Here is a 46340-nt window from a genome sequence, read left to right as displayed (position 1 = left end):
GCCCGTCCTGGGGCCGATCAACCGCGAATGGTCGATCTATCTGGCCAGCATCCTGGGCGTCGGCGTGGTCTGGTTCATGGTTCAGCGCAACGCCCTGGTCGGCTGGGTGCTGGGCGCCGCCACCGTCGCCTCGCTGCTGTTCATCCTCTACGTCATCGTCAAGGTCTGCGAGAGCAAGGCCCAGCGCGAACGGATGATGCTGGCCCTGGTGCTGATCTTCGGCTCGGTGGTCTTCTTCACCCTGTTCGAACAGGCCGGCACCTCGCTGAACCTGTTCGCCGACCGCAACGTGGACCTGTCCATCACGCCGCACGCCTTCCAGTTCCTGGGCATGACGGTGGGCACGCCCGCGCAGTTGGCCGCGGCGGGCCTGACGCCCAGCGGTCTGTGGATCGACGCGACCATCACGGCCGCCCAGACCCAGTCGTTCAACGCGGGCTTCATCCTGATCTTCGCGCCGATCATGGCGGCGCTGTGGGCCTTCCTGGCCAAGCGCAAACTGGACCCCAATCCGACGATGAAGTTCGGCCTTGGCCTGCTGCAGGTGGGCCTGGGCTTCATGGTGGTGGTGTGGGGCGCCGGCATGGCCGACTCGGCCTTCCAGATGCCGCTGCTGCTGCTGGGCCTGCTCTATCTGTTCCACACGACGGGCGAGCTGTTCCTGTCGCCGGTGGGCCTGTCGGAGATCACCAAACTGTCGATGGCCAAGGTGGTCAGCTTCATGATGGCGGTCTGGTTCCTGGCCAGCTCCATCGCCCAATACGTCGGCGGCTGGATCGCCGGCCTGGCGGGAACCGAGACCGTGGGCGGCCAGGTGCTGAACCCCGGCCTGGCGCTGCGCACCTCGCTCGAGGTGTTCAATATGCTGGGCCTGTGGGGCATGGGCATCGGCGTCGCCTTCATCGTCGTCAGCTTCTTCATCAAGGGCTGGTCGCATGGGGCCAACAACGGCGACGACCATCCCGGTCCGGCGCTGACCGATCGCGGCCAGGAGGACGGCAACGTCGCCGCGCCCCGGACCTCCACCGCCGGCTGATCCCGAACGGATCGAGCAGAAGAAAGGGCGGCGTCCGCGCGGACGCCGCCCTTTTTTCTCGGCTCCGAGGCGTCGGTCAGAAGGTCTTGCGCACCCGGATCGAGGCGAAGGTGCGCGGGTCGATGGTGCTGTCCTCGGTGAAGGCGACCGCGCGGCTCTGGCGGTCGGCGAAGACCGTGCGGGTCTGGGTGAAGTCGTCCCACAGGTTCAGCTGGCCGCGGATCGACAGGGTCGGGGTCGGCTTGAACTCGGCGAAAAGTTCGAAATAGTCGGAGCCGCGCCATTTCGAGACCTGGTCCGGCGAATAGCTGGGCTGGCCCAGGTAGGGCAGCCAGTTGACGCCCCATTGCAGCTTCCAGCTGGCGATGTCCTGTTCTAGGCCGATGTTGGCCTGGGTGGGGCGCACGCCGGAGATGCCGCGTTCCTCGCCCGTCGTGGGATCGGTGACGGCGGTCTTGTTCCAGTCGTTCTTGAAGGTGAAGCGGCCCCCCGACATGCCCAATTTGTCCAGGGGCAAGGTGATGTTGAGCGACAGCTGGTCCAGCGCGCCGTCGCCGATGTTGCCGACGGCGGACAGGCCGCCGGTCAAGGGGATGCGGTCGATCGCATCGACGATCTCGTCATGGCGATAGCCGATGGAGACGACGCCCTCGCCCCAGAAGCGGCGCTCGTAGATCAGTTCCGAAATCCAGCGCTGCTCGGGCACCAGATCGACGTTGCCGCCATAGACGTTCTCGGACTCCAGATCGGCCGAGGCGGCGAAGTCCGAGAAATCGAGCTGGCCCAGTTCGCGTTCGAAGCGCAGGCGCAGCTGGTTGTTGGGCATCGGCGTCCAGGTGGCCAGGAAACGCGGCTTGGCGAAGAAGAAGCTCTTTTCCTGATCGGCGTCGCCGGACTGGCTGATGGTGGAGGCTTCCAGCCGCAGGCCGGCCTCCAGCGTCAAATCGGGGTGCAGCCGCCAGGTCGCCTTGGAAAAGGCCTCTCCGCGCGTCTCTTCCACCTTGACCGAGGCGCTGGGCAGGGAAACGGCCACGCCGCCCTCGGTATAGGCCTGATCGGTCTGGCGCATGTTGTAGGCGATCTCGCCGCCGGTCTCGATGGTCAGCTTGGGCGACCGCTCGTGGCGGATCAGGGCGCGCAGGATGGTCTCGGAGCTCTTGCCCGAATAGTCGAAGATCTGTTCCGGGGCCTGCACGCCGTTGTCGACGACATTGTAGGTCGAGGCGCCGTCCCAACTGCCGAACTCGTGCATCAGCCGGGTTTCCAGCTTGAAGCGGGCGTTCAACGGCCGCTCCCAGGTGACGCCGAACTCGCCGCCGTCGCTGTCTTCGGCGTCCGCGCTTTGCCGCAGGGCGGTCGCGGACCGGTTGATGTCATAGCCCTGCCAGTCGTTGACGCCGTAGCGCGCAGTCAGGTCGACCTTGCCGCCCGCGAGCGGGCCGGCATAGGTGCCGCGGATCGAATCGCCCCCGCCATAGCCGTCGGTGTCGGTCTGTTCGTCGCGCAGCACCGCCCCGGCGGCGTTGCGGCGGATGATGTGACCGGGCCCGTTGGAATCGCTCATGCTGATCCCGTCGGACAGGGTGACGCCCCAGCTGCGCTCGCCGTTGCGCGCGGTGAACTGATAGCTGCCGCCGTGCAGGTCGCGGCCGCCGCCCTCGAACTGGGTGGTGTTCCAGGTCAGGATCGACTGATGGGTGCTTTCCTTTTTCAGGATCACGTTCACCACCACGGAAAAGCCCTGCATGTCGATGCCCGGCGCGCCGCCCCGGATCAGTTCGATCCGCTCGACCTGGCGGGCCAAGGTGCGGTTCAGGACGCTGGAGCCGGCGTCGTTCTTGGAGGCGGGGCGGGCGTTGTTGATCAGGACGTTGCCGACCGCGCCTTCGAAGCCGCGCGCGCCCGAACCGTCGTCGATGGAGAAGCCGGGCACCCGATTGACCATGTCCAGAGCCGTGTTCGGGCGCTGGGCGGCGAAGAAGTCGGGCGTGAAGACCAGCACGCCCCGCTGGGTCGCGTCGGCCAGGGGCGCCTGGCTGGTCGGGCCGGTCGGCACGGGGGCCTCGGCGACCTGGGGGCCGTCGCCGGCGAAGGCGGGGACGGCGGTCAGGAGCAGGGCGGTGCTGGCCAGCAGCAGGGTTCTTGTCATTGGTCTTCCCCTCGGTGTGTTGGCGAGAGGTGTGCCGATCCGCCTGCGTCATCTCCAGTTACAAGGCGGCAAGGTGGATTAAATCGGCGACATCATTACAGGGATTTCATTACATTCATGACAGTAGAGGCGTGTATAACGCTGTAATGAACGCGCGCTCTTCTTTCCTGATCTTGTCATTGGTTGCGGCTCTGGTCCTGCCGGGCGGGGCGGCGGCGGCGCAGGAGCCGGCGGCTTCGGACGCGGTCGAGGACATCGTCGTCACCGCCCGCCGCATCGAGGGGCCGATGTGGGAGGTGCGGCGCGGCGACAGCGTGCTGATCCTGGTCGGGGCGATCGAAGGCCTGCCGCGCGACATGGAATGGCGCACCGACGCCCTGGTCTCGGCGGTGGAACGGGCGGACCGGGTGTTGTTCCCCGTGCAGGGCCAAGCGTCGCTGGCGGATGTCGGCCGCCTGATCTGGCGCATTCGCACCCTGACGCGCCAGCCGGACGGCCGGACCAGCGCCGACTATCTGCCGCCGGAACTGGAGGCGCGGGTCGAGCGGATCACCGGCGAAGGACCCAGCCGCAAAAGTTTCCTGATGCTGTCGGCGGAGTTGATGGAGCATGGCGGCTACGCCCGCCGGACGCGGCCCGTCTCCGAAATCGTGCGGCGCGCCGTCCGCGCCAACAAGAAGGCGGCCGAGCCGGTCGGGGTCTATCGCGGCGACGAGATGATCGACAGGGTGCTGACGACCCCGCCTCAGGCTTATCTCGGCTGTATCGATGCCGCCACGACCGCAGCCGAGGCGGGGCCGGAAGACGGCGCCCGGCGGGCCGAGAACTGGCGGCTGAGGCGCATTCCGGCGGTGCTGGCTTCGCCGCTGGAGCAAGCGGTCGGCGCCTGTTCCTATTGGTCGGTGATGGGCCAGGGCGAGCGGTTGCGCGGCATCTGGAACCAGGCGGCCGACCAGGCCCTGTCCGAAACGGGCGTCACCGTGGCCATCGCGCCGCTTAGGCTGCTGGCCGAACCGGACGGGGTGCTGGACCGACTGGCGGCCCAAGGGCTGGAGCCGCTGGGCCCCGATTGGCGCGCGCCCCCGCCCTGATCGTATCGCGGCTCGGCGTTACGGGGCCGAGGGGCGTTCCGGCACGGCGTCGCGCGCCGCCTCGCCGATATTGTCCGCAGCATTGCCGACGCTTTCGGCCGCGCCCGCGACGGCGTTGGATTCGACCGCGTCGTTGCGGTTCATGTTCATCAGGAAATAGCCGATCACCACCACGGCCAAAAGGCCGATGATCAGCGCGACGACGGCGCCGGCGCCGCCGCCGCGACGCTCGACCACGGTCGGGGCGGCGCCGGTTTCGGTGATGCGTTCGACCCGGCCATCGGGGTGTTCGACAGTGCGTTCGGTGGGCATTGCGGCTTCCTCTCCGTTGTGGCGGAGAAACACCCGGTCGCGCGATCCGGTTCCGAGCGGGTCAGACCGCCGTGCCGCCCACCGTCAGGCCGCCGATCTTGAGGCTGGGCTGGCCGATGCCCACGGGCACGCCCTGGCCGGCCTTGCCGCAGACGCCGACGCCGGGATCGAAGGCGAAGTCGTCGCCGATCATCTGGATCTTCGTCAGGGCCGTGGCGCCGTCCCCGATCAGGGTCGCGCCCCGCACCGGGGCGGTGATGACGCCGTCCTCGATCAGATAGGCCTCGTTGCACTGGAACACGAACTTGCCGTTCGTGATGTCCACCTGGCCGCCCGAGAAGTTGGCGGCGTAGAGGCCGCGCTTCGTATTGGCGATCATGTCGGCCTTGGAGTCCCGGCCGACCTCCATGAAGGTGTTGGTCATGCGCGGCATGGGCATATGGGCGAAGGACTGGCGGCGGCCGTTGCCGGTGGCGGCGACGCCCAACTGGCGCGCCGACAGCCGGTCGTGCATCAACCCGACCATGATCCCGTCCTCGATCAGGACAGTGCGCTGGGTCGGGGTGCCCTCGTCGTCGACCGACAGAGAGCCGCGACGCCCGGCGATGGAGCCGTCGTCGACAACCGTCACGCCGGGGGCGGCGACGCGCTGGCCCATCATGCCGTTGAAGACGGAACTGCCCTTCCTGTGGAAGTCGCCCTCGAAGCCGTGGCCGATGGCCTCGTGCAGCAGGACGCCGGGCCAGCCGGCGCCCAGGACCACGTCCATCTCGCCCGCCGGGCAGTCGACGGCGTCCAGATTGACCAGGGCCTGGCGCAGGGCCTCGTCCACCTGGGCCTGCCAGCGTTCGGGGGCGATCCAGGCCTCGAATCCGGCCCGGCCGCCGGCGCCGGACGAGGCGCTTTCGCGCTTTCCGTTCTGCTCGACCGTAACCGAGACGTTCAGCCGGACCAGGGGGCGGACGTCGCGCACCGCCCGCGCATCGGCGCGCAGAATCTCGATGGCCCGGCGTTCGCCGATCAGGGAGGCGGACACCTGGACCACGCGCGGATCGCGCGCGCGCGCCCAGGCGTCGATCTCGGCCAGCAGGGCGATCTTGTCGGAGAAGGCGGGCGAGGCGAGGGGATCGACCTCGTCATACAGTTTCTGATTGGTGGCGCGCGGACCATCGGCGACCACGGCCGCGTGGCCCTGTTTGGCCAGGGCGGCGCTGTCGGCGGCGCGGCGCAGGGCCGCCGCAGATATTTCATTGGCGTGAGCGTAGCCGGCGGTCTCGTCCGCCACGACCCTGAGGCCGAAGCCCTCGGTCGCGTCATAGGCGGCGGACTTCAGCCGGCCGTCGTCGAACACCAGGCTCTCGCTCTCGGACCGCTCAAGGAACAGTTCGCCGTCGTCGGCCCCGGCCAGGGCGATCTTCAGGATCGACAAGGCTTCGTCGGCATCTACGCCGGCGGCGTCGAGGATGGGCGGCGGGGCGGCGTGAACGGTCATGGACGCTAGGTAGGGGCTCCGGGCCGTTTCGTCACCTCCGGCGGCGCGAAAGTCGCGATCAATCCAGCGGTTGCGGCCGCGTCACGACCGGGGCGTCGGGATCGCTGCTTGTGGGGCGGGCGGCGGTCGGGGCGGGCGTCGGCGTCGTCGGCACGATCACCGTCGGCGGGGGGGCGGCGGTCGGAGCGGGCGTCGGCGCAGGCTGGGCTGCAGCCGCCGACGGTTGCCGCGCAACGGTCGCCGGACGAGTCTGAGCGGCCGGCGGGGGCGCCGTCGGTGTCGCGCGCGGGGTCGGAGCGGTCTGTGTCGGGGCTGGGGCCGCAGCAGGCGCTGGGGCGGGCGCCGGGGTGGCGGGCGTCGGCGTTTCGGCCTGAACCCCGGCGGCGCCCGTGGGGACCGTCTCGGCCGGAGGCGTGGTCAGCGGCACTTCGTCAAGCGCGGCGGCCGTCTCGGCCGATGCGGCCGGCTGGGCGGGGCGCAGGGCGAACCAGACGCCGCCTCCGATGGCCAGCAGGGCGGCGACGCCTGCGCCGACGTACAGCGGCAGGCGCGAAGGCCTGGCCGGCGCACGGGCGAAACCGGGCGTCGCTTGAGGAGGCGCCCCGACGACAGGTCGCGGGGCGACAGGCGGGGCGACAGGCGGGGCGACAGGCGGGGCGACGACGGGTTTGCCCGCGACCGGCGCGGCGTCGGCGGGCTTCGGCGTAGGGGCGGGCGCGGCCTGCGGCGTCGGCAACGGGCGCACGGTCAGATCTGTGTCAGGCGACGGGGCGGCTTGCGGCGCGGGCCGGGGCGTCGTCGAGGGCTGGGCCGGGCGCGCGGTCGGGATCAGCGAGCCGCCCAGTATGCTTCCGGTCTGCGGACGCGGCGGCCTGGGACCCGCGGGCGCAGGCGGCGTCGACGCGGGCCGGGCAGGCGTGGGCGCGACGCCCGAGGCCAGGCTCTGATCGCGGATGTCGCGCGGCTGTCGGGCCGACGCCGCCTTGGGCGGCGGATTGGGGATGCGATCCAGCGGATTGGCCGCGACCGGCACCGGCCCGACGTGGAAGGTGGTCGCGGGCATGCGTCCCCATTGCACCGGCTTCCGGGCGAAGGGCTCGGGGCGGGCGAAGGGTTCGGGCGGGGTCTTCTGGTCGTCGGACATGGTCCCTCAATCGCTGGCGATCTGGCCCGTTTCGTGACGGCTCAGTTCTTGAGCCGATAACCGGTCTTGAACATCCACATGACGATGGCCAGGCAAACGGCGAAGAAGCCCAGGGTCGCCGCCACGCTGATCTCGACCGCCACGTCCCCCTGGCCGTAGAAGGCCCAGCGGAAGCCCGAGATCAGATAGACCACCGGGTTGAACAGGGTCACGGCGCGCCAGCCCTCCGGCAGCATGTCGATGGAATAGAAGGCCCCGCCCAGAAAGGTCAGGGGGGTCACGATCAGCATCGGGATCATCTGAAGCTGTTCGAACCCGTCGGCCCAGACGCCGATGATGAAGCCGAACAGGCTGAACGTCACCGAGATCAGGACCAAAAAGGCCATCATCCAGACCGGATGCAGGATCTGCAGCGGCACGAAGAAGGCCGCCGTGGCCAGGATGATCAGGCCCAGCACCGCCGACTTGGTCGCCGCCGCCCCGACATAGGCCAGCACGATCTCCAGCGACGACACCGGGGCCGACAGGATCTCGTAGATCGTCCCCGTGAACTTGGGGAAGTAGATGCCGAAGGAGGCGTTGAAGATCGACTGGGTGAACAGGCTGAGCATGATCAGGCCCGGCACGATGAAGGCGCCGTAGGGCACGCCGCCGACTTCCTGCATCCGGCTGCCGATCGCGCCGCCGAAGACGACGAAATACAGGGCGGTGGTGATGACCGGGGTGACGATGCTCTGCCAGATGGTGCGCAGCGACCGCGCCATCTCGAAACGATAGATGGCCCAGACCCCATAGGCGTTGAAGGTCATGCGGCGGCTCCGTTGGTGTGGACCAGGCTGACGAAGATGTCTTCCAGCGAGCTCTGGCGGGTGTTCAGATCCTTGAACCCGATGTTCAGCCCCTCGAGCCGGCGGATCAGCGACGGCACGCCCGTATCGTCGGCGTTGGCGTCGAAACTGTATTCCAGCTCGCCCCCGTCGGATTTCAGCGTCAGGTCCCAATCGGCCAGTTCGACGGGCAGGGCGGCCAGCGGCTCGACCAGGTTAAGGGTCAGGGTCTTCCTGCCCAGCGTCTTCATCAGGGCGGTCTTTTCCTCGACCAGGATCAGTTCGCCCTTCAGGATCACCCCGATGCGATCGGCCATCTCCTCGGCCTCCTCGATATAGTGGGTGGTCAAGATGATGGTGACGCCGCGTTCGCGCAGTGTCCTGACCATCGCCCACATGTCGCGGCGCAGCTCGACGTCCACTCCGGCCGTGGGTTCGTCCAGGAACAGGATGTCCGGCTCGTGGCTCAGCGCCTTGGCGATCATCACCCGACGCTTCATTCCGCCCGACAGGGTGCGCAGCTTGGCGTCGCGCTTGTCCCACAGCGACAGGTCGCGCAGCAGGCGTTCGATGAAGGCCGGATTCGGCGCCTTGCCGAACAAACCCCGGCTGAAGGTGACGGTGGCCATGACCGTCTCGAAGGCGTCGGTGGTCAGTTCCTGCGGCACCAGGCCGATCTTGGTGCGCGCGGCGCGGAAGTCGGTCTGGATGTCGTGACCGTCGGCGACCACCGTGCCCGTCGAGGGGGTGACTATGCCGCAGATGATGGAGATCAGGGTGGTCTTGCCCGCCCCGTTCGGACCCAGAAGGGCGAAGATTTCACCCCTCTCGATGCTCAGGTCGATACGCTTCAACGCCTGGAGCCCGGACTTGTAGGTCTTGGTCAGGCCGTCGATCTGGATAACGGGCATAAAGGCTCCTGGCGTGGCGGGCGCCAAGGCGCGTCGCCGGGCGTGGCGGCAATATGGCGCGCCCTGACCGTCGCTCAAGGGGCAGGCGCGCCCGCCAAGCCGTTGTTAACCCGATTGGCGCACCCTGACGGTCTGTATTTCATCGACGGGAGCTTCGCGTGTCGTCCCTGTCCCCCGCCCACCGCGCCGCCCTGAAGGCGGTCGTCGAGGCCTGTCCCGATGCGTCGCTGGCGCAGCTGGGCGGGGCGGTGGCGGCGCTGCAGGGCGACAAGGCGTCGGAACTGGCCGTCATCGTGGGCGACGAAGCGCGCGACCGCGCCCGACGCGCCACCGCCTTCGCGCCGCTGACGCCGCTGTTTCGGCCCCGCGCCGACGGCGTGCCGGCCCTCACCTTTCCGCCGGCGGTGCTGAAGCGCGTATGGCGCGAGGCGGTGATCGGGGAAGAGGCCTTCCTGCCGCTGCTGGACGGGGCCGGCGCCGCGGACGGCGAATGGACCCTGGCGGCGGACCGGCTGTGCGCGCGGGCCGCGGCGGTGCTGCGCGATCGCCCGCGCGATGTCTGGCCCGACTTTCAGCGCCCGCCAGAGGGGGCGCCGCCTTGCACCCCGTCCGAACTGGCGGGCTGTTTCGACCTGACGCCCCTGGCGCGCACGGCTCTGCCGCGCCTGTCGGTCTGGCTGGAGCGGCCCGACGACAATCAACTGGCCGGGCTGCGGCTGCTGATCCAGGACAGTCTGGCCGTGTCGCCCGACGGGGGGCGGCGGATGATCGACATCCTGTTCGCCCACGTGGCGGACGCCGAGCGGATGCTGCGGGTGGTGACGCGCACCAGCCGTTTGGCCGACCGCGAGGTGACGCTGAGCCATTCGGAGATGGGCGTCTTCGTCGAACGGCTGCTGGCCTCGGTCCAGGCGCGGGTGCGGCAGGTGGCGGCGCTTCGGTCTTCCCTGGCCGAGGACGCCATGCGGACGGTTGTCGAACAGGTCGGCTGGTGCGCCGGCGTCCTGGCCGAGATGGACATGACCCTGCAGATCCGGCCCGATTCCAGCTGGGGCAAGACGGCGCGGATGGCGCGGGTGCAGGTCTCGGGCCAGCTGTCGGGCCTGATGAAGTCGACAGCGGCGGCGGTGCAGGCCGCCCTGCCGATGAAACGGCGGACCATCGCCGGCCGCATGACCCGGATGTGCCCGTGGCTGGAGGCGCCGGCGGAGGGCGAGCCGATCGAGGCGGCGGCGGCCCTGCTGGCGGCGGTGTCGGCCCTGCGCGGCGCGGCCGTCACCTTCGGCTGCGAGGCGGACCGGGCGGCGCTGAAGACCGAGATGACCGACTATCTGTCCGCCTGGGCCAATGAGGCGCTGGACGGGGTGGCGGACGGCGAGGTCGACGATCCCGACCATGCGCTGCGGCTGGTCGGGATCGCGGCGCGGTTCCTGACGACGATCGAGGCGCTGGAGGCGGCGCGCGCGGTTCGCCGACGGGCGGCGACGGCGGAAACGGCCCTGCTGCCGCAATGAGGGCCGAAGGAGCGTCTCGCCCGACGCCCTTTGTTCGGCTAGACCCTGATCATGATCGCCTTCTGGATGATGACGGGACTGGCGGCGGCCATGGCCGCTCTGTCGGTGCTGGCCGGCGCGCGGCGCGGCGTCGACCCGGCGTCGGGCGTGGAGACGCAAGCCGGCGCGCGCGAGATCGAGGCGCTGGATCGGCTGAAGGCGCGCGGCCTGCTGGACGACGACGCCCATGCCTCGGCGCGGGCCGAGGCGGGACGCCGGCTGTTGGCCACGGCCGCGACGACGGCGCCCGTGGCGGGCGCCAGGGACAGGCTGTGGGTGCTGGCCGGGATCGGCGTCACGGTGGCCGGCGCCCTGGGCCTCTATGTCGCGACCGGAACGCCCGGCCTGCCGGATCAGGCCTATGAGCGGCGGGTCGATGCCTGGTCCGCCGATCTGGAGGGACTGGCCCCCACGCAGCTGGCGGCGGTCGCCGCCCGCGTCGCCCGAGAACGGCCGGGCGATCGCCAGGCCCTGGCCATGCTAGGCGCCGCGCGCTTCGCCGCCGACGATCCGCTGGGGGCGGCCTCGGCCTTTCGCCGGCTGATCGACCTCGATCCCAAGGACGCCCAGGCCTGGGCGCGGCTAGGCGAAAGCCTGGTCGTGGCCAATGACAACCAGATCGGCGGCGACGCCGAGGCGGCCTTTCGTCAGGCGTTGACCTTGGACCCCGGTCAACTGGGCGCGCGCTTTTTCCTGGGCGAGGCGGCTTTGCGACGCGGCGACCGGACTGCGGCGCGCGCGCTGTGGACGCCCCTGATCGCGGCGCTCGATCCCGCCGATCCGCGTCGCCAGGATCTGGAGCGCCGCCTGCCCGAGGCGAGGCCGCCCAAAGGCATGGCTCAATGACGCATTGGTCGTGCGGGGCGGCGGCTCTATACGCCGTCGAACCTCGAAGGTCCGTCGCATGAGCTGGCTGCCCAAATCGCCGAAGGCGCGCCGTCGCCTGTGGGTCGTCGCCGCCGTGGCGCCGATCCTGGCGCTGGCCGTCGGCCTGTCGCTGTGGGCCATGCAGGACAGCGTGACCTTCTTCTATTCCCCGTCAGAGGCCACCGCAGAAAAGGCGCCGGAGGGACGCAACATCCGTCTGGGAGGGCTGGTCGAGGTCGGCAGCGTGCACAGGTCGGGCGACGGCGTCGTGGCCTTTTCCGTCACCGACAACGTCGGCGCGACCCGCGTCGTTTATCACGGCGACCTGCCCGACCTGTTCCGCGAGGGGCAGGGGATCGTGGCGCAGGGGGCGTTCGGCCCGGACCGCACCTTCCACGCCAGCCAGGTCCTGGCCAAGCACGACGAGAACTATATGCCGCGCGAGGTGGCCGACCGGATCAAGGCCAAGGGCGAGTGGCGGCCGGACGCGGCGTCGGCCGATGCGCCGGCTTCGGCCAAGACCCTTCCCCTATGATCGCCGAGTTCGGGGCCTTCGCCCTGGCCCTGGCGCTGGCGCTGTCCCTTCTGCAGACGGGTCTGTCGGCGGCGGGGCGGATGCGGCGCAGCCCGGTTCTGGCCGGGGCGGCGCAAGGGGCGGCCCTGGCGGCGGCGGCGGCGGTCGCCCTGTCGTTCGCGGCCCTGGTCCACGCCTTCGTCGTGTCCGACTTCTCGGTCTCGAACGTGGCGGCCAACAGCCACACCGACAAGCCGATGCTGTACAAGGTCGCCGGCGCCTGGGGCAGCCACGAAGGCTCGCTTCTGCTGTGGTGCCTGGTGCTGACGGTGTTCGGCGGCGCGCTGGCGCGGGCGCGGGGCCTGCCGTTCGGGCTGAAGGCCTCGGCCGTGGCGGCGCAGGGGGCGCTGGGATCGCTGTTCCTGGCGTTCGCCGTCTTCACCTCCAGCCCCTTCGTCCGCCTGGATCCCGCGCCTTTCCAGGGCGCGTCGCTGAACCCGCTGCTGCAAGACCCGGCCCTGGCCGTGCATCCGCCGCTGCTCTATGCAGGTTATGTCGGTTTCTCGGTCTGTTTTTCCCTGGCGGTCGCGGCCCTGATCGAGGGGCGGGCGCAGACGGCCTTCTGGCCCGCGTGGGGGCGCTGGGTCCGGCCCTGGGCCCTGGCTAGCTGGGCCTTTCTGACCGTCGGCATCGCCCTGGGGTCGTTCTGGGCCTATTACGAGCTGGGCTGGGGCGGCTGGTGGTTCTGGGACCCGGTCGAGAACGCCAGCTTCATGCCCTGGCTGGCGGGGGCCGCCCTGCTGCACAGCGCGGTCGTCACCGAGCGGCGCGGGGCGCTGGCGGGATGGACGGTGTTCCTCGCGCTCTTGGCCTTCACCTTCTCCATGCTGGGGGCGTTTCTGGTGCGTTCGGGCGTGCTGACCTCCGTTCACGCCTTCGCCGTCGATCCCCAGCGGGGGATGATGCTGCTGGCGATCCTGGGCGTCGCGGCCGGGGCCGCCTTCGCCCTGTTCGCCTGGCGCGCGCCCCAGCTGAAGGGCGGCGGGGTGTTCGCGCCCGTAAGCCGGGAAGGCGCCCTGGTGCTGAACAATCTGTTCCTGACGGCGGCGGCGGCGACGGTCCTGCTGGGCACCCTGTATCCGCTGATCCTGGAGGCGGCGTCCGGCGCGACCATCTCGGTCGGCCCGCCCTATTTCGCCGCCACCTTCACGCCCTTGATGATGGTCGCCTTCCTGATCCTGCCGGCCGGACCGCTGTTGGCGTGGAAGCGCGGCGATCTGGCGGGCGCGATGCAGCGGCTGGCCGCAGCGGGCGGGGTCGCCATCCTGTCGGCGCTGGCCGCCTACGCCCTGTGGGAGCCGAGAAAGGCGCTGGCCGCGCTGGGGATCGGCGTCGGGGTCTGGCTGATCGCAGGGTCGCTGGCCGAGGTCGCGGAGCGCATCCGCCTGTTCCGCGCCGCCGCCGCCGAAACCTGGCGGCGGGCCAGGGGGCTGCCGCTGGGCGCCTGGGGCATGACCCTGGCGCATCTGGGACTGGGGGTCTTCATCCTGGGGGCGGTGGTCGAGACCGGCTTCAAGGCCGAGGCGGCGCGGTCGCTGATGCTGGGGCAGAGCCTGTCGGCCGGGCCATGGACCGTGACGCTGGACGACGTGCGGGTGGTCGAGGGGCCGAACTATCTGGCCGAACGGGGGCGATTGATGGTGCGGCCGAGCGATGACCGGGGCCGGGCGACCACGGTCACGGCCGAGCGTCGTTTCTTTCCGGCCGGCGGCCAGACCACGACCGAGGTGGGGCTGGATTTCCGGGGCCTGGACGACCTCTATGTGGTGATCGGCGAGCGGGCGGGCGGTCCCGATCGGCCCGCCTGGGTCGTGCGTCTGTACTGGAACCCTTGGGCGCGGCTGATCTTCCTGGGGCCCGCGATCATGGCCCTGGGCGGGCTGCTGTCGCTGATGGACCGGCGGCTGCGGGTCGGCGCGGGCCGCGCGCGCCGGAAGACGGCATGAGACGTCTGGCCGTCCTCTTGGCCGCGCCGATCATGGCGCTGATGCTGACGGCCGCCGAACCGCCCGCCGCGCCCGACCGCCCCCTGCCTGACGCAGTCCAGGAGGCCCGCGCCCAGGCCCTGTTCAAGGACGTGCGCTGCGTGGTCTGCCAGCACGAGGCCATCGCCGACAGCCCGGCCGGCGTCGCCGGGGACATGCGCCGCCTGATCCGCGAGGAGATCGCCGCCGGCGCCACCGACCAGGCGGTGCGCGACGATCTGGTGCGCCGGTTCGGCGACTATGTGCTGTTCACCCCGCCGGTGCGGGCGGGAACCTGGCTGTTGTGGTTCGGGCCGTTCGCCCTGGTGCTGCTGGCCGGGGGCGCCTTGCTGTTGCGCGCGCGGCGCAAGCCGGCCGAAACGCCCGGCCTGACGCCCGACGAGGTGCGGCGGCTGGACGAAGTCCTGCGAAATGAGAAGCTTCGCCGCGATCCTGACGCAACCTCGCCTCACGACGGGCTTTAGTCGGGATCAACCATCGAACGTCGGCATTGGCGCAAACGCCCTCCGGCCTATATCAATCGCGAAACCGGCGCCCGCCTGGCGTCGGACAAGAGGATCGCAAGGACCACGATGCTGAAGCGCAAGGAGTTCATTCTCGGGGCCGCGGCCGGCCTGACCCTGGCGGCGGCGGCGACCGCCGGCGGCGTGATCAACTGGCCCGGCGCGCACGCCGAACCCCAGGCGGTCAACCGCATCACTCCTGTCCCGGCCAATGGCGACAGCTTCACCCCGCCGCCCGGCGCGCCCAACAGCTTCGCCACTATCTTCGAACAGGTGGCGCCCGCCGTCGTCCAGATCGACGTGACGGTCAAGGTCGACCAGCCCCAGGGCGGCGCCTTCACCATTCCCGGCCTGCCGTTCCAGTTCGTGCCCCCGCAAGGCCGCGGCGGCCAGGGCGACGAACCGCAGACGACGCAAGGGGCCGGCTCGGGCTTCTTCATCTCGCAGGACGGCTTCATCGTCACCAACAACCACGTCGTCGCCGACGCGACCGAGATCAAGGTCAAGATGTCGGACGGCCGCGAATTGCCGGCCCGCCTAATCGGCCGCGATCCGGGCACCGACCTGGCCGTGATCAAGGTCGAGGGCAACGACTTCAAATACGTCAGCTTCGAAGAGACGGCCCAGCCGCGCGTCGGCGACTGGGTCATCGCCATCGGCAACCCCTTCGGCCTGGGCGGCACCGCCACGGCGGGCATCGTCTCGGCCAAGGCCCGCGACATCGATCCGTCGGGGTACAACGACTACATCCAGATCGACGCGGCCATCAACCGGGGCAACTCGGGCGGCCCGACGTTCGACATCTACGGCCGCGTCATCGGCGTGAACTCGGCCATCTATTCCCCCACCGGAGGGTCGGTCGGCATCGGCTTCGCTATCCCGGCGGAGACGGCCAAGAACGTCACGACGCGCCTGATGCAGGGTCAGACGATCGAACGCGGCTATGTCGGCGTCGGCATCCAGGACATTCCACCAGGCACGGTGGGGGCGTTGGCGCTTCCTGCCGACACCAAGGGGGCCTATGTCGGAGAGGTGACGCCCGACGGACCGGCGCAGAGGGCCGGCGTGCAGGTCGGCGACATCGTCGTACAGGTCAACGGCCGCAATATCGATGGTTCGACCGAACTGCGCCGAATGGTCGCTGCGACCGAAGCCGGACAGAATGTGCGCTTCACCGTGATCCGCGATGGCCGTCGTCAGGAGATCAACATCCGCGCGGCCAAGCGGCCGTCGGATGAAGAATTGAACGTTGCAACAGGTGGAGACGACCCTCAAAAAGCGCCTCAGGGACCAGCCGCCAATACCACGGTCGAAGGTATGAAGGTTGCGCCGGTCAATGCGGCGACGCGGCGTCAATATAATCTGCCTGCCGATATTCAAGGGGTCGTGGTGACGGAGACAGTTCCGGGATCCAAGGCCGCGCAGCTGGGTATTCCGACCGGCGTGGTGATCCTGAGAGCCAACAACCAAATACTGTCCGGACCGGCCGATCTGGAGCGGGCCATAGCTGCGGCCCGCTCGGCGGGACGTCCTGGCGTTCTTCTTCTGGTTCGGACGCCGCAGGGCAATCGTTCGGTCGTTCTTGAACTGCCGCGCAACTGATCGGCATTCTGACCAAGGCTTAACTCGTCAATCGCCGCCGATGCGCTAACATCGGCGGCGATTTTGATTCCGGGAGGGGTTCATGCGGATTCTGGTGGTCGAGGACGACGCCGAGGCGGCGACCGCCATGGTGCGGGGCCTGTCCGAGGCGGGACACGAAGTGACCCATGCGGTCGACGGCGCCTTCGGCCTGCTGGAATCGCAGAAGGGCGGCTACGACGTCTATGTCGTGGATCGGATGATGCCGCGTCTGGACGGCGTCGGCATGGTCGAGACGGTGCGCAAGGGCGGCGATCAGACGCCGGTCCTGTTCCTGTCGGCTTTGGGCGAGGTCGAGGATCGGGTGACGGGCCTGAAGGCCGGGGCCGACGACTATCTGGTGAAGCCCTACGCCTTCGCCGAACTGATCGCGCGGGTCGAGGCCCTGGCGCGCCGCCGCGAGACGGGCGGGGTTCAGACCGTGCTGAAGGTCGGCGACCTGGAGATGAATCTGATCGCCCGCACCGTGCATCGCGGAACGACCGAGATCGACCTACAGCCGCGCGAGTTCCAATTGCTGGAGTTCCTGATGCGCCACGCCGGCCAGTCGGTGACGCGCACCATGCTGCTGGAAAAGGTCTGGGAATACCATTTCGACCCCCAGACCAACGTCATCGACGTCCACATCAGCCGCCTGCGCTCCAAGATCGACAAGGGCTTCGACAAGGCCATGCTGCAAACCGTGCGCGGCGCGGGGTATCGGCTGGAGGCGTAGGTTTCGGAGTGGCGAGTGGTTAGTGGCGAGCGGCGAGGATGACAGAGACTGGCGAGCGAGCGGCGATTCACGGCCAGCCGCCGGTGACGCCTCTGCCTGTCCTTGCGCTTGCTCGCCACTCGCCGCTCGCCACTCGCTGCTAAAACCCCATGCGCCTTCCCTCCGTCCTTCGCCGCACGCCGTTTCGGCTGACGCTGCTGTTCCTGGCGCTGTTCGTGGCGGCGGCGGGGGCGATCCTGGCCTATGTCTATTTCGCCTCGGCGTCCGAAGCGCAGGGGCGGGCCAGGGCGGATGTGGAGGGCGAACTGGACGCCCTGACCGCCATCCACCGCACGCGCGGCATAGACGCCCTGAACCAGGCCCTGGTCGAGCGCACGGTTCGCGGCGGGCCGTATCTGTATCTGCTGACCGGGCCGGACGGGAAGATCGTCACCGGCAATCTGTCGGTCATGCCCTTCGACCTGGAGGCGCCGCCCCAGGCGGGGCGGGGGGAGTGGAGCACCTTTCGCCTGACCAGCACCGACGCCGAGGGGCGGGTGCAGAACCGCCGCTCCATCGGCGTGATCCTGCCGCTCGCGGGGGGCGACACCCTGTTCGTGGGCGAGGACATCGGCGGGATCGAGGCCTATCTGGCGCGCCTGACCCAGGCGCTGTGGGGCGCGATGGCCCTGGTCATCCTGCTGGGCCTGGCCGGCGGGCTCTACATCAGCCGGCGGGTGGAGCAGTCGATGGCCGGGCTGAACCGGGTCGTCTCGGCCGTGCAGGAAGGCGACCTCAAGGTGCGCGCGGCCGTGCGCAACACCGGCGACGAACTGGACGAACTGGGCCAGGGGCTGAACACCATGCTGGACCGGCTGGAGGCGTCGATGGCTTCGATCCGTCACGCCGGCGACGCCATCGCCCACGACCTGCGTTCGCCCCTGACGCGGATGCGGGCCAAGCTGGAGGTGGCCCTGATCGACGCCGAGGCGGGCAAGATCGACGGGGTCGACGCCCTGGGCGTCGCCCTGGACGAGGCGGATCACCTGTTGAAGACCTTCAACACCGTCCTGGCCATCGCCCGGCTGCAGGCGGGCGGCGCCCCCGATCCGAAAACGATCGACGCCGCCGACCTGGCCGCCGATATGGCCGAGCTTTACGAACCCGCCGCCGAGGACAAGGCCATCGACTTCTCGGCCGAGATCGAAAAGGGCCTGATGATCGAGGGCAATCAGCCCTTCCTGGCCCAGGCCCTGGCCAATCTGATCGACAACGCCATTAAATACACCCCCGCCGGCGGTGCGGTGAAGTTGCGCGCGCGCAGGCGCGCCTCGGGCGAGATCGAATATTCCGTCACCGACACCGGGCCGGGCGTGCCGGAGGAAGACCGCGAACGGGTGGTCCAGCGGTTCGTGCGCCTGGACAACAGCCGCACCGAGCCGGGATCGGGCCTGGGCCTGTCGCTGGTGACGGCGGTGGCCGAGGCGCATGGCGGCCGCGTCGTTCTGGACGAGGGGCCGGGCGCTTACGGCGATTTCGGGCCGGGGCTGCGGGTGGCCCTGGTGCTGCCGCCGGCTGTGCAGAACTGACGGTTCCGCTCATCCCGGCGAAAGGCTGGACCCCGTTCTTTGGGGGCGGGCTTGTAAGATCGAGCGCGGTCGTGGTCCAACGCATTGCCGGGTGAAAGCACTGGGTTCCGGCTTTCGCCGGGATGAGCGGATAATTGAATGCCCATTCAGCCCCTCTTCGAAACCCTGGCGCCCGCAGGCCCGGTCGCGAACCCCGTCGCCGCCGACCGTCTGCGCGAAACCCTGATCGAGGCCGCCGACGCCGACGGTTGGGCCGATGTCCTGAACGCGTCCTGGCCCGCCCTGGCCCCGGCCGCGGGCGCTTCGCCCTATCTGGCTGGGCTGATGCGCCGCCGCCCTGTCCATCTGCGCCGCCTGCTGGAGGCCGATCCGGGCGAGAGCCTGTCCCGGATCGTACGTGAGACCGATGCGCTGGACGGCGATCCCGAGGCGGTGCGGGCCCCCTTGCGGGTGCTGAAGGCCGATCTGCATCTGCTGACGGCTCTGTCCGACCTGGGGGGCGTATGGGATCTGGATCAGGTCACGGCGGCGTTGTCGGCCTTCGCCGACGCCGCCTGCCGCGCGGCCCTGCGCGCCGTCGCCGCCGAACAGAGGCGACGCGGCCGGCTGATCTCGCCGCCCGACGATTCGCGCGGACCCGTCCCCGGCCTGTTCGGCATCGCCATGGGCAAGCACGGCGCCAACGAGCTGAACTATTCCTCCGACATCGACATCTCCCTGTTCTTCGAGCCGCGCCTGACGACCCTGGCCCTGGCCGAAGGGGGCGAGACGCAGGACTTCGCCAATCGGGTCGGCAAGGGGATCGCCATCCTGCTGAGCGAACGGACAGCCGACGGCTATGTCTTTCGCGTCGATCTGAGGCTGCGGCCCGACCCGTCCTCCACCCCGCCCGTGGTCGCCGCGCCGATGGCGCTGGCCTATTACGAGAGCGTGGGCCAGAACTGGGAGCGGGCGGCCTTCATCAAGGCGCGGCCGGTGCTGGGCGACCTGCGCGCGGCGGGGCGATTCCTCAAGGCCCTGGTCCCTTTCATCTGGCGGCGCAGCCTGGACTACGCCGCCGTGCTGGACATCCAGTCGATCAAGAAACAGATCCACGTCCACAAGACGGGCGAGGGGCTGCAGGCGGCCGGCGCCAATCTGAAACTGGGTCGGGGCGGCATCCGCGAGATCGAATTCTACGCCCAGACCCAGCAGCTGATCCTGGCCGGCCGCGATCCGGCGCTGAGGACGCCCCGCACGATCCAGGCGCTGCACGCCCTGGCCGCCGCCGGCCACATCCCGCAGGCGTTGGCCGAGGAACTGTCCGCCGCCTATGTCGAACTGCGCGGGCTGGAGCATCGGGTGCAGATGCTGGACGACGAACAGACCCACCGCCTGCCCGAGGACGCCGGGCGCCGCGCCGCCGTCGCCGCCCTGGCGGGCCAGTCCGATCTGGCCGCGTTCGACGCCCGGGTCGAGGCCCTGCTGGTGCGCGTCAACGCCCGTTACGGCGAATTGTTCGAGGGCGGCGAAGACCTGGATTCCCGCTACGGCAGCCTGGTCTTCACCGGCGTCGAGAACGATCCCGAGACGCTGGAGACCCTGCGGCGAATGGGCTTTTCGGAGCCGGCGTCGGTCGCCGATGCGATTCGCTCCTGGCATCACGGCCGCATCCCCGCGACCCGCACCGAACGGGGGCGCGAACTTTTCACCCGCCTGGCGCCGCGCCTGCTGGAGGCGGTGGCGCGATCCGGCGCGCCCGACGCGGCCTTTCGCCGGTTCGCCGTCTTCTTCTCGGGCCTGGCGGCGGGGGTGCAGGTCCAGGCCCTGTTCCTGAACCAGCCCAAACTGTTCGAGATGGTCGTGGGCGTCATGGCCTTCGCCCCGCGCCTGGCGCGCACCCTGGGGCGTCAGCCGGCGGCGCTGGACGGGGTGCTGGACGCCCGTTTCCTGGTCGACCTGTCGGAAGAGACCAGCCTGACCGAACAGATGCTGCGCGAGGCCGGCGAGACCGAGGATTTCGAGGGGGCCATGAACGCCGTGCGCCGCCTGCACCGCGAACAGATGTTCCGCATCGGCATCCACGCCTTGACCGGCCGTGCAGGGCCGGAGGCGGCCGGTCGGGCCTACGCCGCCCTGGCCGACGCCGCCATGCGGACCCTGTCTCCGGCGGCCCTGGAGGAGACGGCGCGGGTGGGCGGCGAATTTCCCGGCGCGGTCGCGGTCGTGGCCCTGGGCAAGGCCGGATCGCGCGAAATGACCGCCGGGTCCGACCTGGACCTGATGACCCTCTACGAGGCGCCGGCCGAGGCGACCTCGAGCCTTAAGGACTGGACGGCCGACGTCTTCTACGCCCGCTTCACCCAGCGACTGATCGCGGCCCTGTCGGCCCACACGGCCGAAGGCGGGCTGTACGAGGTCGATATGCGGCTGCGTCCCACGGGTTCGAAGGGGCCGGTGTCGGTGCGGCTGTCGGGTTTCGAAGCCTATTACGCCAGGGAGGCGGAGACCTGGGAGTTCATGGTCCTGACCCGCGCCCGCGTCGTCTGGGCCAGCGACCCTGCGTTCGGAGACCGCGTCTCGGCGGCCATCGAGGCGGCCCTGCGCAGGCCGCGACCGGGCGTCGACATCGCCGCCGACGTCCGCAAGATGCGCGCCCTGATGGATCGCGAGCGGCGACCGCACGGATTCTGGGACCTGAAGCTGTCGCCGGGCGGCCAGGTGGACGCCGAGTTCGCCGCCCAGTATCGCCAGCTTCAGGCCGCCGTCGCCGGCCAGCCCCTGACCCTTTCGACCCTGGAGGCGCTGCACGACGATCCGGTTCTGGCCGAGGCGTGGCGGGTGCAGCAGCGGCTGGCCCATCTGCTGGCCGCCGCCTTCGAGGACCGGGTCGATCCCGAGACGGAGCCGTCGGTGTTCCAGCTGCGTCTGGCCGAGGCGGCGGGCGCGCCTGATTTCGAGACGCTGAAGACGGAGCTGACCGACCTGCGGGCGCGGGCGCGTCGGGCCTTCGAACGGGCGGTTCCATCCGGCCGCGACGGAGAATCCTCCGACCCGCGTTCAATCTCCTGACAGGGCGATGCACGGGGCGATGTACGGGGCGATGCACAGGGCGCGCAAGCGACCCAAGGAGATTATCGAGATGAGAAAGAGCTTTCTGACCGGCCTGGGCGCCATCGCCGTGGCCGCCCTCGCCGGCGCCGCCACGGCCCAGGTTCCAGCTGCACAGGCTCCGACGATCGGCGCCGCGCCGAGCCCGGCGCGGCATGCCGCGGATCGGCCGATCACCCGCGCCCAGTTCGTCGATGCGCGCGTGGCCCGGCTGACCGCCCTGGACGCCGATCGCGACGGCGCGGTCAGCGTCGAGGAACGCCAGGCGGCGATCCAGGCCAAGCGCGCCGAACACGCCAACGATCGCTTCGCCAAGCTGGACGCCGACGGCGACGGCTCCATCAGCCGCGCCGAGTTCGACGCCGGCCACGCCGTTCGCCCGGAGCGCGGGCCGCGCGGCGAACGCGCGGGCCACCGGGCAGGCCTGCGTCACGCCATGCCCGGTCAGGGCGGCTCCGGCCGCAAGGGGCGCGAGCGGGGTCCCGTGACGATCTCCGAGGTCGCGGCCAGGCTGGGCGAGCGGTTCGACAGGCTGGACGCCGACCGGGACGGCGTGATCACCGCCGATGAACGCCGGGCCGCCATGACCGCCCGTCGTGCGGAACGGCAGGCCGCGCGTCCGGCGCCGCAAGTCGCTTCCCCGGCTCCGGCTTCGGAGTAAGAACGGTGTCGGGGTCGGCCGTCGTGGACGAATCGGTCCCTTTCGTCAGCAGCGGAAGAGGCGGGCTTGGTCGAGATCGTCGACCCCGACGAGGATCTGGTGCGCCGCGTGGGTCAGGGGGACCCGGCGGCGTCGCAGGCGTTGGTCGCGCTGAAGCTGCCGCGCATTCACGCCCTGGCGCAACGGATGCTGGGCGACGCGGCCGAGGCCGAGGACGTGGCGCAGGAAACCCTGTTGCGGGCCTGGAGACAGGCGCCGAAATGGGCGCCGGGCCGGGCGCGGTTCGACACCTGGCTGCACCGGGTGGCATTGAACCTCTGCTACGACCGGCTGAGACGGCGGCGCGAAATCCCCACCGAGGCCCCGCCGGATCGACCGGACGACGGGCCGGGGCCGGATCGCGGGCTTTTGGCCGCCGAGACCGGAGCGCGGGTGGCGCAAGCGCTGAGACAGCTGCCGGACCGTCAGCGCGAGGCCATCGTGCTGTGCCACTATCAGGAGCTGTCCAATATCGAGGCGGCCGCCCTGATGGAGATCAGCGTCGAGGCCCTGGAGAGTTTGTTGTCGCGCGGTCGCCGCGCTTTGCGTCAGGCGCTGTCGGACATGGCGCCGGGCGCGCGCAAGGGAGATAGAGGATGAAGGCGAAACGGTTGCAGGCTCTGGCGGACGCCTATGGGGCGGATTTGCGTCGCTGGCCGGCGGACCAGCGCGCCTTGGCCGAAAGCCTTTTGGCCGCCGATCCGTCGCTGCGGGCCGTGCTGGACGAGGCCGCGACGCTGGACGCCCTGCTGGACGCGGCGCCGACGACGGCGCCCTCTGCGGCCTTGATGGAGCGGGTTCTGGCGGCGGCGCCGAAACCCCGGACGCGCGGACGCTGGCGTCAGGCGGTCTGGTATCTGGGCGCCGGCTGGGCGGCTGCGACCTGTGCGGGGGTGGTGGCCGGCGTCGGCCTGACCAGCCACCTGACGGCGGACGCGCGGGCGGATGCGGTGCTTTATCAGTCCTCCCTGACCGGGGTGGACGACACCGAGGTTCTGGGATGAGCGGACGGGTCTTGAAGATCGCCCTGGCCGTGTCGGTCGCGCTGAACCTGTTCGCCCTGGCCGGAGGCGTGACCTACGCCGTCAGCCGCGACAAGATCGAACGGCGGATCGAGGAACAACGCCGGGGCGGCCGCGAAGGGCCGCTGGCCGAGGTGCTGGCCGGGCTGGACCCTGCGGTGCGCCAGCGCGTGCGCGCGTCCCTGCGCGAAACCGCCCTGTCGGCCCGTCCCGACTTCGAGGCGGCCCGGGCGGCGCGGCGCGAAGCCGTCGCCGTGGCCGGCCAGCCGACCCTGGACGCCCAGCGCGTCCAGACCCTGCTGGAGCAGTCGCGCGCCGCCGAGATGCGCGGCCGCCAGCGGCTGGAGACCGGGGCGGTCGCCCTGCTGGCCACCCTGACCCCCGAAGAGCGCAAGGCCCTGACGCCCCTGCTGCAACGCAAGGGGAGCGCCCGCCGCGACGCCGCGCGCCACGATGGCCCTGGGGCGCGTCGACCGCAGACGGCCGCCCCGGACGACCGTCCCGCTGGCTGAGGCTTAGGCGGCCGTCGCGGCGCGGAAGGCGGCCACCGCGTCAACGGCCGCGCGCACCGAAGTCTCGATGGCGGCCCAGTCGCCGGCCTTGACCGCCGCGTCCGTCACCAGTTTCGATCCCATGCCCGCCGCCACGATGCCGGCGCCGAACCATTTGGCGATGGAGGCTTCGTCGGGGTCGACGCCGCCCGTCGGCATGATCTTGACCCAGGGCATGGGGCCCTTGACCGCCTTGACGAAGTCCGGCCCGCCGACCGACGAACCGGGAAACAGTTTGACGATGTCGCAGCCCAGTTCGTGCGCCTCGCCGATGTCGGTCACGGAGCCGCAGCCGGGGAAATAGGCGACCATGCGCCGGTTGCAGACCCTGGCCACGTCCGGGATCAGGCAGGGGCTGACCACGAAGCGCGCGCCCCGGTTCAGATAAAGCGCCGCCGTGCCGCTATCGACCACCGAGCCGATGCCCAGCACCACCTCGGGATCGGTCCTGATCAGTTCGCGATTGATCTCGCCGAACAGGTCGCAGGCGAAGTCGCCGCGATTGGTGAACTCGACCACCGGGGCCCCGCCGCGCGCGCAGGCGCGGATGACGTTCAGGCTGACCTCGGGGTCCGGGTGATAGAAGACGGGGCACACGCCCTGGGTCTGGAGCGCCTGAAGCACGCTGACGCGATCATGGGCCATGTCTGTCTCCTGCGGTCCCGATGCGGCGGGAGCGTATGAGGCCGTCGACCGGCCCGTCGGTTCCTGCTTATCCCAGGCCGTCGGCGATGCCAAAGCGCGCGGCCCCCGCTTCGCCGGCCTGGGTTGGAACATATTGTTTCACCGGCGCGGACGCCGCCCGATCTTGATCGAGGTCAAGGCGCGAGGGCTGTGGACAGGCGATGGAGCGGCATGAAGGAGAACCCCATGACCCTGCTTGATCGCGAACGGCTCGTCACCCGCACCGGCCTGCGCCTGGATGTCCGCCGCGCGCGCGACGAGGACGAGCGCGCCCTGGCCGCCTTCTTCGCCAAGGTGACGCCGGAGGACATGCGGTTCCGCTTCCTGTCCACCCTGAGAGCGCCGGGCCACGACCAACTCGTGGCCCTGATCGAGAAGCCGTCCGCAGATGGCGAAAGCCTGATCGCCTGGGGCGAGGACGGGGCGGTGGCGGCGACCGCCGTCCTGGCCGGCGACGCGGCGGGCGAAAGGGCCGAGGCGGCCATCCTGCTGCGCGGCGACCTGAAAGGGCAGGGAATCGGGTGGACCCTGCTGGAGCGGCTGGTCGCCGAAGCCCGGTCGCGCGGCTATTCTGTGATCGAATCGCTGGAGGACCGCGCCAACCACGCCGCCCTGCAGGTCGAGAACGACATGGGCTTCCAGGTCGCGCCGGTCGAGGACGAACCGACGTTGGTCTGGGTCAGCAAGCGGCTGCACTGATCCCGTCGTCAGGCGTTTCGGAGGCGGTCGCCATCGGCTAGAAGGCGTCCGAACTTCAGGAAGGCCACGGCCATGATGACCGCCATCTTCGTCTTCATCAAATGCGAGCTGGGCTACGCCAACGATGTGGCGGCCGACATCGTGGACAATGTGGAGAATGTGTCGGAGGTCTATTCGACCTCGGGCCAACACGATCTGCTCGCCAAGTTCAACCTGCCGCGCGAGGCCGACATCGGGACCTTCGTGACCAAACAGGTCCAGACGCGCCCGCATGTGCGCGACACCTTCACCGTGATCACCTTCTCCCCCTTTCTGCCGTCCAAGGGCTGACCGCGCCCCTTGCGGCAGGTGACGCTGGCGCGTGCGGCGGCTAAACCGGGCGCCATAGGGAGACACGACATGACGCGATCCAACGCGCCCGCCTATATGACCGGCTTCGGCAATCATTTCGCGACCGAGGCCGTGCCCGGCGCCCTGCCGCAGGGGCAGAACTCGCCGCAGACGACGCCGATGGGCCTCTATGCCGAACAGCTGTCGGGCACGGCTTTCACCGCCCCGCGCGCCGAGAACCGCAGAAGCTGGCTTTATCGTCTTCGCCCCTCGGCCCAGCACGGCCCCTATGTCGTCTTCGACCAGGGGCGCGTGCGGTCCGGCCCGTTCGACGAGACGCCGCCCAATCCCAATCGGATGCGATGGGACCCGCTGCCGATCCCCGAAACTCCGACCGACTGGGTCGAGGGGCTGACGACCTATGGCGGAAACGGCGAACCCGACGCCGGGGCCGGGGCGGGCATACACCTTTATGTCGCCAATCGTTCGATGACCGACCGGGTCTTCTACGACGCCGACGGCGAACTGCTGATCGTGCCGCAGCAGGGGGCGCATCGGTTCGTGACCGAGATGGGCGTCGTCGAGGCCGAGCCGGGTCACATCGTCCTGATCCCCCGCGGCGTCCGCTTCCGCGTCGAGGTGGAAGGGCCGGTGCGGGGCTATGTCTGCGAGAATTACGGCGGGCCGTTCCGCCTGCCCGACCTTGGCCCGATCGGGGCCAACGGCCTGGCCAATCCGCGCGATTTCGAGACCCCGGGCGCGGCCTATGAGGACCTGGACCGCCCGACCCAGTGCATTCAGAAATACGGCGGCCGTCTGTGGGTCACGACCTTCGATCACAGCCCGCTGGACGTCGTCGCCTGGCACGGCAATCTGGCGCCCTGCCGCTATGACACGGCGCGGTTCAACACGATCAACACGGTCAGCTACGACCACCCCGATCCGTCGATCTTCACCGTCCTGACCAGCCCGTCCGAGACGCCCGGCACGGCCAATATCGACTTCGTCATCTTCCCGCCGCGCTGGATGGTGGCCGAACACACCTTCCGGCCGCCCTGGTTCCATCGGAACGTCATGAGCGAGTTCATGGGGCTGGTCACGGGCGCCTATGACGCCAAGGCGGGCGGTTTCGCGCCGGGTGGGGCGTCGCTGCACAATCGCATGAGCGGCCATGGTCCCGACCAGGCCAGCTACGAGGCCGCGATCAAGGCCGAGTTGAAGCCGCACAAGATCGAAGACACCCTGGCCTTCATGTTCGAGACGCGCGCGCCGATCCGCATCACGAAATGGGCGTCGGACTCACCGCAGATGCAGCTGGACTACGACGACGTCTGGTCGGGCTTCGCCAAAGGGCAAGTTTCATGATCCGCATTTCCCTCATCGCCGCCGTCGCCATCCTGGCGGCGGCCTGCACGCCGCAGACCACGACGGGGGCCGGATCGGACGCCCCTCTCCAGAGCGCCGAGGCCGCGGCCTGCGCGACGCGCGGGGGCGTCATGAAACAGGTCGGGCGGATGCAGATCTGGCGGTGCGTGATCCGCTACGCCGACGCCGGCAACCGTTGCACCGACGGCGATCAGTGCCAGGGCGATTGCCGCGTCGAGGGCAATGCGGGGATCGCTGCGGGAACGGCGTCCGCCGGCGTGTGCCAGGCGACCAGCGACCGCTTCGGCTGTCACGCCACGGTCACGAACGGCAAGGTCGGTCCGACCCTCTGCATCGACTGACGGCCGGATGCGAAAAAGCCCCCGTCGCGAACGACGGGGGCCGGATCATCCGTGGACGGATTAGTGGGTCGACGGCGTGTTCGACGTGGTCATGCCGCCGTCGGCGTTGCCGCCCTGCTGCTCGACCTGGTCGGCCTTGCGGTCGGCGTTCTTCTCGACCTGGTCGGCCTGGGCGTTCAGCGCATCAGACTGGGCCTGGGTCGGGGCGGTCGCGGCCTGGGCCTCCAGCTGGTCGGCGTGGGCTTCGCCCGTGGCCTCGATGGCGTCGGCGCGCTTCTCGGCGGCCTTGTCGGCGGCGCTTTCGCCGCAGGCCGCGACGCCCGACAGCACGAACAGCGACGCGGCGGCGATGGCGAACTTTTTCATCTGGGTTTCCTCTCCATGGTGGAGACGAGAAAACGTCACGGCGCCGGTTCGGTTCACGTCGCCGTGAGATTTACGTGATCGCCGGGGCGGACTTCAGCCCTCCGCCTCGGCGAAGGCGACCCGCGCTGCGCCCAGCAGGGCAGCGTGTTTGTGCATGATCACCTTGGTCGGAATCTCGGACATATAGGCCTTGAAGCGGCCCTTGCGCTCGAACCGCTGGCGGAAGGGGCTGGCCTTGATGAAGGGCAGGATGCGCGGAACGATGCCGCCGGCGATATAGACGCCGCCGCGCGCGCCCGTGGTCAGGGCGATGTCGCCGGCGACGGCGCCCAGTATGGCGCAGAACCGGGCCAGGGTCGCGCCGCACGGACTGTTCGGATCGGCCATCGCCGTCTGGGTGATCTGGGCCGGATCGTCGATGTGGGTCTCGCGCCCGTCGATCTCGGCCAGGGCGCGGTGCATGTTCAGCAGGCCGGGACCGCAGATCAGCCGTTCGATGGAAACGCGGTCGTAGCGGCGGCGCAGGATGCGCAGGATCTCGTCCTCGACCGGATCGCCAGGCGGGAAACAGGCGTGCCCGCCCTCGGAGGGCATGGCCATCTCCCGGCCATGGGCGTCGCGGACCAGAGCCGAGACCCCGAAGCCGGTGCCGGGGCCCAGCACCGCGACCGTCGAATGCGGATCGCCGTCGACCGGACCGCCCAGGCTTTCCAACTGGTCTTCCGGCACGATGGGCGCGCCCCAGGCCAAGGCCTCGAAATCGTTGATCAGCTTGACCGGCTTGAGGCCCAGGGTCTGAAGCTCGCTCTCCGACACCTGCCAGGGCGAGTTGGTCAGGTCGATGGCGCCGTCGGTGACGGGGCCGGCCACGGCGATCACGCCGCCGGTCGGCTTGACCTCGCAGCCGTCGATGAAGGCGGCGACCCCTTCCAGGAAGGTGGGATAGGTCTCGGCCGGGAAGCTTTCGTGGTGGTCCAGCACGGGCCTGCCGTCCACCATCCGGGCCACGGCGAAACGGGCGTTGGTGCCGCCGACGTCCCCGACAAGCTGGGGGCCGACGAGAAGGGTCTTGTCGTTCATGAAGCGTTTCCTGCGCTCGGTTCGGTGGATCAGGCGTCCACGGTCCGGTCGACGAAGTTGGGGTTGGGCGGGGTGTCGTCATGGCCGCGAGAGCCGGGCGGGACGGCGAAACAGACGGTCGCCCCCTGTTCGGCCGTCGTGACCACGTGGCGGAAGGCGCCGAACAGTTCGCGGCCATAGCCCCAGGACGAGCCTTCGGCGTTGACCTGGGACCGGGCGGCCAGGGGGCGGGCGGTCAGATCGGCGATCCCGACCGTGGTCAGGACCCCGGCCTCGGCATCCAGGCGGATGATGTCGCCGTCCTGGACATGGGCCAGGGGGCCGCCGGCCAGGGCCTCGGGCGAGACGTGGATGGCGGCGGGGGTCTTGCCGCTGGCGCCCGACATGCGGCCGTCGGTGACGAAGGCGACCTTGAACCCCTTGTCCTGGATCACCGACAAGGCCGGCGACAGGCTGTGCAATTCCGGCATGCCGTTGGCCTTGGGGCCCTGGAAGCGCAACACGACCACCACGTCGCGGAACAGCTTGCCGTCCTTGAAGGCCTGGAGGGCGTCTTCCTGGGTCTCGAACACGGCGGCGGGGGCCTCGACGATGCGGTTCTCGGGCTTGACGGCCGAAATCTTGATGACCGCCCGGCCCAGATCGCCCTTGACCAGACGCAAGCCGCCCTCGCGGTCGAACGGGTCGGAGGCGGGGCGCAGGATGTCGCGGTCCAGGCTTTCGGTCACGCCGTCGCGCCAGACCAGTTCGCCGTCCACCATCGACGGCTCCTGGAAATAGGGTTCGATTCCCTTGCCCATGATGGTGGTCACGTCGCTGTGGATGTTGCCCGCCTGGGCCAGTTCGCGGGCGACGAAGGCGACGCCGCCGGCGGCCTGGAAGGCGTTCACGTCGGCCGACCCGTTCGGATAGACCCGCGCCAAAAGCGGCGTGACCGACGACAGTTCGTCCATGTCGGTCCAGTCGATCAGCACCCCCGCCGCCCGGGCCATGGCGACCAGGTGGATGGCGTGGTTGGTCGACCCCCCCGTGGCCAGAAGGGCCACGATCATGTTGACGATGGACTTTTCGCTGATGACGTCTGCCATGCGGCATTCGCCGCTGCGGGCCAGTTCGACCGCCCGTTTCGCCGCCGCCGCCGTCAGGGCGTCGCGCAGGCCGGTGTCGGGGTGGACGAAGGCGGTCGAGGGCATGTGCAGGCCGCCCAGCTCCATCATCATCTGGTTGGAGTTGGCGGTGCCGTAGAAGGTGCAGGTGCCGGGCGAGTGATAGCTGCCGATCTCGCTTTCCAGCAGGGTCTGGCGATCCACCTTGTTCTGGGCGTATTCGGCGCGGACGCGGGCCTTTTCCGCGTTCGGAATGCCCGACGGCATCGGGCCTGCGGGGGCGAAGACGACCGGCAGGTGGCCGAAGGCCAGGGCGCCCATGAACAGGCCGGGCACGATCTTGTCGCAGACGCCCAGCATCAGTCCGGCGTCGAAGGCGTCGTGGGTCAGGGCCACGCCGGTCGACATGGCGATGACGTCGCGGCTGAACAGCGACAGCTCCATGCCGGGCCGCCCCTGCGTCACGCCATCGCACATAGCGGGGGTTCCGCCGGCGACCTGGGCCGTGGCGCCGACCTCGCGCACGGCGGCTCGCACGACATCGGGGAAACGCTCGAACGGCTGATGGGCCGACAGCATGTCGTTATAGGAGGTGACAATGCCCAGATTGGGCCTGGACCCGTCCATGGCCGTCAGCTTGTCGGCGATGGTCTGGCCGGCGAAGGCGTGGGCCCAGTTGGCGCACGACAGTTTGGCGCGCCCGGCGCCGCTGTCGCGCGCGGCGTCCATGCGGCGGATGTAGTCGGCGCGCGTCTCGCGGCTTTTCTCGACGATGCGGGCGGTGACGGCGGCGACCGTGGGATGCACTTCGCTTCGGGGGGCCATCAGCCTTCCTCCGTCCACAGAACTTCAAGGGGGACATCGGCCGCGACCAGGGCGGCGATGGGCTGGATCTTCGGGTCGCCGGCGGCCTGTTCCTCGAACACCCGGCGCTTGGTCTGGCCCTTCAGGCCCAGGATTACGCGCCCCGCCGACATCAGATAGGGCAGGTTGATCGACAGCCGCTCCAGGCTGGGCGCCATGCCGTCGCGGCCGCGGGGCACGCCCAGGACGGTCGGCTTCAGCGTGGACGTCAGGAGCGTCTTCAGCGTCGGGCTTTCCGGGAACATGGAGCAGATATGGCCGTCCTCTCCCATGCCGAGAAGGACCGCATCGAACCGTCCGCCCGCATCGGCCAGGGCGTGGGCCGCAACGATGGCGGCCCGGTCCACCGTCACCTCGGGCGAATAGAGGGGGATGAAGCGGGCGAACGCCGCCCTGTCCTGCAACAGCACGTCGCGGATCAGCCGGGCGTTGGATTCGGGCGAGGTCTCGGGAACGTAGCGTTCGTCCACCAGGGTCACGGCGACCTTCGACCAGTCCAGATCGGTCGCGGCCAGACGGCGATAGACCGGGGCCGGGGTCGACCCGCCCGGCCCGGCGAACAGGGCGGCGCCCCTGTCGCGGACGGCGGCGCCCAGCGTCTCGGCCAGACGCCCCGCGATGGCCTCGGCCCAGGCGTCGACGGAGGGGAAGGCTTCGATGGGGCCGAACTCAGACATCGGTCGTGTTCCAGTCACGGCCCGTCCGCATCATCAGCGTGTCGGCGCTGTCGGGACCCCAGGTTCCGGCGACATATGGAGCGGGCTTCAGGCCGGATTCGGCCCAGGCGTCGGACACCTCGTCGACCCATTTCCAGGCCTGTTCCGCCTCGTCGCGGCGGACGAACAGGGTCGAATCGCCCGCCATCGCGTCCAGCAGCAGGCGCTCGTAGGCGATGCGGCGGCGCGGCGGGGCCTCGCCCTCGCCGTCCCCCGAATTGGGCACCCCCCACGACAGGCTCATCTTGATCGGCTGCAGCTGCATGCGTTGATCGAGACCCGGCCGCTTGTTCATCACGGTCAGGGAGATGTCTTCCTCGGGCTGCAGTTCGATGACCATCCGGTTGGCCTGGACCTCGCCCCGATCGTCTTGGCCGAAGATGGAGTGGGGCACCGGCTTGAACTGGATGACGATCTCGGTGCGCTTCTCCGGCAGGCGTTTGCCGGTCCGCATGAAGAAGGGCACGCCGGCCCAGCGCCAGTTGTCGATGTCGGCGCGAATGGCGACGAAGGTCTCGGTGTCGGAATCGGCACCGCGTTCCTCGTCATAGCCCTTGGCCGGCTCGCCTTCGCTGACGCCGGCCACATACTGGCCGCGCACGGTGACGCGCTCGGCCTCGTCGGAGGTGATGGGGCGCAAGGAGCGCAGCACCTTGACCTTTTCGTTGCGCACCGAATCCGGGTCCAGGTCGCTGGGCGGTTCCATCGCCACCAGGCACAACAGCTGCAGCATATGGTTCTGCACCATGTCGCGCAGGGCGCCGTATTCGTCGTAATAGGGCCAGCGGTCGCCGACCCCCACGGTCTCCCCGATGGTGATCTGGACGTGGTCGATGGACAAGTTGTTCCACAGCGGCTCGAAAATGGTGTTGCCGAAGCGCAGGGCGATCAGGTTCTGCACCGTCTCCTTGCCCAGGTAGTGGTCGATGCGGAACACCTGGTTCTCGTCGAAGGCGTGGCCCACGGCGTCGTCGATTTCGAGGAAGGAAGCCAGGTCGCGCCCGACCGGCTTTTCCAGGACGATGCGGCAGTTCCTGTCGGCCAGGCCGGCCGCCTTCATCGCCGTGACGATGCGGGCGTAGAGCGACGGCGACACGGCCAGGAAGGATGTGACCTCGCCGTCTCCGACCTTGGCCTTCAGCGGTTTCAGGCTGTCGGCCGAGGTCGCGTCGACCGCCAGATAGTCCAGCCGCGCCTTCATCCGGGACCAGCTGTCCTCGTCCCATGCCTGGTCGGCCTCGGCGCGCGGCTTCACCGCCTCGTGGACCTTGGCGACATATTCTTCGGCGGTTTCCTCGGAACGGGCGGCGCCGATGATCTTCAGTCCGTCGGGCAGCAGGCCGTCGCGTTCGAGAAAATACAACGACGGCAGCAGCATCCGCATCGCCAGATCGCCGCCGCCGCCGAACAGAATGAGAGCCGCCATCGATTTTCCCTCGACTGTCCCATTTTTCGGGACGCACGCCTTTACGGCCTAGCTGCTGGCTTTGCCCGCTTCCGCACGCGAGGCCAACACATCCAGCACGTCCTGAAACACCATGTTACGGGCATGGAGAAGCACGAGCAGGTGATAGAGCAAATCCGCAGCCTCGCTGGCGAGTTCCTCGTCGGGGCCCGCGACGCCGGCCAGGGCGGTCTCGACCCCCTCTTCGCCGACCTTCTGGGCGATGCGTTTGGGGCCTTGGGCGATCAGCTTGGCGGTCCAGCTTTCGGACGGATCGGCGGCGGCGCGCACGGCGATGGTTTGTTCCAGCCGGGCGATGCGGCCCAGGCCCGGCGCGTCGGCGTCGCCGAAGCAACTGGTCCGGTCGAGGTGGCAGGCGTTTCCGACCGGACGCACGCCCAGCACCAGGGCGTCGCTGTCGCAGTCGGACGTGATGGACACGACGTGCAAACGGTCGCCCGAGGTCTCGCCCTTCCTCCAGCGCCCGCCGCGCGACCGCGAGAAGAAAGTCGCCTCGCCGGACTGGATGGTCTCGTCCAGCGCCGCCCGGTCCATATAGGCCAGGGTCAGGACCTGAAGCGTGGCGGCGTCCTGCACCACCACGGGAACCAGGCCGTCGCCTTTTGCGAAGTCGATGGTGTCGGGGTCGATCAATCTATTCACCGCTCATCCCCGCGAAAGCGGGGACCCAGTTCTTTTGTCTGACGTTGGATAAAAGGCTGCGAAAGGTCGGCGACGATGATCGCCCAAAGCGCTGGGTCCCCGCTTTCGCGGGGATGAGCGGAGATTTGACATCATACCCTCATCTCCAACCCCTGATCCGCCAAATAGGTCTTGAGGTCGGGAATGGCGATTGCGCCGGTGTGGAAGACGCTGGCGGCCAAGGCGCCGGACACGTCGGCCTGTTCGAACACGTCCCTGAAATGCTCGGGCGCGCCGGCGCCGCCCGAGGCGATCAGCGGGATGGTCAGGCGCGCGCGGGCGGCGGACAGTTGTTCGATGTCATAGCCGCGCCGAACGCCGTCCTGATCGATGCAGTTCAGCACGATCTCGCCGGCGCCCAAGCCTTGCGCCTCATCCAGCCAGTCCAGGGTGCGCTTGCCGGCGCGGCGGCGCGCGTCGGGATCGCCGGTGTATTTGTGAACCACCCAGTCGCCGTCCTCGAACCGGCTGTCGACGCCGACGACCACGCACTGGCCGCCCAGCCGTTCGGCCATTTCCGCGATCAGTTCGGGCCGCTCCAGGGCGGGAGAGTTGATCGACACCTTGTCCGCGCCGTGGTCCAGGCAGCGGGCGGCCTGATCCACGCTGCGGATGCCGCCCGCGACGCAGAAGGGGATGTCCAGCAGACGGGCGATGTCCCTGATCCAGCCATAGTCCAGCGTCCGCCCCTCCGGGCTGGCCGTGATGTCGTAGAAGACCAGTTCGTCGGCGCCCGCATCGCGATAACGGGCGGCCAGTTCGGCGGCGTCGCCCATGTCCGCATGGCCGACGAACTTCACGCCCTTGACCACCCGGCCGTCCTTGACGTCCAGGCAGGGGACGATACGGCGCGCGGTCACTTGACCGCCCTTTTGTCTGAAGACTGCACGGTCACGACCGTCTGGCCGTGGCTATGGCTTCGGGCAGGGTGAAGCGGTTTTCATAGAGGGCGCGGCCGACGATGGCGCCGTTACAGCCCAGAGCCTTGATCGCGGCGATGTCGTCCAGGGACGAGACCCCGCCCGAGGCCTGAAGCACCAGGTCGGGGCGGCGCTGACGAATCTCGGCCAGCAGGTCCAGGTTCGGCCCGGTCAGGGCCCCGTCGCGGCCGACGTCCGTGACCAGCAGATGTTTGGCCGTTCCCTTGGGATATCGGTCCAGCGCCTGCCACAGGGTGACGCCGGACGACTGGGTCCAGCCCTTCAGCGCAGGCACGGGAACGCCGTCCTCGATCTTGACGTCCAGGGCCAGGGTGATGCGTTCGATCCCGAACCCCTTCAGCCAGGCGGCGACGTCGTTGGGCTGGGTCACGGCCAGGGAGCCGACCACGACGCGCGAGACGCCGGAGTCCAACAGCTTGGCCACGTCGTTGGCGCCGCGCACCCCGCCGCCCGACTGGACCTTGACGTCGATGGCCTGGATCAGTTCGCCGATCAGGACGTGCTGCGCCGCCTCGCCCGCCTCGGCCCCGTCCAGATCGACGATGTGGATCCACTCGGCCCCTTCGGCGGCGAAGGCGGTCAGGCGCGCGGCCGGATCCTCGTCATAGCGCGTCACCTGGTCGAAATCGCCGTGCATCAGCCGCACGCAGACGCCGTCTTTCAGGTCGATGGCGGGATAGATCAGCATGACAGGCCCAGGAAATTCTCGAGAATGGTCGCCCCAGCCTCGGCCGAGCGTTCGGGGTGGAACTGGCAGCCCCAGCGGTTGGCGGATCGCACCACGGCCGGGACGACGCCGCCATAGTCGGCGCGCGCCAGGGTGGCGGGTCCGTCGGGGCAGACGAAACCGTGGACGAAATAGGCGTAGGCGCCGTCGGCGATCCCCTCCAGCAGCGGGTCGTCGCGGTCGGCGGTCAGACGGCTCCAGCCCATGTGCGGCACGGGCAGACCGCCCGCCGGTTCGAGGCGGGTCACGGCCCCGGGAATGAGGTCCAGCAGATCGACGCCCTCGCCCTCGTCGCTGGTTCCGAACAATAGCTGCTGGCCCAGGCAGACGCCCAGCAGGGGGCGGGGGAAGGCGCGGATCGGCTCGACCAATCCCAGCTCGGACAGGCGACGCATGGCGTAGCCGGCCGCCCCGACGCCAGGCAGGATGACCCGCTCGGCCTCTGCGATCACGACGGGATCGTCGGTCAGGCGCACGGTCGCGCCCAGCCGCTCCAGCGCGAACTGGACCGAGGCGATGTTGCCCGCGCCATAGGCGATGACGGCGACTTCCATCAGAGATCCTCCACCGCGAAGCGGGGGAGGGGGACCGCCCGAAGGGTGGTGGAGGGGGCAAAAGCAGGCTGGGTTTTGAACGTCGGACGACGGAGTGTGGCTTCGCCCCCTCCACCGCTTCGCGGTCCCCCTCCCCCGTTCCGCTGCGCTTCACGGGGGAGGATCTGACGGGCGATCATCACAGCACCCCCTTGGTGCTGGGCACCGCGTCGCCCTCGACGCGGATCGCCTGGCGCAGGGCGCGGCCGAAGGCCTTGTAGACGGCTTCGGTCTTGTGGTGGTCGTCCTGGCCCGTGACCGTGATGTGGACGGCCGCGCCCATGGCCTCGGCGAGCGAACGGAAGACATGGGCGGTCAGGTCGGTGCGGTAGTCGCCGATGAAGGGGGTCTCGAACGTGCCCTCGAACACCGGATAGGGACGGCCGGACAGGTCGATGGAGACCGCAGCCCTGGCCTCGTCCATCGGCAGGACGAAGCCGTAGCGGGCGATGCCCTTCCTTTCGCCCAGCGCCTGTTTCAGCGCCTGGCCGAGCGCGATGGCGCTGTCCTCGATGGTGTGGTGCGGATCGGTGTGCAGGTCGCCCTGGCATTGCAGCCGCAGGGAGAAGCCGCCGTGGGCCGCGATCTGCTCCAGCATATGGTCGAAGAAGCCGACGCCGGTTTCGATCTTCACGGGGCCGGGGGCGTCCAGGTCGACGGCGCAGACGATGCGAGTCTCTTTGGTGTCGCGCACGGCCTGGCCGATGCGGGGCGGACGGCGCTTGGCCGGCGTCAGGCCGAAGGCGGCCAACAGCCTGTCGTTGACCTCGGGCCTGATCGAGACGGGCAGGCGCAGCCGGTCGCCCGACAGGTCGGCCTCGACGCCATAGGCCGTCAGCGCGGCGAGGGCGGCGGCGGGGTCTTCCGGCCGCGTCATGACGATGGGGCCGACGCCCGGCTCGACCGGCATCTGGCGGGCCAACTCCCGAACGATCCGCTCGCGCTCGCGCCGAACCGAGGCGATCCGTTCGGCGGTTTCGATCATCCGCGACGGGTCCAGCGCCTGATGCGCCAGCCGCGCCAGGGGCTCGGGCAGAGCATAGGGTTCCACGACGGAAGCCAGCCGGGCCAGGGTCTGGGGTTGCGCGATGGCCGCCCCGACACGGGCGCCGGCCAGGCCATAGGCCAGCGACAGGCTGCGCAGCACGACCAGGTTGGGCTGGTCGGGGACGACCGTGACGGCCGAGACGTTGTCGGAGAATTCGATCAGCCCCTCGTCCACCACCAGCAGGGCGGGGGCGACGCGGGCGGCCATTTCGGCGACGGCTTCGGGCGAGCCGAGGGCGCGGACGACGACGGCGGCGGGTTCGCCCTTGGCCGGATAGATGGCGGCGAGACTGTCATAGGGTTCGGCCTTCGGCGCCTCGACCGAGCCGCCGTCCCGGGCGGCCAGGCGCCAGGCCAACTCCAGCCCATGGGTCAGGCCGCGCACCGGCAGCACCTGGTCGGCGGGCGCGCCGTAGATCGCGGCCATGCGGGCGGCCAGGGCCTTCGGATCGGACGGATAGCGGTCCAGGCCGTCGCCGCCGGAGACCAGCGGGGGATAGGGGGCGGGCAGGGTCATCGGGCGGCTTCGTATGGGAGGGCCGGGGTGAGGTTTGTCTGGGTGAAGAGTGCTAGTGAGCAAGAGGTGAGCTTCAGAACGGCGAAGGGCGCGCGACTCCGCTCACCTCTTTGCTCACTCGCACTCTTCACTGAATCCGTGCCGACAACCGTCATCCTTCGGCCCTCAGGTCGGCGGCGCGGGCGTGGGCCTCCAGGCCCTCCATCCGGGCCAGGCGCGCAGCGATGGGGGCCAGGGCGCGGGCGCCGGCTGCATCGACCATCTGAACGGACATCGAAGTCATGAAGCTGGCGGTGGCGACGCCGCCCAGCGTCCGGGCGCCGCCGTCGGTGGGCAGGACGTGGCTGGGGCCGGCGGCGTAGTCGCCCAGGGTTTCGGCGGCGAACCGGCCGACGAAGACGGCGCCGGCGGCCTTGATGGAGGGGATCAGGGCCTCGGGATCGTCGACCTGAAGCGCCAGGTGTTCGGGGCCGTACAGATTGATCGCCTCGCAGGCGGCGTCCAGGTCGCGCACAAGGATGGCTCGGGCCTCGTTCAGGGATGCGCGGGCGATGGCCTGGCGCGGCAGGGTCGCGACCTGAACCTCAACCTCGGTCAGGATGTAGTCGATGGTGGCGCGGCTGGTGGAGACCAGGATGACTTGCGCGTCCGCATCGTGCTCGGCCTGGCTGAGCAGGTCGGCGGCGGCGATCTCGGGCGCGGCGTCGCGGTCGACCACGACCATCAGTTCGGACGGGCCGGCGGGCATGTCGACGGCGGGGCCGCCGGGAAGAGCGGACGCCTGCTTCTTGGCCTCGGCCACATAGGCGTTGCCGGGACCGAACAGCTTGTCGCAGGCGGGGATGATCCCGTCCTCAAGCTCGACGCCGAAGGTCAGGGCGGCGATGGCCTGGGCGCCGCCCATCAGCCAGATGGCGTCTAGGCCCGCCTCGGCGGCGGCCAGGATCATGGCGGGATGGACGCCTCCCTCCTTGTCCGGCGGGGTGACGGCGACGCGCCGGCCCACGCCCGCGACCCCGGCCGGAATGGCCAGCATCAGCAGGGAGGAAAACAGCGGCGCGGTGCCGCCGGGGATGTAGAGGCCGGCCGAGGCGATGGGACGCCAGGCCAGTTTCGAGCGCACGCCCGGCGTGGTCTCGACGAATTCGGTGTCCTCGGGCTTCGTCGCCTGGTGGAAGACGCGGATGTTGTCAGCGGCCATCCGCAGCGCGCGGACGTCGCCGGGGGGCAGGGCGTTGCGGGCCTGGGCCGCCGCCTGTTCGGTGATGGCGATGCGGCGGGGGGGCGCCTTGTCCAGCTTCAGGCACCACTCCGTGACCGCCGCGCCGCCGCGCTGGCGCACGTCGTCCAGGATGGCGCGGACCGCCTCGGTCACGTCCCCGGCGGTGCGTTGGGCCGGGCGGGCCAGGGCGGCCTCTTTCCCGGCGGCGTCGAGGGACGACCAGTCGATGCGTTTGAAGGCGGCGGTCATCACATCATCTTCTCGATGGGCAGGACCAGGATGGCCGAGGCGCCGGCGGCCTTCAGCTTCTCCAGCGTCTCCCAGAAGACGGCCTCTTGGCACACCGCGTGGACGGCGACCGCGTCGTCGCGGCCCGACAGGGGCATGACGGTGGGCGAGCCGGCGCCGGGCAGGATGGCGGTGATCTGGTCCAGAGCCGCGCGCGGGGCGTTCAGCATGACGTATTTGGCGCCCTGCGAGGATACGACGCCGGACATCCGCTCGATGACGCTGTCCAGCAGGTGTTGCAGGCCCGGCTCGGGCGCGACCGGGGACTGGATCAGGACAGCCTGGCTTTCCAGCACCGTGTCCCTGGCGCCCAGGCCGTTGGCCTCCAGCGTCGCGCCGGTCGAAACCAGATCGCAGATGGCGGCGGCCAGTTTCAGCCGGGGCGCGACCTCGACGGCGCCGCGCATGACGACGATCTCGGCCCTGACCCCGCGCTCGTCGAGGAAGCGGCGCAGGATCTTGGGATAGGAGGTGGCGATGCGCAGGCCCTCCAGCGAGGCCGGGCCGTCATAGGCCAGGGTCGGGGGCGTGGCGATCTTCAGGTTGCAGCGGCCGAAGCCCAGCGGCATGACGATGGCGGCGTTGGGCCCGCCGTTGCGGCCTTCCTCCAGCACGTTCTCGCCGACGATCCCCAGGTCGCAGACGCCGTCCGCCACGAAGGTGGGGATGTCGTCGTCGCGGACGCGCAGCAGGTCGATCGGATAGTTCTCGACCCGATACAGCAGATCGTTGTGGCCCTTGACCCACTTCAGGCCCGCGTCGCGGATCAGGTCGAGGCTGCGGTCGGCCAGACGGCCGGATTTCTGGACGGCGATGCGAAGCCGGCCCTGGACGGTGCTCATGGGGGAACTCTCAGGCGTTCAGCCGGTCCAGGGCGATACGGTATCCCTGGTGCGGCATGTCTTTCAGATAACGGGCGACGCGGACGACGGTGGTGGGGCTGGCGTGGGCCTCGGCCGCGATCTCGCGATAGGACTTGCCGCCGGCGTCCAGCAGCCGCGCCACCTGCCACCGCTCGGCGAAGGCGCGCAGTTCCGCCGGGGTGCAGAGGTCGGCCAGGAAGGCGTCGATCTCCTCGCGCGTCCGCAAAGAGAGCAGGGCGTCATAGAGGGCGTCGAGGGCGGGCGGGGTCGTCATGCACGTTCCACTATGCTGTAACGGTGGAACGGTCAAGGGATAGGTGGCGAGTGGCGAGTGGCGAGTTTGAGCGGTCTGGCGTGTCGGGCAAGGGTTTGCGGCGGGGTTGTCGACGGCAGGAGGTGATCTCGCCACTCGCCACTCGCTTCTCGCCACTCTACACCACCCCCATGACCAAGGTTCTGATCATCGGCGCCGGGCACGCCGGCGGGTCCGTCGCGGCGTTTCTGCGTCAGTACGGGCACGACGGCCCCATAGTGCTGGCGGGCCAGGAGGATGCGCCCCCTTATCAGCGCCCGCCCCTGTCCAAGGCCTGGCTGAAGGGCGAGGCCGATCTGGAGGCCCTGCTGCTGCGCCCGCTCAGCTTCTACGCCGAGCAGAACATCGACTTCCGGCCCTCGACGGTCGCCGTGTCCGTGGACCCGGAGGCCAAGACGGTCGCCTTCCACGACGGCTCGTCCGAGTCCTATGACCTGCTGGTCCTGGCGACCGGATCGACGGCGCGGAAGCTGCCGGTTCCGGGCGGAGATCATCCCGACCTGCTGGAACTGCGCACGCTGAGGGACGCCGAGCGGCTGAAGGCCGTGCTGGGGCCGGGCAAACGGCTGGCGGTGGTCGGCGGCGGCTATGTCGGGCTGGAGGCCGCGGCCTCGGCCCGGGCGCTGGGCGCCGAGGCGGTGGTGATCGAACGGGCGCCGCGCGTGCTGGCGCGGGTGGCGTCGGAGACGCTGTCCGCCTTCTTCACGCAGCAACATCTGGCGCGCGGGGTCGAAATCCTGACCGGGGCCGAAGTGACGGCGGTGGCGCGGGACGGCGTGACCCTGGCGGACGGATCGGTGGTGCGGGCGGACGCGGTCCTGGTCGGGGTCGGGGCCCTGGCCTGCGACGGCCTGGCCCGTTCGGCAGGTCTGCTGTGCGACGACGGGGTGGTGGTGGACGACCAGGCGCGCACCAGCGATCCGGCCGTCTTCGCCGTCGGCGACATGACGCGGCGCCCGATTCCGGTCCACGGCGGCCGGCGTCACAGGCTGGAGAGCGTGCCCAACGCCCTGGAACAGGCCAAACAGGCGGCGGCGGCCATCGTCGGCCGGCCGGGACCTGCGGCCGAGGTTCCGTGGTTCTGGTCCGACCAATACGAATACAAGCTCCAGATCGCCGGCCTGCCGTTCGACGCCGACCGCCAGGTGGTGCGCGGCGATCCGGGCGCGGGCGGCTTTGCGGTGTTCCATCTGGCCGGCGACCGCGTGGTCTGCGTCGAGGCCGTCAACGCTCCGCCCGAGTTCATGGCCGGCAAGCAGCTGATCGCCAAGGCGACGCCGGTGAACGTCGAAAAACTGGGCGATCCGGCGATTTCGATGAAGGCGGTCGCGGCTTGAAAAACGCCCCCGCGTAGAAAAGCCACGCTGCGACGCAACAAATCTGTTGCACAGTCGCTTTCGCCGGGATCAAGCTGCGATCTCAACGCGGCGGGGGCGGATGACGAGAGCTTTCGACGAAATGAGCGGCGGCGGGTCGGGTGCGATCCGCGACAGCTACAAGACCTTGGCGGCCTGGCTGGAGAACGCGCCGGCCGACCTGCTGCAGGCGCGTTCGCGACAGGCGGAACTGTTCTTCCGCCGGATGGGCGTCACCTTCGCCGTCTATGGCGACGAGGAATCCAACGAGCGGCTGATCCCCTTCGACGTCGTGCCGCGCATCATCGGGGCCGACGAATGGAGCGGGCTGGAGCGCGGGCTGAAGCAGCGCGTCACCGCCATCAACGCCTTCTTGAAGGACATCTACGGTCCGCAGGAATGCATCCGCGCCGGCATCGTGCCCGCAGACCTGGTCCTGACCAATCCGCACTATCGGCCGGAAATGCAGGGCCGCCGTCCGCCGGGCGACGTCTGGTGCCACATCTCGGGCGTCGATCTGGTCCGCACGGGCGAGGACGGCTTCTATGTGCTGGAAGACAACGTCCGCACCCCGTCCGGCGTCTCCTACATGCTGGAGAACCGAGAGATGATGATGCGGCTGTTCCCCGACCTGTTCGCGGAACATGCGGTGCGGCCGGTCGAAATCTACACCGACATGCTGCTGCGTTCGCTCCAGGCCTCGGCGCCGGCGGGCGCGGGGGCCGATCCGACCATCGTCGTGCTGACGCCGGGGCCGTTCAACTCGGCCTATTACGAGCACAGCTTCCTGGCCGACAAGCTGGGGGTGGAGTTGGTCGAGGGCGGCGATCTGTTCGTCAACGACGACACGGTCTTCATGCGCACGACCGAGGGGCCCAAGCGCGTCGACGTCATCTACCGCCGCATCGACGACGACTTCATCGACCCCCTGACCTTCATGCCGGACTCGGCGGTGGGGGTGCCGGGGCTGATGTCGGCCTATTTCGCCGGGCGGGTGACGCTGGCCAATGCGGTCGGGACGGGCGTGGCCGACGACAAGGCCGTCTATACCTACATGCCCGAGATCATCCGCTTCTTCACCGGCGAGGACGCCATTCTGAAGAACGTCCCGACCTGGCGCTGTCGCGAGCCGGAGGCGCTCAAGGCGGTGCTGGACCGGCTGCCGGAGCTGGTGGTCAAGGAGGTCGGGGGATCGGGCGGATACGGGATGCTGGTCGGGCCGACGTCGACCCAGGCCGAGATCGAGGCCTTCCGCGCCAAGCTGATCGCCGACCCGGACGACTTCATCGCCCAGCCGACGCTGAGCCTGTCGACGGCGCCGACGCTGAACGGTCCGGGCCTGTCGCCGCGCCACGTGGACCTTCGGCCCTTTGTCCTGTCCAGCCCCGCGGGCGTGCGGGTCGCGCCGGGCGGGCTGACGCGGGTGGCGTTGAAGGAGGGCTCGCTGGTGGTCAACTCCAGCCAGGGCGGCGGAACCAAGGACACCTGGGTGCTGGACAACTGATGCTCTCCCGGACCGCAGACAGCCTTTACTGGACCGGCCGCTACATGGAGCGGGCCGATTTTCTCGCGCGGATTCTGGAGGCGGCCATTCGCCTGGCCGCCCTGCCGGCCAAGGATCAGGCCGCCGTGACCGCCTGGGCCGGGGCCATCGCCTCTTCGGGGGTCAAGGGCGCCTTCGACGCCTCGGGCCGTATCCCGTCGGAAAAATCGGTGCGCGAATATCTGGCTTTCGGCAACGACAACTCCACCTCGATCAAGGCCTGCATCACCAAGGCGCGAACCAACGCCCGCTCGGTCCGCACCGCCCTGACCATCGAGCTGTGGGAGGCGATCAACGGCGCCTGGAACGGGCTGAACGAACTGGGCGAACCGTCCAGGCGGGACGACTTCACCAACTTCCTGGACTTCGTGAAATCGACCTCCCTGGCGGTCGAGGGCGCCTCGTCGCGGACCATGTTGCGCAACGACGCCTACTGGTTCCTGCGGCTGGGGATGGCGATCGAGCGGGCCGACAACACCGCCCGCCTGCTGGACGTCAAATACCACCTGTTGCTGCCGCCCGGCGAGCGGGTGGGCGGGCAACTGGACTATTTCCAGTGGACGACGCTGCTGCGCGAGGTCTCGGCCCTGACCGCCTATCGCTGGGTCTATCGCGAGAGCGTGCGGCCCTGGCTGGTGGCGGACCTCTTGGTGCTGAACCGCCAGATGCCGCGCTCCCTGGCCTCGTGCCAGGGCATGATCGTCTCCTATCTGGAGAAGTTGGCGGCCGACTATGGCCGGCGCGGTCCGGCCCAGCGGCTGGCGTCCAACCGCCTGACCCAGTTCAACGAGGCCAAGATCGAGGATATCTTCCAGTCCGGCCTGCACGAATACATCCAGGGCTTCCTGACCGAGAACAACGCCCTGGCCGGCGCCATCCACGAACAGTATCTGGTCTGACCATGCGGATCAGGATCGACCACTCCACCCGCTACACCTACGCCCGCGCGGCCCGGTTCATCGTCCAGACCCTGCGCCTGACGCCGCGCTCGTGCGAGGGGCAGCAGGTGCGCGACTGGCGCATCGAGACCGACGTTGACGCCCGGCTGCGGCGCAGCGAGGACGCCTTCGGCAATATCGTCCACAGCCTCTATACCGAACGGCCGACCGACGCCCTGACCATCCGCGTCACCGGGGAGGTCTCCACCATCGACACCGGCGGCGTGGTGCGCGGCCTGTCCGAGCGGCTGTCGCCCCTGGTCTTTCTGCGCGAGACGCCCCTGACGCGGGCGGACGCCGCCATCGTCAATTTCGCCAGGACCGTGCCCGACGGGGCGACGCTGGCGCGCCTGCACGCCCTGATGGGCGCCCTGCATCAGGACGTGGCCTTCGAGGTCGGGGCGACCTCCGCGACCCACACGGCGGCCGAGGCCTTCGGCCAGAAACGCGGCGTCTGCCAGGACCACGCCCAGATCTTCATCGCCGCCGCCCGGGTGCTGGGCGTTCCGGCGCGCTACGTCTCGGGCCATCTCAGCCGCCAGGACGGGCAGCACGACCAGGACGCCGCCCACGCCTGGGCCGAGGCCTGGGTCCAGGATCTGGGATGGGTCGGCTTCGATCCCGCCAACGGCGTCTGCCCGACCGAACACTATGTCCGCGTCGCCGTGGGCCTGGATGCGCTGGGGGCCACGCCCATTCGGGGAACCAGTTATGGCGGCGGCCAGGAACGGCTGACGGTCGCCCTCCATGTGCGGCCTGTGCAACAGAACCAGCAACAACTGCAGTCGGGCGGATGGCCCCGATAGGCATGACGCGCGAATCTGTTAGCGTCGTGCGGTTCGCAACGCGGGGAGCGGATAGAACGACGTGACCTATTGCGTGGGCATGCTGGTGGACGAGGGGTTGGCGATGATCGCCGACACGCGCACCAATGCGGGCGTGGACAACATCTCGTCCTATCGCAAGCTGCATATCGTCAAACGGACCGGCGAGCGGGTGCTGGCGGTGGCGACGGCGGGCAATCTGTCGGTCACGCAGACGGCGCTGGCGACGGTGGCGGCCGGGGTCCGCCTGCCGGATTCCGAAACGCCCGAGACGCTGGAGAGCGCGCCGACCCTGTTCCGCGCCGCCCAGATCCTGGGCCACGCCATGGCCATGGTGCGCGCCACCATAAACACCCCGGCCTCGCCGACCGCCGACGCGCTGAACGTCAACGCCTCCATGCTGCTGGGCGGCCAGATCGCGGGCGGCAAGATGGGCCTCTACCTGATCTACGGCCAGGGCAACTTCATCGAATGCGGGTCCGACACCCCCTATCTGCAGATCGGCGAGCTGAAATACGGCAAGCCGATCCTGGACCGGGCCCTGCACAGTTCGACGCCCCTGTCCGAGGCGGTGAAGCTGGGGCTGATCTCGTTCGATTCCACCATCAGGTCCAACATCGCCGTGGGGCCGCCGCTGGACCTGATCGTCATGCCGCGCGACCGTCTGACCGGCATGGAGCGGCGAATCGACGCCGACGATCCCTATTTCCGGGACCTGGGCCGTCGCTGGTCCGAGGCCCTGGCCGCCGCGCACCGCGCCATGCCCGACCCGACCTGGCTGGATCTGGACGAGGCGCCGAGGACTATGACGGCGGTGGGCTGACGAACTGCGATTTATTCGCAATTTCGCTTGTGCGACATATTGAAGCTGGTTATTGCGACCGCATCGCAAAATCAGACCAAAAGGTCGCAAAATCATGTCCGACTCTCGCGCCGCCTCTCTCCGCGCGCTCCTGTTCGCCTCCAGCGCCGCCGGCATGCTGGTCGCCGTCCCCGCCTTCGCCGCAGATGTGGCCGAGGACGGCGTGATCGCCGCCGCCGATCAGCAGCAGCCCGCCAACCTGGGCACCATCGATGTCAATGGCCATATTCGCAAACGCGAACCGGAATCGTCCAAATACGTCGCCCCGCTGCTCGACACGCCGCGTAACGTCACCGTCATTCCTCAACAGGTGATCGAACAGATCGGCGCGACGTCGCTTCAGGATTTGTTGCGTACGTCGCCTGGCATCACCTTCGGGGCCGGTGAAGGTGGCCAGCCGCTGGCCGACCGTCCCTTCATCCGCGGTCAGTCCTCCGGCAACAATATCTTCGTGGACGGCGTGCGCGACACAGGCGGCCAGCAGCGGGAGGTCTTCAACCTGGAGCAGGTCGAAGTCGTGAAGGGGCCTGACTCTGCCTATTCCGGCCGTGGCTCAGGCGGCGGTTCGATCAACCTATCGTCCAAGACGCCCAAGCTGGTCGATTTCACCAATCTCTCTCTGGGCGGGGGTACGGATAGCTACTGGCGCGGCACAATCGACCAGAACTGGCGCATCAGCGACAATGCGGCCTTCCGCATCAACGTCCTGTCCGCCTCGGGTGACGTCGCCCGTCGCAACGCCGTCGATTACGACAAGCTTGGTGACGTGCCTCTGAGTTTTCATCCAGCGGCGACCAGAGTCCTTGGGTTAGTTACGCCTCGCAGCGTGGGGTGAGCAACAGGCCGAGCCGCGCAGCT

General features: G+C 69.5%; 43 protein-coding genes and 2 pseudogenes. 25 read left to right on the top strand and 20 right to left on the bottom strand.

Annotated elements, in window-relative coordinates:
• A pseudogene (locus tag DI624_RS10525) lies at positions 1–1036 on the top strand (MFS transporter); the annotation flags it as partial.
• 76 nt (positions 1037–1112) lie between these two features.
• On the opposite strand, the gene DI624_RS10520 reads toward DI624_RS10525, so the two are convergent.
• A complete protein-coding gene (locus DI624_RS10520; RefSeq protein ID WP_291538096.1) occupies positions 1113–3185 on the bottom strand; it encodes a TonB-dependent siderophore receptor in 2073 nt (690 codons plus the stop codon).
• Between the two features lie 146 nt (positions 3186–3331).
• Between DI624_RS10520 and DI624_RS10515 the strand changes: the two genes are divergently transcribed.
• On the top strand, positions 3332–4276 hold the full coding sequence (locus DI624_RS10515; RefSeq protein ID WP_291538094.1) for a TraB/GumN family protein: 945 nt from the start codon (positions 3332–3334) through the stop codon (positions 4274–4276).
• 18 nt (positions 4277–4294) lie between these two features.
• Here the strand turns inward: DI624_RS10515 and DI624_RS10510 are convergent, their stop codons facing one another.
• The 5 genes from DI624_RS10510 to DI624_RS10490 all read right to left on the bottom strand — a co-directional run bounded on the left by DI624_RS10510 (position 4295) and on the right by DI624_RS10490 (position 8962).
• Positions 4295–4588: a hypothetical protein gene (locus DI624_RS10510; RefSeq protein WP_291538090.1), complete on the bottom strand. Its 294-nt coding sequence runs from the start codon at positions 4586–4588 to the stop codon at positions 4295–4297.
• A gap of 61 nt (positions 4589–4649) precedes the next feature.
• Complete coding sequence (gene tldD, locus DI624_RS10505) at positions 4650–6080, bottom strand: metalloprotease TldD (RefSeq protein WP_291538088.1); 1431 nt, start codon at positions 6078–6080, stop codon at positions 4650–4652.
• Between the two features lie 58 nt (positions 6081–6138).
• On the bottom strand, positions 6139–7224 hold the full coding sequence (locus DI624_RS10500; protein WP_291538085.1) for a hypothetical protein: 1086 nt from the start codon (positions 7222–7224) through the stop codon (positions 6139–6141).
• 41 nt (positions 7225–7265) lie between these two features.
• Complete coding sequence (locus tag DI624_RS10495) at positions 7266–8033, bottom strand: ABC transporter permease (RefSeq protein WP_291538082.1); 768 nt, start codon at positions 8031–8033, stop codon at positions 7266–7268.
• Complete coding sequence (locus DI624_RS10490) at positions 8030–8962, bottom strand: ABC transporter ATP-binding protein (RefSeq protein ID WP_291538079.1); 933 nt, start codon at positions 8960–8962, stop codon at positions 8030–8032. The genes DI624_RS10495 and DI624_RS10490 overlap by 4 nt, the downstream gene beginning before the upstream one ends.
• Positions 8963–9120: 158 nt before the next feature.
• Here DI624_RS10490 and DI624_RS10485 point away from each other — a divergent pair, with 158 nt between their 5' ends.
• The 13 genes from DI624_RS10485 to DI624_RS10425 all read left to right on the top strand — a co-directional run bounded on the left by DI624_RS10485 (position 9121) and on the right by DI624_RS10425 (position 23692).
• Positions 9121–10476, top strand: a complete 1356-nt coding sequence (locus DI624_RS10485) for a hypothetical protein (protein WP_291538077.1) — start codon at positions 9121–9123, stop codon at positions 10474–10476.
• A 51-nt stretch (positions 10477–10527) separates the two neighbouring features.
• Positions 10528–11361, top strand: coding sequence for a c-type cytochrome biogenesis protein CcmI (ccmI, locus tag DI624_RS10480; RefSeq protein WP_291538076.1), 834 nt, complete (start codon positions 10528–10530; stop codon positions 11359–11361).
• 58 nt (positions 11362–11419) lie between these two features.
• On the top strand, positions 11420–11917 hold the full coding sequence (gene ccmE / locus DI624_RS10475; RefSeq protein WP_291538074.1) for a cytochrome c maturation protein CcmE: 498 nt from the start codon (positions 11420–11422) through the stop codon (positions 11915–11917).
• Positions 11914–13902: a heme lyase CcmF/NrfE family subunit gene (locus tag DI624_RS10470; RefSeq protein WP_291538072.1), complete on the top strand. Its 1989-nt coding sequence runs from the start codon at positions 11914–11916 to the stop codon at positions 13900–13902. Before ccmE ends, DI624_RS10470 begins: the two co-directional genes overlap by 4 nt.
• Positions 13899–14405 (top strand): cytochrome c-type biogenesis protein, encoded by a 507-nt coding sequence (locus tag DI624_RS10465; RefSeq protein WP_291538070.1) that lies wholly within the window; start codon positions 13899–13901, stop codon positions 14403–14405. The genes DI624_RS10470 and DI624_RS10465 overlap by 4 nt, the downstream gene beginning before the upstream one ends.
• A 108-nt stretch (positions 14406–14513) precedes the next feature.
• Positions 14514–16046, top strand: a complete 1533-nt coding sequence (locus tag DI624_RS10460) for a Do family serine endopeptidase (RefSeq protein ID WP_291538068.1) — start codon at positions 14514–14516, stop codon at positions 16044–16046.
• 82 nt (positions 16047–16128) lie between these two features.
• Positions 16129–16800, top strand: a complete 672-nt coding sequence (locus tag DI624_RS10455) for a response regulator transcription factor (protein ID WP_291538065.1) — start codon at positions 16129–16131, stop codon at positions 16798–16800.
• Between the two features lie 149 nt (positions 16801–16949).
• Positions 16950–18368: an ATP-binding protein gene (locus DI624_RS10450; protein ID WP_291538063.1), complete on the top strand. Its 1419-nt coding sequence runs from the start codon at positions 16950–16952 to the stop codon at positions 18366–18368.
• Positions 18369–18506: 138 nt separating this feature from the next.
• Positions 18507–21419: a bifunctional [glutamine synthetase] adenylyltransferase/[glutamine synthetase]-adenylyl-L-tyrosine phosphorylase gene (locus DI624_RS10445; protein ID WP_291538062.1), complete on the top strand. Its 2913-nt coding sequence runs from the start codon at positions 18507–18509 to the stop codon at positions 21417–21419.
• Between the two features lie 70 nt (positions 21420–21489).
• Positions 21490–22119, top strand: a complete 630-nt coding sequence (locus DI624_RS10440; protein ID WP_291538060.1) for an EF-hand domain-containing protein — start codon at positions 21490–21492, stop codon at positions 22117–22119.
• Between the two features lie 66 nt (positions 22120–22185).
• A complete protein-coding gene (locus DI624_RS10435) occupies positions 22186–22758 on the top strand; it encodes an RNA polymerase sigma factor (RefSeq protein WP_291538058.1) in 573 nt (190 codons plus the stop codon).
• A complete protein-coding gene (locus DI624_RS10430; RefSeq protein WP_291538057.1) occupies positions 22755–23162 on the top strand; it encodes a hypothetical protein in 408 nt (135 codons plus the stop codon). The genes DI624_RS10435 and DI624_RS10430 overlap by 4 nt, the downstream gene beginning before the upstream one ends.
• Positions 23159–23692: a periplasmic heavy metal sensor gene (locus tag DI624_RS10425; RefSeq protein ID WP_291538055.1), complete on the top strand. Its 534-nt coding sequence runs from the start codon at positions 23159–23161 to the stop codon at positions 23690–23692. The genes DI624_RS10430 and DI624_RS10425 overlap by 4 nt, the downstream gene beginning before the upstream one ends.
• A gap of 3 nt (positions 23693–23695) precedes the next feature.
• Here the strand turns inward: DI624_RS10425 and DI624_RS10420 are convergent, their stop codons facing one another.
• A complete protein-coding gene (locus DI624_RS10420) occupies positions 23696–24376 on the bottom strand; it encodes a bifunctional 4-hydroxy-2-oxoglutarate aldolase/2-dehydro-3-deoxy-phosphogluconate aldolase (RefSeq protein WP_291538053.1) in 681 nt (226 codons plus the stop codon).
• A 225-nt stretch (positions 24377–24601) separates the two neighbouring features.
• Between DI624_RS10420 and DI624_RS10415 the strand changes: the two genes are divergently transcribed.
• The 4 genes from DI624_RS10415 to DI624_RS10400 all read left to right on the top strand — a co-directional run bounded on the left by DI624_RS10415 (position 24602) and on the right by DI624_RS10400 (position 27171).
• Entirely contained in the window at positions 24602–25114 is a 513-nt protein-coding gene (locus DI624_RS10415; RefSeq protein ID WP_291538051.1) for a GNAT family N-acetyltransferase, read from the top strand.
• A 72-nt stretch (positions 25115–25186) separates the two neighbouring features.
• A complete protein-coding gene (locus DI624_RS10410) occupies positions 25187–25444 on the top strand; it encodes an Lrp/AsnC ligand binding domain-containing protein (protein ID WP_269220611.1) in 258 nt (85 codons plus the stop codon).
• Between the two features lie 69 nt (positions 25445–25513).
• The gene (gene hmgA / locus DI624_RS10405; RefSeq protein ID WP_291538047.1) at positions 25514–26809 is read left to right on the top strand and encodes a homogentisate 1,2-dioxygenase; all 1296 of its coding nucleotides are present in this window, start codon (positions 25514–25516) and stop codon (positions 26807–26809) included.
• Positions 26806–27171 (top strand): hypothetical protein, encoded by a 366-nt coding sequence (locus tag DI624_RS10400; protein WP_291538044.1) that lies wholly within the window; start codon positions 26806–26808, stop codon positions 27169–27171. Before hmgA ends, DI624_RS10400 begins: the two co-directional genes overlap by 4 nt.
• Positions 27172–27231: 60 nt before the next feature.
• Here the strand turns inward: DI624_RS10400 and DI624_RS10395 are convergent, their stop codons facing one another.
• The 13 genes from DI624_RS10395 to DI624_RS10335 all read right to left on the bottom strand — a co-directional run bounded on the left by DI624_RS10395 (position 27232) and on the right by DI624_RS10335 (position 39921).
• Positions 27232–27537, bottom strand: coding sequence for a hypothetical protein (locus DI624_RS10395; protein WP_291538040.1), 306 nt, complete (start codon positions 27535–27537; stop codon positions 27232–27234).
• Between the two features lie 93 nt (positions 27538–27630).
• Complete coding sequence (gene glk, locus DI624_RS10390) at positions 27631–28617, bottom strand: glucokinase (protein ID WP_291538037.1); 987 nt, start codon at positions 28615–28617, stop codon at positions 27631–27633.
• 29 nt (positions 28618–28646) lie between these two features.
• Positions 28647–30548 carry a phosphogluconate dehydratase gene (gene edd / locus DI624_RS10385; RefSeq protein ID WP_291538034.1) on the bottom strand — a complete coding sequence of 634 codons (1902 nt, stop codon included), beginning with the start codon at positions 30546–30548 and terminating at the stop codon, positions 28647–28649.
• Positions 30548–31264: a 6-phosphogluconolactonase gene (pgl, locus tag DI624_RS10380; RefSeq protein ID WP_291538032.1), complete on the bottom strand. Its 717-nt coding sequence runs from the start codon at positions 31262–31264 to the stop codon at positions 30548–30550. Before pgl ends, edd begins: the two co-directional genes overlap by 1 nt.
• Positions 31257–32729 carry a glucose-6-phosphate dehydrogenase gene (gene zwf / locus DI624_RS10375; RefSeq protein WP_291538030.1) on the bottom strand — a complete coding sequence of 491 codons (1473 nt, stop codon included), beginning with the start codon at positions 32727–32729 and terminating at the stop codon, positions 31257–31259. Before zwf ends, pgl begins: the two co-directional genes overlap by 8 nt.
• A 48-nt stretch (positions 32730–32777) precedes the next feature.
• Positions 32778–33401, bottom strand: coding sequence for a bifunctional phosphoribosyl-AMP cyclohydrolase/phosphoribosyl-ATP diphosphatase HisIE (gene hisIE, locus DI624_RS10370; RefSeq protein ID WP_291538104.1), 624 nt, complete (start codon positions 33399–33401; stop codon positions 32778–32780).
• A 140-nt stretch (positions 33402–33541) separates the two neighbouring features.
• Positions 33542–34309 (bottom strand): imidazole glycerol phosphate synthase subunit HisF, encoded by a 768-nt coding sequence (gene hisF / locus DI624_RS10365; protein ID WP_291538027.1) that lies wholly within the window; start codon positions 34307–34309, stop codon positions 33542–33544.
• A gap of 31 nt (positions 34310–34340) precedes the next feature.
• Entirely contained in the window at positions 34341–35078 is a 738-nt protein-coding gene (gene hisA, locus DI624_RS10360; protein ID WP_291538024.1) for a 1-(5-phosphoribosyl)-5-[(5-phosphoribosylamino)methylideneamino]imidazole-4-carboxamide isomerase, read from the bottom strand.
• A complete protein-coding gene (gene hisH, locus DI624_RS10355; protein WP_314187683.1) occupies positions 35072–35671 on the bottom strand; it encodes an imidazole glycerol phosphate synthase subunit HisH in 600 nt (199 codons plus the stop codon). Before hisH ends, hisA begins: the two co-directional genes overlap by 7 nt.
• Before the next feature lie 178 nt (positions 35672–35849).
• On the bottom strand, positions 35850–37274 hold the full coding sequence (hisB, locus tag DI624_RS10350; RefSeq protein ID WP_291538023.1) for an imidazoleglycerol-phosphate dehydratase HisB: 1425 nt from the start codon (positions 37272–37274) through the stop codon (positions 35850–35852).
• A gap of 151 nt (positions 37275–37425) precedes the next feature.
• The gene (gene hisD / locus DI624_RS10345) at positions 37426–38745 is read right to left on the bottom strand and encodes a histidinol dehydrogenase (RefSeq protein ID WP_291538021.1); all 1320 of its coding nucleotides are present in this window, start codon (positions 38743–38745) and stop codon (positions 37426–37428) included.
• A complete protein-coding gene (gene hisG, locus DI624_RS10340) occupies positions 38745–39626 on the bottom strand; it encodes an ATP phosphoribosyltransferase (protein ID WP_291538019.1) in 882 nt (293 codons plus the stop codon). The genes hisD and hisG overlap by 1 nt, the downstream gene beginning before the upstream one ends.
• A 10-nt stretch (positions 39627–39636) precedes the next feature.
• Positions 39637–39921, bottom strand: coding sequence for a YerC/YecD family TrpR-related protein (locus tag DI624_RS10335; protein WP_291538017.1), 285 nt, complete (start codon positions 39919–39921; stop codon positions 39637–39639).
• Between the two features lie 170 nt (positions 39922–40091).
• On the opposite strand from DI624_RS10335, the gene DI624_RS10330 reads away from it, so the two are divergent.
• The 6 genes and pseudogenes from DI624_RS10330 to DI624_RS10305 form a co-directional block, all read left to right on the top strand.
• Positions 40092–41297, top strand: a complete 1206-nt coding sequence (locus tag DI624_RS10330; RefSeq protein WP_291538098.1) for an FAD-dependent oxidoreductase — start codon at positions 40092–40094, stop codon at positions 41295–41297.
• A gap of 100 nt (positions 41298–41397) precedes the next feature.
• Positions 41398–42819 (top strand): circularly permuted type 2 ATP-grasp protein, encoded by a 1422-nt coding sequence (locus DI624_RS10325; protein ID WP_291538015.1) that lies wholly within the window; start codon positions 41398–41400, stop codon positions 42817–42819.
• A complete protein-coding gene (locus DI624_RS10320; protein WP_291538013.1) occupies positions 42819–43757 on the top strand; it encodes an alpha-E domain-containing protein in 939 nt (312 codons plus the stop codon). Before DI624_RS10325 ends, DI624_RS10320 begins: the two co-directional genes overlap by 1 nt.
• Positions 43758–43759: 2 nt before the next feature.
• Entirely contained in the window at positions 43760–44602 is an 843-nt protein-coding gene (locus tag DI624_RS10315) for a transglutaminase family protein (RefSeq protein WP_291538011.1), read from the top strand.
• 61 nt (positions 44603–44663) lie between these two features.
• A complete protein-coding gene (locus tag DI624_RS10310) occupies positions 44664–45443 on the top strand; it encodes a peptidase (RefSeq protein ID WP_291538009.1) in 780 nt (259 codons plus the stop codon).
• Between the two features lie 94 nt (positions 45444–45537).
• Positions 45538–46245: pseudogene (locus tag DI624_RS10305) on the top strand (TonB-dependent receptor plug domain-containing protein); the annotation flags it as partial.
• Between the last annotated feature and the right edge of the window lie 95 nt (positions 46246–46340).

Source organism: Brevundimonas sp. (genome assembly GCF_003248455.1).
GTDB lineage: Bacteria > Pseudomonadota > Alphaproteobacteria > Caulobacterales > Caulobacteraceae > Brevundimonas.
This window is presented reverse-complemented; position numbering and strand designations above follow the sequence as displayed.

Excerpts from the sequence above, each read along its gene's own strand:
- DI624_RS10520 (WP_291538096.1), bottom strand. The coding sequence starts at position 3,185 with ATGACAAGAACCCTGCTGCTGGCCAGCACCGCCCTGCTCCTGACCGCC.
- DI624_RS10515 (WP_291538094.1), top strand. The coding sequence starts at position 3,332 with ATGAACGCGCGCTCTTCTTTCCTGATCTTGTCATTGGTTGCGGCTCTG.
- DI624_RS10510 (WP_291538090.1), bottom strand. The coding sequence starts at position 4,588 with ATGCCCACCGAACGCACTGTCGAACACCCCGATGGCCGGGTCGAACGC.
- tldD (WP_291538088.1), bottom strand. The coding sequence starts at position 6,080 with ATGACCGTTCACGCCGCCCCGCCGCCCATCCTCGACGCCGCCGGCGTA.
- DI624_RS10500 (WP_291538085.1), bottom strand. The coding sequence starts at position 7,224 with ATGTCCGACGACCAGAAGACCCCGCCCGAACCCTTCGCCCGCCCCGAG.
- DI624_RS10495 (WP_291538082.1), bottom strand. The coding sequence starts at position 8,033 with ATGACCTTCAACGCCTATGGGGTCTGGGCCATCTATCGTTTCGAGATG.
- DI624_RS10490 (WP_291538079.1), bottom strand. The coding sequence starts at position 8,962 with ATGCCCGTTATCCAGATCGACGGCCTGACCAAGACCTACAAGTCCGGG.
- ccmI (WP_291538076.1), top strand. The coding sequence starts at position 10,528 with ATGATCGCCTTCTGGATGATGACGGGACTGGCGGCGGCCATGGCCGCT.
- ccmE (WP_291538074.1), top strand. The coding sequence starts at position 11,420 with ATGAGCTGGCTGCCCAAATCGCCGAAGGCGCGCCGTCGCCTGTGGGTC.
- DI624_RS10470 (WP_291538072.1), top strand. The coding sequence starts at position 11,914 with ATGATCGCCGAGTTCGGGGCCTTCGCCCTGGCCCTGGCGCTGGCGCTG.
- DI624_RS10465 (WP_291538070.1), top strand. The coding sequence starts at position 13,899 with ATGAGACGTCTGGCCGTCCTCTTGGCCGCGCCGATCATGGCGCTGATG.
- DI624_RS10460 (WP_291538068.1), top strand. The coding sequence starts at position 14,514 with ATGCTGAAGCGCAAGGAGTTCATTCTCGGGGCCGCGGCCGGCCTGACC.
- DI624_RS10455 (WP_291538065.1), top strand. The coding sequence starts at position 16,129 with ATGCGGATTCTGGTGGTCGAGGACGACGCCGAGGCGGCGACCGCCATG.
- DI624_RS10450 (WP_291538063.1), top strand. The coding sequence starts at position 16,950 with ATGCGCCTTCCCTCCGTCCTTCGCCGCACGCCGTTTCGGCTGACGCTG.
- DI624_RS10445 (WP_291538062.1), top strand. The coding sequence starts at position 18,507 with ATGCCCATTCAGCCCCTCTTCGAAACCCTGGCGCCCGCAGGCCCGGTC.
- DI624_RS10440 (WP_291538060.1), top strand. The coding sequence starts at position 21,490 with ATGAGAAAGAGCTTTCTGACCGGCCTGGGCGCCATCGCCGTGGCCGCC.
- DI624_RS10430 (WP_291538057.1), top strand. The coding sequence starts at position 22,755 with ATGAAGGCGAAACGGTTGCAGGCTCTGGCGGACGCCTATGGGGCGGAT.
- DI624_RS10425 (WP_291538055.1), top strand. The coding sequence starts at position 23,159 with ATGAGCGGACGGGTCTTGAAGATCGCCCTGGCCGTGTCGGTCGCGCTG.
- DI624_RS10420 (WP_291538053.1), bottom strand. The coding sequence starts at position 24,376 with ATGGCCCATGATCGCGTCAGCGTGCTTCAGGCGCTCCAGACCCAGGGC.
- DI624_RS10415 (WP_291538051.1), top strand. The coding sequence starts at position 24,602 with ATGACCCTGCTTGATCGCGAACGGCTCGTCACCCGCACCGGCCTGCGC.
- DI624_RS10410 (WP_269220611.1), top strand. The coding sequence starts at position 25,187 with ATGATGACCGCCATCTTCGTCTTCATCAAATGCGAGCTGGGCTACGCC.
- hmgA (WP_291538047.1), top strand. The coding sequence starts at position 25,514 with ATGACGCGATCCAACGCGCCCGCCTATATGACCGGCTTCGGCAATCAT.
- DI624_RS10400 (WP_291538044.1), top strand. The coding sequence starts at position 26,806 with ATGATCCGCATTTCCCTCATCGCCGCCGTCGCCATCCTGGCGGCGGCC.
- DI624_RS10395 (WP_291538040.1), bottom strand. The coding sequence starts at position 27,537 with ATGAAAAAGTTCGCCATCGCCGCCGCGTCGCTGTTCGTGCTGTCGGGC.
- glk (WP_291538037.1), bottom strand. The coding sequence starts at position 28,617 with ATGAACGACAAGACCCTTCTCGTCGGCCCCCAGCTTGTCGGGGACGTC.
- edd (WP_291538034.1), bottom strand. The coding sequence starts at position 30,548 with ATGGCCCCCCGAAGCGAAGTGCATCCCACGGTCGCCGCCGTCACCGCC.
- pgl (WP_291538032.1), bottom strand. The coding sequence starts at position 31,264 with ATGTCTGAGTTCGGCCCCATCGAAGCCTTCCCCTCCGTCGACGCCTGG.
- zwf (WP_291538030.1), bottom strand. The coding sequence starts at position 32,729 with ATGGCGGCTCTCATTCTGTTCGGCGGCGGCGGCGATCTGGCGATGCGG.
- hisA (WP_291538024.1), bottom strand. The coding sequence starts at position 35,078 with ATGCTGATCTATCCCGCCATCGACCTGAAAGACGGCGTCTGCGTGCGG.
- hisH (WP_314187683.1), bottom strand. The coding sequence starts at position 35,671 with ATGGAAGTCGCCGTCATCGCCTATGGCGCGGGCAACATCGCCTCGGTC.
- hisB (WP_291538023.1), bottom strand. The coding sequence starts at position 37,274 with ATGACCCTGCCCGCCCCCTATCCCCCGCTGGTCTCCGGCGGCGACGGC.
- hisD (WP_291538021.1), bottom strand. The coding sequence starts at position 38,745 with ATGACCGCCGCCTTCAAACGCATCGACTGGTCGTCCCTCGACGCCGCC.
- hisG (WP_291538019.1), bottom strand. The coding sequence starts at position 39,626 with ATGAGCACCGTCCAGGGCCGGCTTCGCATCGCCGTCCAGAAATCCGGC.
- DI624_RS10335 (WP_291538017.1), bottom strand. The coding sequence starts at position 39,921 with ATGACGACCCCGCCCGCCCTCGACGCCCTCTATGACGCCCTGCTCTCT.
- DI624_RS10330 (WP_291538098.1), top strand. The coding sequence starts at position 40,092 with ATGACCAAGGTTCTGATCATCGGCGCCGGGCACGCCGGCGGGTCCGTC.
- DI624_RS10325 (WP_291538015.1), top strand. The coding sequence starts at position 41,398 with ATGACGAGAGCTTTCGACGAAATGAGCGGCGGCGGGTCGGGTGCGATC.
- DI624_RS10320 (WP_291538013.1), top strand. The coding sequence starts at position 42,819 with ATGCTCTCCCGGACCGCAGACAGCCTTTACTGGACCGGCCGCTACATG.
- DI624_RS10315 (WP_291538011.1), top strand. The coding sequence starts at position 43,760 with ATGCGGATCAGGATCGACCACTCCACCCGCTACACCTACGCCCGCGCG.